A 55,323-nucleotide genomic window follows, 5' to 3' on the forward strand; every position below is an offset into this window, starting at 1 on the left:
TGGCGGGCTCTATGGAATGAGCCCGGCACCATTCACGCGAGGGCGGGCAAGTCAAGGCGAGGCTGTCCGTCGCCGCGATCCACCATGGCTTCGAATCGTGCCCTCGCCTCCGGTGTCAACCTCCGATATAGCCGATTTTCATGGACCTCATCTCGACCACGCCGGCCCTGGCCGACGCCTGCACCCGTTTCGCCGCGCAGTCCTTCGTGACCGTCGATACGGAATTCATGCGCGAGACCACCTATTATCCAAAGCTCTGCCTCATCCAGATGGCGGGGCCGGACGGGTCGGGGGTGCTCGTCGATCCGCTCTCGCCCGACCTCGACCTCGCGCCGTTCTTCGCGCTGATGGCCGACGAGGGCGTGGTCAAGGTGTTCCACTCCGCCCGGCAGGACCTCGAGATCATCTGGCTGCTCGGCGGCCTGCTGCCGCAGCCGTTCTTCGACACGCAGGTGGCCGCCATGGTGTGCGGCTACGGCGATTCGGTCTCCTACGAGCAGCTCGTCAACGACGTGGCGAAGGCCAAGATCGACAAGTCCTCGCGCTTCACCGACTGGTCGCGCCGGCCCCTCTCCGACGCGCAGCTGACCTACGCCCTGTCCGACGTCACCCACTTGGTGAAGGTCTACGAGGTTCTGGCCGGCCAGCTCCTGTCCACCGACCGGGGCGAGTGGCTCGACGAGGAAATGAGCGTCCTCACCTCGCCCGAGACCTACCGGGCCGACCCGTCCCAGGCCTGGCGGCGTCTCGCCGGACGGATGCGCAAGCCCCGCGAGATCGCCGTGCTCATCGAGGTCGCCGCCTGGCGCGAGCGCGAGGCGCAGAGCCGCAACGTGCCGCGCGGGCGCATCCTCAAGGACGAGGCGGTGATCGACGTCGCTTCGTCGGCGCCGCGCAGCGTCGAGGCCCTGGGGCGCCTGCGCTCGATTCCCGCCGGGTTCGAGCGCTCGCGCACGGGCACCGACATCCTCGCCGCCGTCGAGCGTGGCTTCGCCCACGACCTCGCCGACATCGCCCTGCCGGAGCGCAGTCGCAGCCGGGGCGGCAACGGGGCCCTCGTCGAGCTTCTCAAGGTGCTCCTGAAGGCCGTGTGCGAGACCGAAGGCGTCGCTCCGAAGATCATCGCCACGGTGGACGATCTCGAAGCCATCGCCGACGACGACGCGGCCGACGTGCCCGTGCTGCACGGCTGGCGCCGGGCCCTGTTCGGCGAGAAGGCCCTGGCCCTCAAGGCCGGCCGCCTCGCCCTGTCCGCCGAGCGCGGGCGCGTGGTGGTGCGCGAACTGGATTGACGGTCGCCGGGCGGTCTGCGTCGAGGAGCGCGCGGTGGAGCTGAAATGGCTGGAGGATTTCCTCAGCCTCGCCGAGACCCGCAGCTTCTCCCGCTCGGCCGAGGCGCGCCACGTCACGCAATCGGCCTTCAGCCGTCGGATCCAGGCCCTGGAGCTCTGGCTCGGCGTCGGGCTCATCGACCGCAGCACCTACCCGACCACCCTGACCCCGGCGGGCAGGCGTTTTCGCGAGACCGCGGAGGAGACCGTGCGGATGCTCCACGCCAGCCGCGTGGATCTCCGCGCCGGCACCGGATCGGGCGGTCCGGTGGTGCGTGTCGCCGCCCTGCACACCCTGGCCCTGGCCTTCTTCCCCGCCTGGGTCCGGGCCGTCGAAGCCCGCACCGGCCCCATCGGGACGCGCCTGCTGCCGGACGATTTTCACAATTGCCTCCAGGCCATCGCCGAGGGCGGCTGCGACTTCCTCCTGACCTTCCATCATCCAGGCGTGCCGATCCTCCTCGACCCGGACCTCTATCCGCACCGCGCCGTCGGGGCGGACGGGCTGGTGGCGGTCCGCAGCCCGGCCCTGTCCGGGCCAGACGTGCCGCTCCTGGTTTATGCCGCCGACACCTTCCTCGGGCGCGTGAGCCTGTTCGCGCAGGCCGGGGGCGATGCCCCGCCGGGGCGGATCGTCCACACCAACCCCATGGCCGAGGCGCTGAAGGCCATGGCGCTCGAGGGGCACGGCCTCGCCTATGTGCCGCGCAGTCTCGTCGCCCGCGAACTCGCCGAGGGGCGGCTGGTCGCCGTGGGGGCCGACGTCCCCCTGGAGATCCGGCTCTACCGCAACCGCGCCCGGACCCGCGCCGCCGTCGAGGCGGTGTGGGCGGCGGCCGAGCCGTATTCGCCACCTTATTCGCCGACGGCATGAGGCGTTCCGATACGGCATTGGCCCTCGGCGCCACGCCGCGTCATGCCTCTTCCCGTCAGGCGATGGGGAGGGAACGATGCTGGGAATCCTCGGGGGCATGGGGCCGATGGCCACCGTGGACTTCATGCGCAAGCTCGTGGACGCCACCCCGGCGACGCGCGATCAGGACCATCCCGGCGCCCTGGTGCTCCAGGCCTCCGACATCCCCGACCGGACCCGGGCCATCCTCGGGGGCGGTCCCGATCCCCTGCCCGCCATGGCGGCGGGCCTGCGCCGCCTCGAAGCGGCGGGCGCCACCCGCATCGCGATCCCGTGCAACACCGCCCATCACTGGCACGCCGCGCTCCAGGCGCGGACGGCCCTGCCGATCCTGCACATCGTCGAGGCCGTGGCCGGCACGCTGCTCGCCCGGGGATATCGCGGCGGGTCCGTCGGGCTGCTCGCCACCAGCGGAACCCTCGCAGCCGGAATCTACCCCGAGCGCCTGGCCCGGCACGGCTTCGTCTGCGTGAGCCCTGCGGATCAGGACGCGGTGATGCGGGCGATCCGCCTCGCGAAGGCCGGGGCCGTGGCCGAGGCCGGCCTCATCCTGCGCGACCAGGCGCGCGGTTTGATCGCGGCCGGCTGCGGGCCGGTGGTACTCGCCTGCACGGAGATCCCCCTGGCCCTCGCCGCGTCCGGTGAGAACCTTGCCGATCCCCTTCTCGATGCCACCGAGGCGCTCGCCCAGGCCTGCATCAAGGCCTGCGATACGCCCGTGCGGCAGGCCGCGTAGCCTCGTCAGTTCGCCTTGGCGTCGATGGTGAGGCGGTCGAGGACGGCGGCCGGCGTCGGGGCGGCGCTGAATTCCAGCATGCCGATGCCGGTGCCGTTCTTGGGCCGGACGCTCAGGAACAGGGTGCCGGGCTTGGCCACGAACTGGCCCATGGCCGCGCCGATGGCCTTGGCGCCGGCCGAATTGCCGAGGATCGCCGGCACGCCGTAGAGGCTCGCCGTGGCGTATTCCTGCTTCAGCTCCTCGGGCTTGAGGCTGAGCACCTTGGACTGGGCCGCGATGAAGCGCTCGAACAGGCCGGTGTTCTCGATGGTGAGATCGAGGGCTTTCGCCGTGGCCGACAGCATGGCGAAGCCCGACACGCCCGCATCGGGATCGAACACCTCGGGGCCGATGCCGCCGAGCATGCCGTTGATCCGCACCGTGCCCATGTCCTTGCCCGAGATGGAGACCTCGCCGAGCTTGAGTTCCTTGGCCGCCGCGTCCCAGGCCGTGTCGGCCACCACGTTCAGATCGAGGTCGCGGTAGCCGTAGAGGCCGAGGGAGCCCAGACCGGGCACGCCGGCCACGGCGGAGGCCGGCAGGGTCAGGCCCGACAGGTTGACCCGTCCGGCCGTGGGGACGCCGTCGCGGGGGGCGCCGAAATTCATGGCGGCCGTGCGCAGGCCGACATGCATCGGCTCGGCCTTGACCGCCGGGTCCGGAGACTTGGCGCCCGGATCGCCCGTGAGATCGAGGCTGAGATCCGTGAGCGCCACCGTGCCGATCACCGGGGTGAGCCGGCGCAGGTCCTCGTCCGTAGCGTCGGGCATCGCCGCGAGCTTGCGCAGGGCGGCGATGGTGGGGGCGAGGGAGAAGCCGTTGAGCGACAGGCGTGCGAGCTTGGCGTCGATCCCGTTGCTCGTGAGGACCAGGTCCTCAAGGCTCGCATCCGAGCCGCCGACGAGGATGCGGCCGATGCCGAGGTTGAGCGGGGCGGGTCCCTTGGTATGCTGGATGCTCAGGCCGGTGGCCTCGAAACCGCCCAGGGTCACCGATTCGGCGAGGTCGGCGGCCGTGGCCGACAGCTTGGCCCGGGTGGCCGGCGGCGCTTCGGCGAGGCCGGGGGCGGTGAGCGCCTTGAGGGCGCCGGCCCAGGTGCCCGGCACCGGGCGGGCGCTGAGGTCGCGGCCCTGGATGCGGGCGAGCTTCACCGCCGTGCCGTTCGCATCGACGAAGGCGACGTCCGCGACGGAGAAGGCGCCGTAGATCCGCTGCGGAGCGGCCTTGCCGTCGCCGGGCTCGGCATAGAGCCGGGCCAGCGCCGCGAGATCGAGGTCGCTCGCCCGGAACGCGCCGTAGGAGCCGGCAGCCTTGTGGTCGCCCTCCGCGGCGAGCACGGCCCCGGTGGCGGTGAGCTCGGCGATCCGCCCGGCGCGGACGTCCTTGGCCACCACGTCGCGGTAGGTCACCGTCTCGCGGGCGCCCTCGATGCGGAGATCCGGAATCAGCAGGCTCGCGGCGTCGAGGCGGGTGAGGCGCGCCGCCACGGGCTCGGGGCCGGGCCGGAGCAGGGTGAGCAACTCGTCCTTCGACAGGCGCGTCCCGCCCACCGTGACGCGCGCGGCCTTCAGCACCGTGTCGCCCAGCGGCAGCACCACGTCCGTCAGGGCCACGTCCTGGACGGCGGAGGCCGCTTCCTGGGCCCAGGCGGGCCCCGGCTGCGCCGGCAGGCCGGCGCTCAGGAGAACGAGGACGCAGGCCGAGGCACCGGTCGCCCAGCGCAGGAGGGGGCGGCCTTTCGAGGGGGTCATGCGGTTTTCCGGATCGCTGGCGAACGGCGCTTCGAGGAGAGGGCGCATCCGTGCCGCGTTTCGGCGCCCGTGGCAAATGCCGGGTGGTCCGGCCGGGAGTGCCCTTACAGGGAGAACGAGGTGCCGCAGCCGCAGGAGGCGGTGGCGAGCGGGTTCTCGATCTTGAACGACTGGCCGATGAGGTCGTTGACGAAATCGATGACCGCGCCGCTCATGTACTCGAGGGACATGGGGTCGACGAGGACGGTGGCGCCGTCGCGCTCGATGGCGACGTCGTCGGAGGCCCGCGCCCGTTCGATGTCGAAGGCGTAGGAGAAGCCCGAGCAGCCGCCGCCGTTGACGCTGATCCGCAGGCTCGCGCCGGGGGGCTCGGCCCCCATGATCTCGTTGATGCGCTTCGCCGCGCGCGGGGTCAGGGTGATGTCGGCCATCGTGATGCTCGTCTCGTCGATTGCCAGGAACGCTCAGGCACACAAGATATGCGCGGCAGGCACGCGCTGCAACGCGGCGCGACGGGGGGATGACGTGCGGCACAACGGTGAGCGCTGGAGGGCGCCTTACGCGACGGACCCGGCCACGACGCGCGGGCGGCTCATCCCCGAGCCGTCCTCGCCGACGCGCAGCGATTTCCAGCGCGACCGCGACCGGATCATCCATTCCTCCGCGTTTCGCCGCCTCAAGCACAAGACCCAAGTCTTCGTGCACCATGAGGGCGACCATTACCGCACCCGCCTCACCCACACCCTGGAGGTGAGCCAGATCGCCCGGGCGCTGGCCCGCGCGCTCGGGCTCGACGAGGATCTCGCCGAGGCCCTCGCCCTCAGCCACGACCTCGGCCACACCTGCTTCGGCCATACCGGCGAGGATGCCCTGGACGCGCTGATGGCCGAGCATGGCGGCTTCGACCACAACGCCCAGGCCCTGCGCATCGTCACCCGCCTGGAGCGGCGCTACGCCGGCTTCGACGGGCTCAACCTCGCCTGGGAGACCCTGGAGGGCTTGGTCAAGCACAACGGCCCCCTGCTGGAGCCCGACGGGACGCCGACCCTGCGCTGGGCGGCCCGCGGCATACCGGCGGCGATCCTCGAATACGACGGCCTGAACAGCCTCGAACTCGCACGCTTCGCCGGGCCGGAGGCGCAGGTGGCGGCTTTGGCCGACGACATCGCCTACGACAGCCACGACCTCGACGACGGCCTGCGCGCCGGCCTGTTCGACCTCGCCGACCTGGAGGCCGTGCCGTTCCTCGCCGAGATCCTGGCCGAGATCGACGGCCTCCATCCCGGCCTCGACCCCTCGCGAAAAATTCACGAGCTGGCGCGGCGGGTGATCACCCGCTTCGTCGAGGACGTCATCGCCGAGGGCGGGCGCCGCATCGCCGCCCTGGCGCCCGGCGACGTCGCCGCCATCCGCGCGGCGTCCGCCCCCGTCATCGCCTTTTCGCCGGCTATCGCGGCGGCGGATGCGGCGATCAAGACCTTCCTGTTCGCGCGCATGTACCGCCATCCCGGCGTTCTGGCCGTGCGCGCCAAGGCCGACATCATCGTCGCCGACCTGTTTTCCCGGTTCACCGCCGAGCCCGGCGCCATGCCCGACGAATGGTCGGCGGGACTGGAGGGGGCGGGCGAGGGCCGCGTCGCCCGGCGGGTCGCCGACTACATCGCCGGCATGACCGACACCTACGCGGTCCTCGCCCACAGGCGCCTGTTTCCGACGACGCCCGACCTGCATTGGAGCCCCGAGAGCAAGGGGCTGCCGCTCGCCGAGCCGTGACACCCGTGCCCCCGGTTGGTATGCCCCCCTCTTGAGGCGTGGGCCGTCGTGACGCGGCGGCCGTCGCGAGCGGAAACCGATCACCGATGAACATCTTCGCCACCTTCGAGGCGCGCGTGCGCGCGGCCGTGCAGGGCCTGATCCGGGCCGGACAGCTGCCCGAGGGGCTCGACCTGTCGCGCGTGGTGGTGGAGCCGCCCCGCGACGCGAGCCACGGCGATCTCGCCACCAACGCCGCCCTGGTGCTGGCCAAGGAAGCCAAGACCAACCCGAAGGTCCTCGGCGAGGCCCTGGCGGCGGCGCTGCGCCAGGACCCGGACGTGGTCGAGGCCAGCGTCGCCGGCCCCGGCTTCATCAACCTGCGCCTGGCGCCGGGCCTGTTCCACGCCGTGGTGCGGGCGGCCTTGAGCGAAGGCGACGCCTACGGGCGCGGCGCCATGCCGGGGGCGCAAGGCCCCGCGGGCAAGGCCAACATCGAGTACGTCTCCGCCAACCCCACGGGGCCGATGCATGTCGGCCATGGGCGCGGAGCGGTGTTCGGCGACGCGCTCGCCAACCTCCTCGTCGCCTCCGGGCGCGACGTGACGCGGGAATACTACATCAACGATGCGGGCGCGCAGGTCGACGTCCTCGCCCGCTCCGCCTTCCTCCGATACCGCGAGGCGCTCGGCGAAGACGTCGGGCCGATGCCGGAGGGACTCTATCCGGGCGACTATCTGGTGCCCGTGGGGAAGGCGCTGGCCGAGAAGCACGGGCGTGCCCTCCTGGATCAACCGGAAGCCGAATGGCTTCCCACCATCCGCGCCTTCGCCATCGATGCGATGATGGACCTGATCCGGGGCGACCTCGCCCGCCTCGGCATCCATCACGACGTATTCTTCTCGGAAGCCACCTTGAAGGAGGCCGTGCCCGTCCTGCTGGCGGAGTTGCGTGAGAAGGGCCTCGTCTACGAGGGCCGCCTGCCGCCGCCCAAGGGCCAGCTGCCCGAGGATTGGGAGGACCGCGAGCAGACCCTGTTCCGCACGGTGGAGTTCGGCGACGACGTCGACCGGCCGCTCCTGAAGTCCGACGGCTCGTTCACCTACTTCGCCTCCGACATCGCCTACCACCGCGACAAGATCAGGCGCGGCGCCACCGACCTCATCGACGTGCTCGGGGCCGACCACGGCGGCTACGTCAAGCGCATGCAGGCGGCGGTGAAGGCGGTGAGCGGCGGCGCGGCGACCCTCGACGTCAAGCTGTGCCAGCTCGTGCGGCTGTTGCGAGCGGGCGAGCCCGTGAAGATGTCCAAGCGCGCCGGCGAGTTCATCACCCTGGCCGAGGTGGTGGACGAAGTCGGGCGCGACGCGATCCGCTTCATGATGCTCTACCGCAAGAACGACGCGACCCTGGATTTCGACCTCGCCAAGGTGGTCGAGCAGTCCAAGGACAACCCGGTCTTCTACGTGCAGTACGCCCATGCGCGCTGCTTCTCGGTGTTCCGCCAGGCCCGGGACGCCATGCCGGGCGAGGATTTTTCGCGGGACGGCCTGCTGCGCGAGGCCGACCTCGCCCTGCTCACCGATTCCGGCGAGGCCGAGATCATGCGGCTCATCGCCCAGTATCCGCGCGTGATCGAGGCGGCGGCCGGAGCGCACGAGCCGCACCGCGTGGCGTTCTACCTCTACGAGCTCGCGAGCTCGCTGCATGGTTTCTGGAACAAGGGCAAAGACTTGCCGCAATTACGGTTTGTTAATCCAACCGACCGAAACTCGACACGGGCCCGATTGGCCCTCGTCGAGGCATTGCGGGGCGTGATCGCCTCCGGCCTCGCGGTGTTGGGCGTCACCGCGCCGGACGAAATGCGGTGAGGTGACCGCGGCGTGAAGGGGAATGCTGCCATGACGACGAACGCTTCGCGAGCGACGGTCGATTTCGACGCCTTCGCGCGTGATCTGCAGCAGCCTCAGGGGCCCGCTCCGCAAGGGGGGCCATCGCAGGGGCAGCCCATCCGCGCGCCGCAGGCCCACGCCAAATCCGATCCGCTTGCCGAACTCGCCCGCATCGTCGGCCAGGACGATCCGTTCCGTGCCATCCTCGAAGCCCGCGACGCGCGGTCCGATGCGGCCGCGGGCCGGCGCATCGAGCCGAGCTTCGTCGACGCGCCGGCGCAGGCCCAGTCCTACGCCCAGGCCCATCGGCCGGCCGCCGCGTCCTCGCCTACGGACGCCTTCGATCAGTATCTCGCCTCCGTGGAGCAGGACCCCTATCCGAGCCACGGGGCCGAATCCGCGCCCCAGGCCGAGCAGGACGCCTTCGCCTCCGGGGAGCGCCCCGTCCAGGACCGGCCGCGCCAGCGCAGCCGCCTCGTCTCCGTCGGCGCCGGCCTCGGCGTCCTCGCCGTCTGCATCACCGGCGGCCTCGCCTGGCGCGGCCTTCATTCCGGCGGCGGCAACAGCGGTGGCGTGCCTACCATCCTGGCCGATACCGCGCCCCTGAAGATCGCGCCGCAGAAGGCCGACGGCGTCGAGATTCCCGACCAGAACAAGCAGATCTACGACCGCACCGCCAAGGACGGGCAGATCCGCATCGTCAACCGCGAGGAGCAGCCCCTCGACGTGGCGCAGGCCGCCCGCTCGGCCCAGCGCACCGAGGGCGGCGCGACGCCGGGAAGTGCCGCGGGCACCACCGGCGGCGCCGGCCCGCAGCAGACCGGCACCCTCACGGAATCCCTCGGCGAACCGCGCCGGGTCCGCACCGTCTCGGTCAAGCCCGACACGCCCGTCCCGCCGCCGCAGGCGGAGGTGGCCGAGACCGCGCCCACCTCCGTGATCCCGACCATGACCCTGCCGGGCGCCTCCGCCGAGGGCACCACGCCCGCTGGGTCCCTGCGCCCCCGTACCGCGCGGGTGTCCGCACCCCTGTCGACGCCGATCCCGATGGCCGCGTCCGTGGCCGAGGCGCCAGCGCCCGAGCCCGTCGTCCCGGCGCCGGCACCGCGCGTCAAGGCGCCCCAGCGCGTCGCGGCCGTGGCACCCGAGACCACCGCCGCCGTGAGCCCGCCGGCCGCGACCGTCGCGGAGTCGCCGGCACCCGCCGCCGGCTCCTTCTCGGTCCAGCTCGGCGTGCGCACCAGCGCCGGCGAGGCCCAGGCCGCCTTCAAGCAGATGCAGGGTAAATACGCCCAGCTCGCCGGACAGCCGGCCCTGATCCGCCAGGCCGAGGTCAACGGCAAGACCCTTTATCGCGTCCGCGTCGGGCCCCTCGGCAAGAACGAGGCGACGAGCCTGTGCACCCAGCTCCAGGGCGCCGGCGGCCAGTGCTTCGTGGCCAAGAACTAAAACAGCCGAGAACCAAGGCCGCCTAAGGCTCGGCCGCACGGCCCCGGCGCGCCGCCTCGACGGCGTTTCGCCGGGGCCGGCGACCGGCATTCCGGACACATCGCAGGACGCGTTTTCCCATGACCACCCGTGCCCTGATCCTCGGTTGCGCCGGCAAGTCCCTCTCGGCCGAGGAGACGGCGTTCTTCCGTGACGTGGCGCCCTGGGGCTTCATCCTGTTCAAGCGCAACATCGGCACGCCCGACGAGGTCCGGGCGCTGACGCGGGCCCTGCGCGACACCGTGGGCCGTGCCGACGCGCCGATCCTCATCGATCAGGAGGGCGGCCGGGTGCAGCGCATGGGACCGCCGCACTGGCCGGCCTATCCGGCCGGCGGCCGTTTCGGGCGCCTCGACGGTTCGGCCACCGCCATGGCGGGGCTCGGCGCCCGGCTCATGGCACACGATCTCGCGAGCGTCGGCATCAACGTCGACTGCGCCCCCGTCCTCGACGTGCCCGTGGCGGGCGCCCACGACGTCATCGGCGACCGGGCCTACGGCACCGTTCCGGGGCGCGTCGCCGAGATCGGCCGCGCTGTGGCGCAGGGCCTGATCGAGGGCGGCGTGCTGCCGGTGATGAAGCACATCCCCGGTCACGGCCGCGCCGGATGCGACAGCCACAAGGGTCTGCCCGTGGTTGAGGCCGACCTCGTCACCCTCACGGAACAGGATTTCGCGCCGTTCCGGGCGCTGGCCGATCTGCCCATGGCCATGAGCGCCCACGTGGTCTTCACCGCCCTCGATCCGGACCATCCGGCGACCCAGTCGGCCATGGTCATCGAGCGGGTGATCCGCGGGATCATCGGCTTCGACGGCCTCCTGATGACCGACGACCTGTCCATGCACGCCCTCCAGGGCAGCTTTCGCGGGCGCACCGAGGCGGCGTTCGGCGCCGGCATCGATGTCGGACTGCATTGCAACGGCGACCTGTCCGAGATGCGCGGCGTCGCCGAGGGCGCCCCGGACCTCGCCGGTGCCGCCTTGCGCCGGGCGCACGACGCCTTGGCCCGCCTGCCGGCCCAGGCGCCGGCGTTCGACGTGCGCGAGGCCCGCGCCCGGTTCGAGGCCGCCCTGGCCGCCTGAGCTTGGTTGCGTAAGAGGGCGCCGCCCGGTGCCGCGCGGCATTCCGCCCCGTTCCGGCACCGCGGCGGCCCGTGGAGCCCATCCCGCCATCCCGGCGATAAGGGTGTTGGAATCCCGCACGGTTCTTGTGCTGGGGCGGCGCGATCCCTAGGTTCGCCCAAACTGGATCACACGCGTGGGTGCCGTGCGGGCTTCGAGCCCTCCGGCGCGGGAGGTTGCCATGGGCAGCATGAGTATCTGGCACTGGATCATCGTCGCCGGCATCGTGATGCTGCTGTTCGGGCGGGGCAAGATCTCCGACCTGATGGGCGACGTCGCCAAGGGCATCAAGGCGTTCAAGAAGGGCATGGCCGAGGACGAGGCCCCCACCGCCGTGCCGCCGCCGAGCGCCGGCGAGCCCGTGCGGACCCTGCCGCATCAGGGCGAGCCGGCGACCGCCAACCCCGTTGCCGCCGACCGCAAGGTCGTCTGAGGCGCGAGGGTTTCTCTTAGCCGGGACGGTGCGGGGCCATGAGGGTCCCGCGGCCACCCGGCGCGGGGTCTGGCGGAACCCCGCGCGACCTGCGATAGGCAGCCCGCCGTCACCGGCATCGCGCGAGCGCGGGACAGTCCACGAATGTTCGACATGAGTTGGGGCGAGGTGATGCTGATCGGCGGCGTCGCCCTCATCGTCATCGGTCCGAAGGACCTGCCCAAGGCCCTGCGCACGGTCGGGCAGATCACGACCAAGATGCGCCGCATGGCCGGCGAGTTCCAGTCGCAGTTCAACGAGGCCGTCCGCGAGGCCGAGTTCGACGAGATCCGCCGTGAGGTCGATGGCGTCCGCAAGTCCGCCGGGACCATGGGGCCGGTGTTCAATCCGGTCCAGACCATTCGCGACGAGATCAAGGGCGCCGTCGACGGCCACACCAAGACCACGCCGTCGCCGACCCAGCCGCTGGCCAACGTCGCCGCCCAGCTCGCCGAGACCGATCCGGTGCCGCCCCCCGGGCCGGTCCCGTCCGGCTACGAGGCGGCGGCCCGTGACCTCGCCCGGCGCGAGACGCCCGCCGAACCCCTCGCTTCCCCGCCGCCCGCCGAGACGCCGGACCTTCCGGTCCCGGCCCAGATTTCGGCCCCGGCCAAGACACAGCCTGATTCCGCCCCATGACCAATGCGACGGATGACGCCGACATCGAGGCGTCGCGGGCCCCGCTCCTCGATCATCTCATCGAACTGCGGTCCCGGCTCATCAAGTCGCTGGCCGCCTTCGTGGTGATGTTCTTCGCGTGCTTCTTCGTCTCGCGGCACATCTACAACATCCTCGTCTGGCCCTACGTCTCCGTGGTGGGCGCCGAGAACGCCAAGCTCATCGCCACGCACTTCCTCGAGCAGGTGTTCACCAACATCAAGCTCAGCGTGTTCGGCGCCGGCTTCCTGGCATTTCCGGTGATCGCGACGCAGATCTACGCCTTCGTGGCGCCGGGGCTCTATCGCAACGAGCGTCAGGCCTTCCTGCCCTACCTCGTGGCGACGCCGGTGTTCTTCATCCTCGGCGCCCTGGTGGTGTTCTTCCTGGCGATGCCGCTGCTCATCCAGTTCTCGGTGTCCCTGCAGCAGATCGGCCAGCCGGGGGAGGCGACCATCGCCCTGCTGCCGAAGGTGGACGAGTACCTCTCCCTTATCATGACGCTGATCTTCGCCTTCGGAATCGCGTTCCAGCTGCCCGTAATCCTGACCCTGCTCGGCCAGGTCGGCATCATCGACGCGGCGTTCCTTCGCGAAAAGCGCCGCTACGCCATCGTCCTCGTCTTCGTGGTCGCCGCCGTGCTGACGCCGCCGGACGTGATCTCGCAGCTCTCCCTCGCGATCCCGATGATCCTGCTCTACGAGGCCTCGATCTTTTCCGTGGGCCGTGTCGAGCGGATGCGTGCGGCTAAGCGCAAGGCCGAGGGGCTTGAGCCGTAGGGCACGGCGGACCGGCCCTGGCCCCGCCCTTGTCGCGCTGGCGCCGATGCTGCAAAGCCTCGTCGTCTGTTCAGAAGCCTGCGCCCGAGCGACCCCATGCACGACATCCGCGCCATCCGCGAGACTCCGGACGCTTTCGACGAGGCCCTGCGCCGTCGTGGGCTGGCACCGCTCTCGGCCGAGCTGATCGCTCTGGATGATGCGCGCAAGGGTGCGACGTCGGCGGCGCAGGCCAATCAGGAGCGCCGCAACGCCCTTGCGAAGGAGATCGGCGGCGCGAAGAAGGCCGGGGACGAAGCCCGTGCGACCGAGCTCATGGAAGAAGTCGCCCGCCTGAAGGACGCGGCGCCGGGGCTGGAGACGGCGCAGGCGCAAGCCGGCGCGCTCCTCGACGAGAAGCTCGCCGCGATCCCGAATCGCCCGAACCCCGACGTGCCCGAGGGGACGGACGAGCACGGCAACGTCGAGTACCGCCGGTTCGCGGCGATCCGCCCGCAGCTCGCCACGGGACAGCAGCATTTCGAGATCGGCGAAGCCTCCGGGCTGATGGATTTCGAGGCGGCCTCGAGGATGTCGGGTGCGCGCTTCGTCGTGCTCAAGGGCCAGCTCGCCCGGCTGGAGCGGGCGCTTGGCCAGTTCATGCTCGACCTGCACACGGGCGAGCACGGCTACACCGAGGTGGCGCCGCCCCTCATGGTGCGCGACGAGGCGATGTTCGGCACGGCGCAATTGCCGAAGTTCCGCGACGACCAGTTCGCGGTGCGGGAGCACTGGCTCATCCCCACGGCCGAAGTCCCGCTGACCAACCTCGTCCGCGAAAGCATCGTTCGCGACGAGGAGCTTCCCCTGCGCTTCACTGCCCTGACCCCGTGTTTTCGCGCAGAGGCGGGCTCGGCGGGCCGGGACACGCGCGGCATGCTGCGCCAGCACCAGTTCAACAAGGTCGAGCTCGTCTCGATCACGACGCCCGAGCAATCGGCGAGCGAGCACGAGCGCATGCTCGGCTCGGCCGAGGCCGTGCTGAAGAAGCTCGATCTGCCCTATCGGATCATGACGCTGTGCACCGGCGACATGGGATTCGCGAGCCAGAAGACCTACGACATCGAGGTCTGGATGCCGGGCCAGGAGACCTTTCGCGAGATCTCGTCCTGCTCGGTCTGCGGCGACTTCCAGGCGCGGCGGATGAACGCGCGCTTCCGGGCGGGCAAGGCGGTGAACTACGTCCACACCCTCAACGGCTCGGGGGTGGCGGTGGGCCGCGCCCTCATCGCCGTGATGGAGAACTACCAGAACCCCGACGGCAGCGTCACGGTGCCGTCGGCACTGAAGGCCTACATGGGCGGGATCGACCGGATCGAGGGACACAGGGTCTGATGCGCATTCTCGTCACCAACGACGACGGCATTCACGCGCCGGGGCTCGAGACCCTGGAGGGGATCGCCCGGGCCATCTCCGACGACGTCTGGGTGGTGGCGCCCGAGACCGACCAGTCCGGCGTCTCGCACTCGCTCTCGCTCAACGATCCCCTGCGCCTGCGCGAAATCTCCGAAAAGCGTTTCGCCGTGAAGGGCACGCCGTCCGATTGCGTGATCATGGGGGTGCGCCACATCCTCAAGGATCACGGGCCGGACCTCGTCCTGTCGGGGGTCAACCGCGGCCAGAACGTCGCCGAGGACGTGACCTACTCGGGCACCATCGCGGCGGCCATGGAGGGCACGATCCTCAACGTGCGCTCCATCGCCCTGAGCCAGGCCTACGGGGCCGGCGGCCGCGGCGCGATCAAGTGGCACTGCGCCGCCGAGCACGGCCCGGGGGTCGTCCGCAAGATCCTGGAGATCGGGATCGAGCCCGGCATCGTCGTCAACGTCAACTTCCCCGATTGCGAGCCGGGGGAGGTCCAGGGCACTTCGGTCACCGCGCAGGGGTTCCGCAACCAGGCTCTGCTCGCCATCGACGCGCGCCAGGACGGCCGCGGCAACCCGTATTTCTGGCTCGCCTTCGCCAAGGCGACGTTCCAGCCGGGGAACGGCACCGACCTCAAGGCCATCGCCGAGAAGCGCATCTCGGTGACGCCCCTGCGCCTCGATCTCACGGACGAGCCGAGCCTGACCCGATTCGCGCAGGGTTTTGCCGGCTGAGCAGGGCTTCGCGGGCTGAGACCGACACCGCCATGACGACGGACGGCTCCATCGAGGCGGCGGCCTTCGTCATGGCCCTGCGGGGGCGGGGGGTGCGCGACACCGACACCCTGCGAGCCCTGGAGCGGGTGCCGCGCGAGCGCTTCGCCCCGGCCCATCTGCGCGACCTTGCCCGGCGCGACCTCGCCCTGCCGCTGCCCTGTGGGCAGACCATGACCGCGCCGAGCGTCATCGCCACCATGCTGACGGCCCTCGGCGCCCGCCCGGGCATGCGCCTCCTCGAAATCGGCACGGGGTCGGGCTACGTCACGACCCTGCTGCTGCGGCTGGGGGCCGCCCATGTCCACAGCCTCGAGCGCTACGCCGTGCTGGCCGAAGATGCCCGAAGCGCCCTCCTGCCCGAGGACCGGGTGCGGGTTACCCTCGCCACGGGCGACGGCCTCGATCCGGCCTGCCTGCCCGAGGGACGCTTCGACCGCATCCTCCTCAACGGCGCCCTGTCAGACCTGCCACCGCACCTTTTCGCGGCCCTGGCGCCGGGCGGTCGCCTCGTCGGGGCGCTGGGCACGGCGGAGGCGGCACGCCTCGTCGTCGTCGCGGTCGGGACGGATGCGGCCATCCAGGAGCGGACCGGGGACCGGTTGCGCCTGGGCTCCCTGACGCCGGGGCGCGCCCGCGTCCTGTAACGGGGCAACCGAATGGTTCCGAACCGCCGACAACGTGGTGAATCGGAACGGTTGTTTAACCTGAATCCCGTTTGAATGACGTCATCAAGTTGCGTCAGGTCAGACAGGTGCGTCGATGCGGGTTCGCGGGACTGGTCGAGGGTTGAAGACGCTGTCGCGCTTCGCGCTCATCGGAGTGATTGGGGGCGGTGCGGCCGCCTGTTCGTCGGATGCGTCGCGCTTGGGCGACCCGTTCGGCAATCCATTCGCCTCCAACGTGGCGAGCGAGCCCGCCGCCACGGGAAGTCTTCCGGACGGGGAGATCGCCCCGGCCCCGGTGGTGCGCACGAGCCGCATCCAGTCCCAGGCGCTGGGTGCGCCCGGGGTGGCGATGTCGCCGCGCCCCATGGCCGCCGCGCCGCAGGCCGCGCCCGTGCAGACGAGTCGCCTCGCCTCCACGGAGCCCGTCTCCGGCATGGTGTCGGGCTTGAACCCGGATGCGGGCCGCGCCATGACCACCCGCAGCGTACCGGCCGCCCCGATGCCGAAGGCCATCGACCGCGTTGCCGAGCGCAAGGCCGCCGAGGCCGCGGCGCTCGCCGCCCGCAAGGAGGCCGAAGCCGAGAAGATCGCCGAGGCCCGTCGCGCCCTCGAGGCCGGCAAGGTCGCCGAGCGGAAGGCCGCCGAGGCCAAGGCTGCGGATGCCCGGAAGCTCGTCGACGCGAAGAAGCTCGTCGAGACCCGCAAGGCCGAGGCCGCCAAGGCGGTGGCCGACGCCAAGAAGGCGCATCCGCGCCCCGGCCAGACCGTCGCCAAGGCGGACGACAAGCCCGTGCGCAAGATCGAGATCAAGGAGGCCAAGGCCGACGCGAAGTCCGAGCCGAAGGTGGATGCCGCCAAGGTGAAGGCCGAGGCGAGCAAGGAGGCCGCCAAGGACGCGGCGAAGAAGGCCGCCGAGGCCGAGGCCAAGCTCGCCAAGCTCGAGGCCGCCAAGGCGTCCAAGCAGGTGGCCGACGCCAAGGCCGCCGAGGCCGCGGCCAAGGAAGCCGCCAAGGAATCCGCCAAGGCGCCCGTGAAGGTCGCCGCCGTCGAGGCGCCGAAGGCCGAGCCAGCCAGCACCGGGTCGGTGGCGTCCGACGCCTCGTTCCGCTGGCCCGCCAAGGGCCGGGTGATCTCGGGCTACGGCTCGTCGGGCAACGAGGGCATCAACATCTCGGTGCCCGAGGGAACGGCGGTCAAGGCAGCCGAGGACGGCACCGTGGCCTACGCCGGCTCCGACGTGAAGGGTTACGGCAAGCTCGTCCTCGTGCGCCACACCAACGGCTACGTCTCGGCCTACGCCCATAACGGCGAGCTCGACGTCCGCCCCGGTGAGAAGGTCAAGCGCGGCCAGACCATCGCCAAGTCCGGCGCCTCCGGCAACGTGACCTCGCCCCAGCTCCACTTCGAGATCCGCAAGGGCGCGACCCCCGTCGATCCGATGCCGCACCTCGCGAGCAACTGAAGCAACCCGCAAGGGGTGACACGAAGAACGGCGGCTCCCCGGGGAGCCGCCGTTCTTCGTTTCAGGAGAGAGGGTGCAGGGTCAGCGTAGAAAATCGCCGAAGGACCGGGGACCGTCGGGCACGGGAATCTCCTTCGTCACCTTGAGGGTGCCGGCGTCGACGAGGCTGAGGGTGTTGGAGCCCCAGTTCGCCACCACGAGGCCGGTGCCGTCGCGGGTGGCGGCGATGCCCTCGGGGTGGTCGCCGACCTCGATGGCCGCGACGTTGGTGAGGGTCTGGAGGTTGAACACGCTCACCGTGCCCGCATATTGGTCGGTGACGAAGCCGCGGTTGCCGGCGAGCGCCACCACGTAGGGCCGTTCGCCCGTGGTCACCCGGCCGACCTCCGTGCCGGCGGCGACGTCGATGACCGAGACGTCGTTCGAGGTGACGTTGGCGGTGTAGGCCCGCAACCCGGCCGCATCGAGGGTGAGGCCGAACGGATGCCGGCCCACGGGAATCGTGCGCTTCAGGGCGAGGGTCGCGGCATCGACGATCGATACCGAATCGCCCTCGCGGTTGGCGACCAGGATGGTGGCGCCGTCCGGCGTCACGGCGATGCCGGAGGGCGATGCGCCGACCTGGAACTCGGTCTCGAGGCGGGACCCGTCGGCGGGCACCACGAACACCCGGCTGCCGTACCAGTCGGCGACGTAGACCAGGCCGGTCTTGGGATTCACGGCGATGCCGAGCGGGCCGCCGGGGAGCGCCAGGGTGGTGGTGACGGTGCGGGTGACGAGATCCACCACGGCGAGGCCCGGCCCCTCCGGGCGGGTGACATAGGCGGTCTTGCGGTCGGGCGAGAGGGCGATGCCGGCGGGCGCGCCGTCGAGGGCGATCTGGCCCACCACCGCGCCGGCGTCGAGATCGACGATGGCCAGCGCGTTGGCGCCCTGCGCCGTGATCAGGGCCTCGTCGGCGCGTGCCGGGGCGGCCATCAGCGCCAGGACGAGGAGGAGAGGGCCGGCGCGCGGCCGGCCCTTCCGTGTTGCGTACTGGGAGCGGAAGCCGCTCAAGAACCGCTCTTCTCGACCTTGGCCTTGAGGGCGTCGAGGCCCGTGCGGTAGAGGCCGCGCACGGCCTTCTGGGCGGCCTCGTCGTTGAGCTCCGCCGGCGGATCGTTGTTCATGTAGCCGCGGTAGAACGCGCCGTCCCACGACACCTTGGTCTTGCCGCCGGCATCCTCGACCTTGAGGGTGGACGAGTAGTCGTTCACCGGCAGGGTCTTCACGTCGACCTTGGTGATCCGGTACGAGTAGCTCATCTTCTCGGCGGAGTACTTGTACAGCTCCTCGTCCACCGTGGCGCCGCCCTTGAGGGTCAGGGTGCGGGTGGCCTTGATCTCATTGCCGCCCTTGCCCTCGGTCTTCTCGACCGGAGGCAGCCAGCTCATGTCCTGGAAGTTCGAGATCACGGCCCAGACCTTATCCGGGGCGGCGTTGATCTCGACGGTCTCCTCAACCTTCTTGCGGGTTGGGCCGTGCGCCTGGGCGCCGAACGAGACGAGGGCGAGGGCCGCCGCCGTCGTGAGTGCCAAAAACTTCATCGGGTCGTCTCCTCGGGAACACACACTCTTAAGGTGCTGCGGGGGGCTTATCGAGGATGCGGTCGCTGCGCCCCAGGGCGGCGGCGACCTTGTCCTCGATCCAGTCCCAGGCCTCGCGCTCGGCGGGCCCGGCGGTCTTGGTGATCGCGATGGCGTGGTAGCGCATCTCGGTCAGAATCTTGTCGGGCTCCAGCATGTGGAGGCGGGTCGAAAGGATCGCCGCCTCCAGGACGGCGGCCTGGGCCCGGTTGTAGCCGAAGAACGGGATGTGGGCGGCGGCATACACCATCCGCCCCCGATAGCGCGGACGGGTCTCGTCCGGTTCCACGGCCACCACCTCGAATTCGGCGTGGCCGAAGCTGTCGGCGAGCCGCCGGCCGGGAATCCGGTCGCAGGGCAGGGTCGCCCAGTCGCGCCGTCCGGTGACGGCGCCGGCGATGACCCGGACGTCGCTCGGGCTCGACGCGGCGAAGACTGGGCTGGATTCGAGGTTGAGGATGGTGGGCGACGGCCGGAACGGGGCCAGCACCCACTCCGCCCCGTCCTGGATCAGGCCGAACGGCACGAGGTGCAGGTCGCCGGCGGGCGACGTGGTGGTGACGATGGTCTCGAGGATCAGGGGCACGGGCTCACGCCTTCCCGGCCGGCACGGGTTTTTCCGCAGGCACGAGTTTTTCTGCCGGGACGAGCTTTTTTGCTGGGACGAGCTTGCCGCAGACGATGCGGGCCCCGGCATCCGGGGGCGTCTCGGAGACCGTCCCGGCGGCCGATGTCTCGCCCGGTTCCGCGGTCTCGGGCCGGCCCGCATCGGCCTCGGGCGACGTGCGGTCGCGCGTCGTCCCGTCCGGGCCGGAATGCTTGGTGTGCCCGGCCTTCTTGAACGCGGTGGTGTCCTCGACCTCGGCGTCGGCGGCCGCACCCCAGGCCAGGGCCTCGTCCTGCACGTAGCGCTTGCCGAGCCGCCAGGCGGTCTCGGCCTTGGTCAGCTCGCCGCCGAGGTAGAAGGCGTGGGCGCCGTCCTGGGCGACGTCGAGGTCGGGGAAGAACGCCATGGCGTCGGTGCCGATGGAATGGGTGTCGCGGTTGAACACGTGGATGCCGTCCTCCGCGACCGCGATGCGGTAGTTCGGGTCCTTCACCTCGGCCGCCTGGGCCGCGATCTCGTCCGGGGTCTGCACATAGGGGCGCTTGTCGTGGAGCGCCAGGAGGGAGCGGCCGTAACCTTTCGGCAGGGCCGAATCCGCCTTGGCCGCGTACATCACCCGGCGCGCCGCGTCGTGCTCCTCCACCGTGCGGCGGGTGTGGTTCGAGACCTGGACGATGAGCACGTTGCGGATGGCGAGTTCCGAGCACATGCCGACGAGGAGTGCGGTCACCCCGAGGCTGTCGGCCTCCGTGAGTTCGGTGAGGTTGCCGGTGCCCATCATCATCTCGATGCCGGGCCAGCGGCGGCGGGTCTCGTGATAGCGGGTGATGGATTCGACGAAGCCGAAATGGATCGGCTCGAGGATGGGGTCGGCCATGTAGGGGCGCCCCGCCTTCTCCATCCGCTCGATGGCCCGGTCGAGGGAGGCGAGGTCGTCGGGCCGCACGGGGACGAGGACCGGCACCGCGTCGGTCTCGAAGGCGAGATCGAGGGTGTCCTCGTTGAGGCTGAGCAGAAAGTCGGCCCCCGCCTTGGCGCCGCGGTTGAGTTCGTCCAGGGAGAACGAATCGACGCTGACCTTGAGGCCCGCGCCCTTCAGGAGGCGCACGCAGTCCTCGAGGTGGGGAAATTCCGTGTCGGGCAGGCCGCCGAGGTCGATGACGTCGGCGCCCCGGCGGGCGAGGTCGAGGCCCTTCGCGAGGATCTGGTCGGGATTCATCTTCGAGGCGTCGACGATCTCGGAGAAGATCCGCAGGTCGTGGCGCGACAGGTCCACCTTCCGACCGGCGAGGCCGAGATAGGCGGGCAGATCGACGATCTCGTCGGGGCCGCGCTCCACCGGCAGGCCGAAATGCCGGGCCAGGGCCTCCGGGTTCGCCCGGCACCGGCCGGGCAGGACGATGCGGGTGGCGCCCTCCGGAATCGTCACCCGGCGGCGGATGATCTCCTCCGTCATCAGGGCCGCGACCTTCACCCCGGCATCGGCGATGCTCCAGGCGAAGCGCTCGGCCGGGAGCGTGGCGGCGACCTTTTCGAGGCGCGCCTTGGCCATGCGGCCGGTGATGAAGACGAGGTGCTCGGGGGCGCTCATGCGGCGTCCCGCATGTCCGAGGGACCGCGCAGGACGATGGCACCCGCGTAGCGCGCCGCGAAGGCCGGGAAGGCGGCATCGACGAGGCCGAGGCGGGCGAGGTCCTCGGGTTGCACTCCGATGGGCACGAGGGCGGATTTCACCAGGACGCAGCGCGGCGCCCGCCAATGCGTGGCGAGCCACACGGCGAGGCTGTCCGAGGTGACGGCCCAGGTCTCGGGGATGTCGGGATGCCCGGCCTTGAGGATGACGGGGTCCCAGACCGGGACGCCGCCCCGGGCGAGGATCGCCCATGCCGCATCCCCCTTCGTCGCGATGCGCAGGCGCGGCTCGAGCTCCGAGAAGATCTCGGCCACGCGGCCCATGGCGTCGAGGGCGAGGCGGTGGGCCAGGGCATCGCCGAAGCCCAGGGCCGCCTGGGAGGTCCGCACCGCCTCGGCGAACGGGCCGCCGCCGGGGACCACCACGCAGGGGCCGTCCCGGCCGTCCGCGAGGCCGGCCAGGACGCCGCGCAGGCGAGGGGCATCGGACAGGAGGCTGCCGCCGACCTTCACAACCGTGAGTTCGGAGCTCATGCGGCGTCCCGCCGGGCATGGGCGCGCAGGGACCGGACGGCCTCCGCCACCCGGGTCGGATCGAGGCCCTTCGTGCGATCGCTGTCGCGGCACAGGCCGCCCCGGAAGCCGAGATAATGCGCGCCGAGACTCCCGAGGGGCTCGATGTCGCCGAGGGCGAGGGAGCCAGCGAGGCCCGAGACGAGGCCGTGCCGGCGGCAGGCGCGGGTGAAGGCCGCCAGGGTCCGGGCCGGCAGGAGGTCGGGCAGGCGGCGTCCGTCCTTGGTCGCCGTGTCGATCATGGCGCCGACGAAGCCGGCTGCCGCCAAGCGCGCCACGAGGCCAGGGGCGGGGTCGTGCCCGGCGAACAGCACGGCGATGAGCCGGCCGGGCGCGGCCGCGGCGGCCTCCGTCAGGGCCGCATCGGAGAATTCGGGGCGCACGGCGACCTTGACGTAATCCACCCCCGTGGCGGCCATGGCGGCGACGTGAGCGGCCAGCGCAGCCGCGTCCGCCGGCTCGCCCGCCACCGCACTGGTGACGGCGCGGCCCGCGACGCGGGCGACGAGGGCACGGACGGTCGCGACGGGGAGGGCGCCGAGGGCGCCGCGCGCCGGGTCCTTGGCATCGACGAGGTCGGCACCCGCGAGCGCGGCCGCGAGCGCCTCGTCGGCGTCGCGCACGCTCACGAGGAGGCGCGGTGCGGTCTCGTCTTGATCGAAGGGGGAGGGCGTCAACACGACGGATTCGACTCGCTCGGACTGGTGTTGATCGTCGGCGCGCGGACGGTGTCCCGCGCGGGACCACGCTCGCACGCGGTTGGCCCTACCAAAAAACCGATGCGATCACGAGCGGTTCGGCAGGGGCTCGGCGAGGAGGCGGTTCTTCACCACCCAGCGCATGGCATGCGCCCAGGTGTCGTCGGTGTCGGCGCGGATCACCACCCGGCCGCCGCGCACGATCTTGCCGGTGGCGGCCTCCGCGATGGTGACCGTGAGGTTGAAGATCTGGTTGGAGCCCTTCTCGACGTAGCCGCTCACGGCGAGGTCGGCCCCGAGGGTCTTGGCGATGGTGGCGGCGCAGCCGTCGCACTTGTAGAGCGGCGCCTGCTTGGCGATCTCGGCGGCCTGCGGTGCGACCTCGACGGGTTCGACCGCGTCGCCCAGGGCCTTGCGCAGTTCCTCGGTGACGAGGCCGAGGCGCCGGGTCTCGTCCGGCCGCGCCTTGCGGCCCCCGACCACGCCCGGATCGAACAGTTCGATCCCGAAGATCGCGGCCTTCTCGGGCGCGGCCTGCGCGGGCGCCGCGAAGGCGAGGGCGAGCACGAGGCTCGCGCAAACGTGTCCGGCACGGGGGAGGGGAATCGGTCGCGTCATCAACTCGCTCGTTTCGTGTCCGGCGCAAGGCTTGGGAACCATCGGCAGCATGATGCCCGACACATCGGCAGGCAACGCCGGGAAACGCGGGGCGATCCCCGCACCTCTGCAGCATTCTGCCGAGGGCCGAACGCCGCACGGCACGGCCGAGGCCGCAATGAGAGTTTATGATTTCCTTATCAAACGCCGATTGAGCGCGGCGGGACAATGTTGTTAGCGTGCCGGCCACATGCAGGCTTCGATGCGCTCCCCCCTCGCCCCGCTCGCCCTTATCCTCGGGCTCGGTGGCCCGTGGTGCCTCCCGGCCACCGCGCAGGAACCGGCGCGTTCGGGCGAGGCGGCGGCACCGGCGCCCGCCGCGACGGAGACCCGCGTCGGGCTGATCTACCGGCCTGAACTTGCCCCCTCGTCCTACGATGCCGAGGCCGCCCCCGAGGACGAGGGCGTCGCCGGTGCGCGCATGGCGATCAAGGACAACAACACGACGGGCCGCTTCACCCGGCAGACCTACGCCCTCGACGAGATCGCCCTCGACGCCACGAAGGGCGCCGTCGCGGCCGCCGAAGACCTGACGGGCCGGGGCATCAAGTTCCTCGTCTTGGCGCTCCCCGCCGACGAGGTCGTGGCCGTCGCCGACGCGGTGAAGGGGGAGGGCGTCACGGTCTTCAACGTCGCGGCGCCCGACGACCGCCTGCGCGGGGCCGATTGCCGGAAGAATGTGTTCCACGTCGTGCCAAGCCGGGCCATGCAGACGGACGCCCTGGCGCAGTTCTTCACCCTCATGCGCTGGCGCAAGATGTTCCTCATCACCGGCCCGCAGGACGGCGACCGGCTCTACGCCGAGGCGTTCAAGAACTCGGCGCGCAAGTTCAACCTCAAGATCGCGGCGGAGAAACCGTGGACCTTCGGGCCCCTGGCCAAGGCGCGGGGCGACACGCCGACCCGGTCCGAGGCCATGGTGTTCACCCGGGGCGTCGATTACGACCTCGCCATCGTGGCCGACGAAGCCAATGATTGGGGCGATTACGTCCCCTTCCGCACCGTCGATCCGCGCCCCGTCGCCGGCACCCAGGGGCTCATCGCCACCACCTGGCATCCGACCCTGGAGACCTGGGGCGCGGCCCAGGCGCAGAACCGGTTCCGGCGCCAGGCCGGGCGCCTGATGCGGCCCCTCGACTATCAGGCCTGGGCGGCCGTGCGCTCCATCGGCGAGGCGGCGACGCAGAAGAAGACTGCGGACCCGGCCGTGCTCGCGCCCTACTTCGCGGAGCCCGCCTTCAGCCTGCCGGCCTACAAGGGTGTGTCCCTCACCTACCGCCCATGGGACCACCAGCTGCGCCAGCCCGTGATCGTGGTGCAGCCCAAAGCCATGGTTTCCGTGGCACCCGAGCAGGGCTTCACCCACCAGCGCACGCCGCTGGATACCCTCGGGATCGATCTGCCCGAGACCACCTGCAAGTTTCCCTGACCCGCCGGGGGGCGACCCGCCGGGGGCTCCTGACCCGCCGGGGGCTGCGGCAACGCGTGACCGCGCGGCTTGCGGTCCGGCGCTCCCCGTGAGACGGGGCTGCACTATAGTAACGCGTCATGATGGTGACGGACCTGCCCAACCGCGCGCGAGACAGCGGTGGGCCCGAGGAGGACACAGGATGAGCCGCGGCTTCAGGGCGAACGCGTCGGGATCGGTTGTGGCACGGGCGCTTCTCGCCGTTGCGGGCTTGACCGCCACGAGTCTGGCCGGCACCGGTTCGGCCAGCGCCTACACGGTCTACGTGACCAACGAGAAGGGCAACTCCGTCAGCGTCATCGACAGCGAGACCCTGGCGGTGACCGGCACCTGGAAGGTCGGCCGGCGCCCGCGCGGCGTCACCACCAGCAAGGACGGTAAGGAGCTCTTCGTCTGCGCCAGCGACGACGACCGCATCGACGTCCTCGACACCGCCACCGGCAAGGTGGTGCGGTCGCTCCGGTCGGGTCCGGACCCGGAGCAGTTCATCCTGGGGCCGACGGGCAACTTGCTCTACGTCGCCAACGAGGACGACAGTCAGGTCACGGTCATCGACGTCGAGAAGAACAAGGTCATGGCCGAGGTGCCGGTGGGCGTGGAGCCAGAGGGCATGGGCCTGTCGCCCGACGGCAAGATCCTGGTGAACACCTCCGAGACCACCAACATGGCTCACTTCATCGACACCACCACGTTCCAGGTGATCGACAACGTGCTGGTGGATGCGCGGCCCCGGTTCGCCGAGTTCACGGCCGACGGGAAGTTCCTGTGGGTCTCGGCCGAGGTCGGCGGCACGGTGAGCATCATCGATGTCGCGGCGCGCCGGGTGGTGAAGAAGATCACCTTCAAGATCCCGAGCGTCAACGACGAGGCGATCCAGCCCGTGGGCATCCGCATCACCAAGGACGGGTCGAAGGCCTTCGTCGCCCTCGGACCCGCCAACCGCATCGCGGTCATCGACGCCAGGACCCACACGGTGGAGAAGTACCTGCCCGTCGGCCAGCGGGTCTGGCAGCTCGCCTTCACCCCGGACCAGAAGCTGCTGTTCTCCACCAACGGCTCGTCCAACGACATCTCAGTGGTGGACGTGGCGGCCGAGAAGGTGGTGAAGAGCATTCCGGTGGGCTTGCTGCCCTGGGGCGTGGCGGTGTCGCCGAACTGACTTCTGGGGCGTGATGCCGAAACAGCCGCCGTCGAACGGTGGCGAACGGGAGGATCGACGGACGTGATGAAGCGAACGATGCGTGCGGCGGCCCTCGGGCTCGCTGCCTGGACGATGGCCGGGCCGGCGCTCGCCCTCGATCTCACGAAGAAGCGTGCCAACCTGCCCGACCTCGTCCTCGGCAACGAGGAGGGCAACGACTTTGTCGTCGAGAACCGCGAGATCGAACTCGAATCCGGCAAGGCCTACCGCCTGCGCATCGTCGCCAAGGGCCGGCAGGAGTACAAGTTCTACGCCACGGAGTTCTTCCGCAACATCTGGTTCAACCAGATCGTCATCCAGCACCTCGAGATCCACGGCAGCGGTCCGCCGGATCACCTCGAGTTCGACGATCCGGGCGAGATCGCCATCGAATTCGTGACGATCAAGTCGGGCGAGTACCCCTGGTCCGTCCACGGACTGGAGTCCAAGGGCATGACCGGCAAGTTCATCGTGAAGTAGGGGATGTTCATGCGCCTGCCCCTCTTCGCCCTCGCCGCCGCGACGCTGGCGAGCCCGGCGCTTGCCGACGACAAGGCCGCCTGCACGGACGGCATCGCCATGATCCGGATGGAACTCGGCAAGGACCCTGCCGAGCCCCTCCAGGGCAAGCTCAAGAAGGCGCTTCGGGTCGCCGAACGCGAGATGGGCGAGGGCGAATTCGACGAGTGCCTCGACGCCGTCGGCGATGCCCGCCGGGCCCTGAAGCCTTGAGGACCGGCAGCATGGCCGAGACCGCCGCCCTCGAGGTCGCGAACGTGAGCCATCGCTTCGGCACCCGCGTGGCCCTGTCGGACGTGTCCCTCACCGTGGTGCGCGGCCAGTTCACCGCCCTGCTCGGCCCCAACGGGGCGGGCAAGACCACGCTGTTCTCGGTGGTCACCCGCCTCTACGCCAGCCAGGACGGCCGGGTGTCGATCCTCGGCCATGCCCTCGACCGCGAGCCGAGCCGGGCCCTCGCCCGCCTCGGCGTGGTGTTCCAGGCCCGTACCCTGGATACCGACCTCACGGTGGCGCAGAACCTCCTGTACCACGCCAGCCTGCACGGCATGACCCGCAGGGTGGCCAAGGAACGAATCCAGACGCTGCTCACCCGCGTCGGCCTCGTGGACCGGCGCGACGACAAGGTCCGTACCCTCTCGGGCGGCCAGTCCCGGCGCATCGAGATCGCCCGCTCCCTCATCCACGGACCGCGCCTGCTGCTGCTGGACGAGCCCACCGTCGGCCTCGATCTCGAATCCCGTGCCGACATCGTTGCCATCGTGCGGGCATTGGTGCGGGAAGAGGGGCTGTCGGTCCTGTGGGCCACCCACATCTTCGAGGAGATCGAGGCGGGCGACGCGGCCATCGTCCTGCACAAGGGCCGCATCGTCGCGCGCGGCACCGCCGGTTCCATCGCGCAAGGAACCGAATCCCTGGAGGCCGCCTTCCGCCGCCTCGTCGCCGAACCCGCCAGGCAGGCCGCATGAGCGACACCCTCACACCGGCCACCGCCGACGGACCCGTGACGCATCTCGGACGCCTCGACGCCGTCGGCTACCTGATCTGCCTCGGCGGCATCGTCCGCCGCGAATTGCTGCGGTTCTTCAACCAGAAGGAGCGCTTCTTCTCCGCCCTGGTGCGGCCGCTGGTGTGGCTGTTCATCTTCGCGGCGGGGTTCCGCAACACGCTCGGCGTCTCCATCGAGCCGCCCTACCAGACCTACGTGCTCTACGAGGTCTACGTGGTGCCGGGGCTCGCCGTGATGATCCAGCTCTTCAACGGCATGCAATCGTCCCTGTCGATGGTCTACGACCGCGAGGTCGGATCGATGAAGGTGCTGCTCACCAGCCCCTATCCGCGCTGGCTGCTCCTCCTCGCCAAGCTCATCGCCGGCGTCACCGTCTCGGTGGTGCAGGCCTATGCGTTCCTCGCCATCGCCTGGTTCTGGGAGCTCGACATCCCGGCGATCGGCTACGTCGCGGCCCTGCCCGCCTTCATCGCGGCGGGGCTCATGCTCGGTTCCATCGGCCTGCTGCTGTCGTCCATGGTCAAGCAGCTCGAGAACTTCGCCAGCGTGATGAACTTCGTGATCTTCCCGATGTTCTTCGCGTCCTCGGCCCTCTACCCGCTCTGGCGCATCCGCGAATCCTCCGAGACGCTCTACCTCATCTGCATGGCCAACCCCTTCACCCATGCGGTGCAACTCGTGCGCTTCGCCCTCTACGGGCAGTTCGCGCCCCTGGCCTGCGCCGTGGTGCTGGGGACAACGCTCGCCTTCTTCACCCTCGCCGTCGTCGCTTACGATCCCGGCCGTGGCATCATGGCCCGGCGCGGTGGCCCGGCCGGAGACCCCGCATGATCCGCTCCTTTACCCTCCCGGTCCTCGCCCTCGGCCTGCTGGCCGGTCCCGCCCTCGCCCAGCCCAAGGGCGACCCCGACTGGCCCTGCGTCCAGCGCAAGGTCTCCACCCTCAGCCCCGGCACGGTCTGGACCGGGCCGGACCTCGCCGAGGCCGGCGCCTGGGGAGACGATTTCGAGGCGGCGTCGCTCGCCCAGAAGATCGCATCGCGCCGGACGCCGCTCGGCGAGGTCGATCCTCTCCTCGATGCCTTCGCCGAGACCGCCGGGGCCGAGAAGGGCAAGCGCCTCACCCGGGTGTTCGCCGGTGTGTTCGAAATCCTCAACGGCGAGCGCAACAAGGTCATCTCCGGCATCGGCCGCTATGCCCAGGGGCAGCGCCGCATGGCCGAACGCATCCGCGACGAAGCCGACAAGATCAGCGCCACCAAGGACGGGCCGAGCGCGCAGGATGCCCGCGACATGCCGAAGGAGGCCTCGGAACTGGAGACCAAGTTCGCCTGGGACCGGCGCATCTTCCAGGAGCGCAGCCAGTCCCTGACCTATGTCTGCGAGGTTCCGACGCTTCTGGAGCAACGCCTGGGCGAGATCGCACGCCGGATCCAGACGCGTCTCTGAGCCATCGGACCAGCCCGGCCCGGCCGGACACCGTCTTTCCGAAGTCCGGGAAAAATCCGAACCGACTCTTGCCGGATTCTCCCGGGTGAATTAGGCAATGCGGCGAGACGGCGTGACGCGGGGCGGTTTGACACCCCGAGACGCGGCTCGCCCTTGCCTCGGAGAACGGTTCCGTTCTCCGCCTCGACCTAGGAGATTCGACCATGGCTTTCCGTTTGTCCGCTGCCGTCCTGCTCGCCGCCACCCTCGGCCTCGGCGTGGCTGCGCCCGCCTTCGCCGCACCCGCCACCGTCGCGGCGTTCGATCCCGACAAGGACGGCACCATCGACCTCAAGGAGGCCCAGGCCGCCGCGGCGAAGCAGTTCGACATGCTGGACCCGGACAAGGACGGCACCCTCGATGCCAAGGAGCTGAACGGCCGCCTCACCGCCGCCGAGCTCAAGGCCGCCGATCCGGACAGCGACGGCACCCTCGACAAGAAGGAATACCTCGCCGTGGTGGCCGCGCGCTTTAAAGCCGCAGACCCGGATGCCGAGGGCACCATCGACGCCAAGGAACTTGCTTCGCCCGCCGGCGCTTCTCTCGCGACGCTGTTGCAGTAAGCCGTTCCGGAAGGGGCGGCCGTCCCTCAAGGAAACCGTTGATGCAGGTTCGTTACATTCTGCCGGCCGCCCTCGCGCTGCTCGGGTCCGCCGGACCCGTCCTCGCATCCTCCTGCACCGATCAGATCGCCACCATCGAACGGCGACTCGATAGCGTCGGTGCGGAGAAAGTCACCGGCAAGGAGCCGGCGGGTGGCCCGACGTCGTCGCACTCGGCCAAGGCCCTCGACCAGCCCCCGGCGGGCAAGCCCACGGACCCGTCGACGACGGCGAGTGCCGGAGGCGTGTCCGAGGCGCGCGACCTCATCAAGAAGGCGCGCGCCCAGGACAAGGCCGGCGACACCAAGGCCTGCGAGGACACCATGACCCAGGTCAAGGAAAAGGCCGGCGCCCTGCCGTAGCCGCTCGTGCCTCGCCTTCAGGAAGGGCCGTCCCCAGCCGGGGGCGGCCCTTTTTTGTGGTCAGGGCGCGCCCAGGGCGGCGGCGATTTCGGCCATGAGGGGCCGGCGCGCCACCTCCGCCTGGACGCAGGACTCCGCCAGGGCCGTCAGGTCGGGCAGGGGAGTGGGGCAGCGGGCCAGCACTTCGCCGAGCAGGATTCCCCAGGCCCGCACCTCGATGCGCTGGAGGGCTTCGCCCCCGGCCCCCCCGGGCAGGCGGCACGCGGCGCCGAAATCGCTCAGGACCGCTTCGCCCGCCGTCCCGTCCCACAGGACGTTGTGGCCGTAGAGGTCGCCGTGGAGAAGGCCGCGGGCGTGGAGATGGACGGTCGCCGCCGCGACGCTTCGGGCGATGCGCCGGACCGTGTCGGCCTCGAAGCACAGGTCGGCTCGGTAGATGTCGCGGCTGCAGCTCGCGAGGCTCGGGGGACCGGCGAGACCCCGCCAGTCCTCCGCCAGGCGCGGCATCACCAATCCCTGGGCGCCCGTCGGATGGCCGACGAGGCGGCCGAGTCCGCCCGTGAGGTTCGGGTGCGTCCCGGCCGCGAGGCAGGCCTCCATCTCGCGCTCGGGCAGGCCGTCGCTGGTCATGGCGCCCTTGAACAGTTTGACGGCGACGGCCGCTCCGGGCCCGGTACCGTCCCGGCGCCACAGGGCGGCGAACACCTCTCCCGAGGCGCCCTCTCCGAGCCGGTCACCGGTCACGAGGTCGGCCCAGGGGATAGTTCTGCCGGCGGCTGGTGCGGGTGTGCCCTCCAGCGGATTGCCGGCCCAGGTCGGCCAGGCCAGGGCCGGCAGGGTCGCGAGCCAGCCCGGCAGGGCGTCGAAGCCGTTGGCGGAGAGCCGAATCAATTCGAGGTTCCGGGCGTCGGCGAGGCTTTCGGGGAGGGCGGTCAGCCGGTTGCCCGACAGCATCAGCTTCTGCAGGAGGGGGCGCCGTCCGAGGGCGTCGGGCAGCACGACGATCCGGTTGTCCGTCAGGGTGAGCCAGCGCAGGGCGGGCGGCAGGGCCTCTTCGGGAACCTCGCCGAGGCCGCAGCCGCGAAAGCCGATCTGGGCGAGGGCCGGGCAATCGCCCAACGATGGCGGCAGGCGGTCGAACGGGTTGCCGGAGCAGAACAGCACCCGGAGCTTCGTGAACCGCCCGAGATCGTCCGGCAATCGGGTGAGGCCACCGGCGCCGAGGTCGAGGACCTCCAGGCTGTCGGCGAGACCGAACAGGTCGCGCGGAAATTCCGTGAGGCCGCCCGCGAGACGCAGTTCGCGCGTGCCCAGGAGGTCTCCGCGCGCCAGGGCCTCCAGCTGTCGGGCCGTGCCCGCCTTCGTCGCCATGCCCTGCCCTTCCGTCGGCCCCGGGGAGGGGGTCGCCGATCCGGGCGGCGGGATCAATACGCGTTCTGGGTCCGGAACAGCGACAGGGGCGTGGCGAGCATGATGCGGATGTCGAACAGCACGGACCAGTTCTCGATGTAGTGCAGGTCGTGCTCGACCCGGCGCTGGATCTTGTCGCTGGTGTCGGTCTCGCCGCGCCAGCCGTTGACCTGGGCCCAGCCGGTGATGCCCGGCTTGACCTTGTGGCGGGCGAAGTAGCCGTCCACCACCTGGTCGTAGAGGGTGTTGGCGGCCTTGGCCTGGAGGGCGTGGGGGCGGGGTCCGACGAGGGACAGTTCGCCCTTGATGACGTTGAACAGCTGAGGCAGCTCGTCCAGGGACGTCCGACGGATGAAGCGGCCCACCGGGGTCACCCGCGGATCGCCCCGGGTGACGAGCTTGGCGGCGGTGGCGTCGCCCTGGTCCACGAACATCGAGCGGAACTTGTAGACCTCGATGAGCTCGTTGTTGAAGCCGTAGCGCTTCTGCCGGAACAGGACCGGCCCGGGCGAGGTCAGGGCGACGGCCGCCGCCACGGCGAGCNACATCGAGCGGAACTTGTAGACCTCGATGAGCTCGTTGTTGAAGCCGTAGCGCTTCTGCCGGAACAGGACCGGCCCGGGCGAGGTCAGGGCGACGGCCGCCGCCACGGCGAGCATCACGGGGCTGAGYGCCACCAGCATGGCGAGGCCGACGAGGCGRTCGAACACGCTTTTCGCGATGATGTCCCAGTCGGCCATCGGCTTGTCGAACACGTCGAGSACCGGCACCGTGCCGAGGTAGGAATAGGCRCGCGGGCGCAGGCGCAGCTTSGAGGCCTGGGCCGAGAGGCGGATGTCGATGGGCAGGACCCAGAGCTTGGCGAGCATCTGGAGGATGCGGTCCTCGGCGGCGATGGGGATGGTGAAGATGATGAGGTCGAGGCGGGTGGTGCGGGCATAGGCGACGAGGTCGTCGACGGTGCCGAGCTTGGGGTAGCCCGCCACCACGGTGTCGGAGCGNCCTCCCAATCGAGGGGCCGCCACGGGCTGCTGTTGAGGTCGAAGCTCTTGGTGAAGATGATGAGGTCGAGGCGGGTGGTGCGGGCATAGGCGACGAGGTCGTCGACGGTGCCGAGCTTGGGGTAGCCCGCCACCACGGTGTCGGAGCGSCGGTCGCCGCGGTCGTCGAACACGCCGACGATGCGGATGCCGGACTCGGCCTGGCCGTCGAGGGCGCGGATGAGGTCTTCGGCCACGGGCCCGCCGCCGACGATGGCCGTGCGCCGGTCGAAGCGGCCCGCCCGCATCTGGGCGCCGATGATCCGGGACAGGGTGAAGCGCCCGGCCACGAGGAGGCCGAGGCCCGCGACGAACACGGTTCCGAGCCAGACCCGCGAGTAATGGTCGGCGACCTTGGCGAAGACCATCACGGTCGCCACGACGAGGAAGACGAGGGTCCAGGCCGCCAGGAGGCGCAGGGCCGGTTTGACGAAGCCGCGCAGGGCGCCGATGCGGTAGAGTCCGGCGACCTGGAACAGGATCACGGCGAGGGCGGCGATGCCGAGGATCGCCGTGACGTAGCGCGGACCGAGGAGCACGAGACCGGACAACTGCAGCCAGTGCGTGGCGAGCCCCGTGACGCCGATGACGGCGAAGTCGGCCACTCGCACGCAGCCCGCCAGGACCACGGGCGAGAAGACCGAAGCCGGTGCCGGTCGGGCCGTGGCCTCGGCCGGGGGGATGGCCGTCATGGCGTCGCGTTCGGTCGATTCCTGACCGGTGGCCGGGAGCGGTCGTGCGGCGGCTTCCAGGAGGTCACGGACGTCGAAGGCGCTCATCGTCAAGGCTTTCGGACTTCAATCAGCGTCGCTGCGGCGGCGACAACGCCCGTACTCTGTCGCGGAGGCCTCACGGAACGCTTAACGGGCGACCGCTCCCGCTCCGATCACGGCGCCCGTTCTGTTCACCCGGCGACGGAACGCGCGTCCGCGCGGGCCCGGAACGCCGCGGCGTAGCCCGACAGCACGTCGGCGCCCATGCGCTTCATGGAGAAGCGCGCCTGCACCGACGCGCCGAGGTCGGCGAACCATGCCGCGCGCACATCCGGAGCTTCGTCGATCACCCGGGCGATGGCGTCCTCGAGGGCGCCCGCATCCCGGGGCGGGACGAGGCGGGCCGCCGCCGTCCCGAAGATCTCGGGGATCCCGCCGACATTCGTCGCCACCAGGGGATGCTGGGCGGCGGCCGCTTCGAGGACCACGTAGGGCAGGGATTCGGCCAGGGACGGCACCACCATGATCCGGCCGCGGGCGAGCACCGCACGGATGGGCTGGGGCGGCTCGAACGCCACGGCGTGTCCGAGTCCCATGGCCCGGACACGGGCGGCCAGGAGGTCGGCATCGGGACCGGACCCCACCATCAGCAGGCGCAGGCTCCGACCCTTCCGGCGCAGGTTCGCCAGGGCTTCGAGGAGGAAAGGCACGCCCTTGGCGTCGCGCAGTTCGCCGATGTAGAGCAGATCGTAGGCGTCGGCCGTCGGCGGCACGGGCAGGAATTCGGCCTCGCAGATGCCGTTGTGGACGATGCGGGCGAGGCGGGGCCGCCCCGCATGGGCGCGGTGACGCCCGGCGACATACTCGCTCTCGAACAGGAAGACGTCCGTGCGCAGGGCCAGGAGCCGCTCGACGCCCATGTAGAACCGGTGCCGGAGGGTGCCGGGCTTGTAGTTGTAGCTGCCGCCATGGGGGGTGTAGGCGCGGATGGGGGCGGCTCCGGTCACCCGCGCCGTTCGGGCGTAGACGCCGCCCTTGGCCCCATGGCCGTGCAGCACCGTGGCGCCCGTGTCACGCGCCCGCTCGGCGAGCGTCCGCAGGGCCGCGAGATCCGAAGGGTGCGGGTTGCGCTGCATCGGGACGCGCACGACCCCGAGGGACAGGCTGGGCGCGAGCTCCGCGAGCGCCTGAGCCGCCCGTTCGCCGCCGGTGCGCGCGTCGCAGACGATTCCGACCTCGTGCCCGGCGGCCGCCTGGAGCCGCGCGAGATCGACGACGTGGCGGAAAAGGCCACCGACGGGTGCCCGGAAGACGTGGAGGATGCGGTGCGGGGCGGGGCAGGCACCGCCGGTGGCGGTCTCGGGGCGGGAGGCGATCGAGAGGGTTGCGGACGCGCTCACGGCGGGGTCTCCAGGGACGGGCGCCAGCGGCGACGCCCGGCTGCCCGTGATCCTGTCCCGGCACGGTGGGTGGAGCGTTAAGGCCCCGGCCTTCGCCCGACGCATCTCGGAATTGGGTTAGGCGATGCCTAACGGGACGCGGCGCTAGAAGAAGCGCTCCTTGATCACGATGGTGTCGCCGGGCCGGACCGGATAGGTCATCGGCACGATGCCGGAGACGAGGCCACCCTTGCCTTCGCGCGTCAGGACCGCGTAGTCGCGCGCCGCCCGTGGGCCGAATCCCGCCGCGATGGCGACCGCCGTCTCGACGGCCATGCCGTTGACGTAGGGGTACTGGCCCGACGTCGTGACTTCGCCGAGGATGTAGAACGGTCGGTAGGCATCGACCTCCACGGTGACGTGGGGCTCGCGCACGAAACCCGAGGCGAGCTTGGCCTCCACGGTGCGCGCCGCCTGTGCGGTGGACTGGCCGCCGACCTTGACGAGGCCGATGAGGGGCATCGCGATGCTGCCGTCCCCGTCGACGGCGTAGATGTTGGAGAGGTTGTCCTGCCCGAAGACGATGACCCGCAATCGGTCGCCCGCCGACAGGGTGTAGCGCGCACCGATGGAACCCGTTGCGGTGGCATCGAGCTGGTCGGTCCTGAAGTCGGGCCGCAGGCAGCCGCCCAGCGCAAGGCTGGATGACAGAGCGAGAAGAAGTGTGCGCCGGTTCATCACCAATGCCGCCATGACCGAGAGTTCTGGACCGCAAGTTCTTGTCCCGACTCCTAGGGCCATATGGTTAATGAATGTTGATCCGGCCCCCGGGCGGCCGGTGTCGAAGTCGGACGCTCCGATCGTTTGCCGAAGCCGGACTTGAAATGCGTCCGGGCCAGGGGCGTTTCGCGTTCGGGCGATCGCGCCCTGTCTTAACCTGTAATCAACCTTAACGGACTTGAATGGCATGATGACGGCCTCCCACGGCCGACGCCTCGCCCGAGGGTAGAGATCCGAACCATGCCGCGTTCCCCGCTGATCCGCCCCGGTCCGTCCCCATCGTCCAACCCGCTTGCATCGTCCGGCCCGTTTCCATCATCTGGGGCCGCGGATGGGCTCGGGCTCAGCCAGCTCGCCCGCCTCCTGCGCCGGTCCTGGCGCTGGATCGCCGTTCCGACGGTGGTGGCCGGCCTGAGTGCCGTCGCCTTCGTGCAGGTGGTGCCGCCGCGCTACACGGGTGAGGCGAAGATCCTCCTCGAAAGCCGCGAGGCCGCCTTCACCCGCTCGAGTCAGGAGCGGGGGGAGCAGGCGGTCCCCATCGACGAGCAGGCCGTGGCGAGCCAGGTCCAGGTCGTGATGTCCCGCGATCTCGCCCGCGAGGCGATCCGCCGACTCAAGCTCGTGGGCAATGCCGAGTTCGACCCCGATGTCGCCGGCATCGGTCCGGTGCAGCGCCTTCTCATGATGATCGGCGTCGCCAAGAACCCCCTGGAGCGGGCGCCGGAGGACCGGGTGCTCGAAGCCTATTTCGACCGGCTCCTCGTCTACCCGGCGGGCAAGTCGCGCATCCTCACGGTGGAGTTCCGGGCGAAGGACCCGGCACTGGCCGCGCAGGCGGCCAACACCATCGCCGAACTCTACATCGCCTCCCTGGAAGCGGCCAAGACCGACACCGCCCGCTACGCCTCGACCTGGCTCGGGGGCAACATCGAGGCCCTGCGCACCCGCCTGGCCGAGGCCGAGGCGAAGGTGGAGGCGTATCGCGCCCGCCACGGCCTCATCGGCGGCGGCACGGCCAGCCAGCCCCTGAGCGCCCAGCAGCTCGGCGAACTCTCGACGCAGCTCTCGCAGGCCCGCACCGTCAAGGCGGACCTCGCCGGCCGGGCCAAGCTGATCAAGGAGATGATCAAGGACGGCCGCGCCTTCGAGATTCCGGACGTGGCCAACAACGAGATCATCCGCCGCACGGTGGAGCAGCGCATCACCCTGCGCGGCCAGCTCGCCCTGGAATCCCGCACGCTCCTGCCGGCCCATCCCCGCATCAAGGAACTCACGGCGCAGATCTCCGACCTCGATTCCCAGATCAAGGCCACCGCCGAGCGCATCGTGCGCACCCTGGAGAACGATGCCCGGATCGCGGAGGCCCGCGTCGAGAGCCTGGGCGCGGCGGTCGATTCCCAGCGCGACGTCGTCTCGAAGGGCAATTCGAGCGAGGTCCAGCTCAGGGCCCTCGAGCGCGAGGCCAAGGCCCAGCGCGAGCAGCTCGAATCCTACCTGTCCCGCTACCGCGAGGCCTCGGCCCGCGATGCCGAGAGTGCGACGCCGGCCGATGCCCGCATCGTCTCGCGCGCCGTGGTGCCGGATGTCCCGTCCTTCCCCAAGAAGGCGCCGATCATCATCCTGGTGGTGGTGATGGCCCTGCTGTTCTCCATGGGCGGCGTCATCGCACGCCACCTCCTCGTCGATCCCGACAACGGCCGCCGCCGGGGCGAGGACGAGGAACCCGGTGCCGGGGCCGAGGCGGCCCAGCCGTCCGCACCCGGACGCTTCGCCTTCCCGGAGGCCTCGCCGGGCCTGTCCCGCTCCGGCGTCGCGGTCGCGACCCCCTTCGAACCCCTGGTCGCCGCAGCCCCCGCTCCGGTCTCCCCGGGCCGACCATCCGTCCGCCCCGGCGCCCCGGCCCCCGGCCGGTTCGCCCTCGACGGCCTCGTGTCCCGTCTCGGCGAGGATGCGCGCGCCGGAATCGGACGGCGGATCCTGCTGGCGGAGACCGGGGATCAGGCGGGCGACGACGGTCTCTCCGGCACCCTGTCGGGCGCGCTCGCGGACCTCCTGGCCCCGGGCGCCCGCACCGTCATCCTCGATCTGAACGGGCCCCCCTGCGGAGCCGAGGATGTCGGCCTGACGGACCTCGTCGCCGGCGAGGCGCCCTTCCTCGACGTGATCCAGCGCGTCCCGGGCTCGCGCCTGGACATGGTTCCGCGCGGCTTCCTCGACATCGACGTCCTGAGCGAGGAACCCGAAGCCCTCGAGATCACCCTCGACGCCCTGGCCCAGGCCTACGATTGGGTCCTGTGCCGCCTGCGCGAGGCGGATGGCGAGGCCGCCCGGGCGCTCCTGTCGGCGGTGGGCGGCGCCATGGATACGGTGGTGATCGCCTCGAACCGGGATGCGGACGATCCCGAACTCGTCGATCTCTACGCCCTGGCGGAAGCGTCCGGGGCCGGTCGGGTCCTCGTCGCCCGGGACCGGGCCGTCGCCGACATGGCCGCCCGGGATTTCGGCTCCGACCTCGAACTGCGCCGTTCCGCCGCCTGAGACGGCTGCCTCGGCGAGGCCGCGCGGCGTGTCCCCCTCGGGGGCCTACGGCGCCGCGCGCCAGCGGCGCAGGCGGGTGACGAGGGCCGACAGGCGGGGGTCGCGCTTGATCCGGCGCTTGAGTCGGGCGGTGCCCACGGCCTTGAGGGCGAAGATCCGGCCCCGTAGGGTCACCGGGATCGTGACCTCGCCGAGCTCGATGGTCTCGTCGCAGGTGTTGGTCTTGTAGCGCGCCTCGCCGACGCCGAGGTCGAGGGCGCGCCGTCCGCGCTCCGCCTGGTCCCGGACGAGGGACTGGAGCAGGAGGTCGCCGGGGCTCGACCGGCCCACCGAAGGGTCCTGGTCGAACGACGTCATCATGCCGCTGTAGCGGGCCGCGTCGACGGCGCCGGCGAAGACCGCGAAGACCCGCCCGCTCTCCGTGGCCACCAGGGCCGCGACTTCGATGGCCGGCGCGTCGGAGCGCGCGTCCCGGCCCGCGCCCGCGGCGATGAACGCGCGCACGGCCGCATCGGCATAGGGGTTGGGGATGCCCATGGCGGCAAAGCGCGACGCCTTCTGGGCGTAGAACGCATCGAGGTAGGCCGTGACCTCCGCGTCCGTCCGGGCCACCCGGTAGGCCACCGGGCCGAAGGTCTCGACGAGCTTCTTCTCCTTGGACCGCAGCTTCTTGCGGGCATCCCCGCTGAACACCCGCCTGACCGTCGATTCGGCATCGGGCCCCAGCAGGAGGCCGTAGGCGTCGCTGGGCGAGGGCTCGGATCGGAAGCACAGGGGATTGGCCGCGCCGTCCCAGAACCGGGGCTGGTGCGAGAACGCATAGGCGTCGATGCCGGCGCCCCGGGCCGCCGCGCGCAGCTGCTCGGCCAGATCCGCCGGCTGCAGGGACGCCGCCGCGCGCGAGGCGAACACCGGCATGTGATAGTTGGCGTGCTTGGCCCCGACGACGCGGGCGACGCGCAGGCCGTGCTCGCGCGTCACGTGGCAGGGGATCAGCACCTGGGGGCGCCCGGAGGCGTCGCGCACCACGAGGACCCGCACGTCGGTGCCGGGTTCGGCGCGGGCGTAGGCGGAGACCCAGTCGAAGCGCTGATAGGGGGTGGCGAGGACGGCCGGATCGGCCTCGAGGCCACGCCACAGGGCCTCGACGCTCGCCAGGTCGGAAAAGACCTCCGTCGTCAGGCTGCCGCGTGCCGTGTCCCGGACCATCCCCACTCCGCTCAGATCGTGTACGCCACCCGTCACCGCCGTCGCTCCCGCCCATCCGACGGGCCACTGGGCGCCCCGTCCCTTAAACGCCGGGTGAAGCGCCCGCGCCGTCCTGTCGGCGTGGGTAACGAAACCTTGCCGATCCGCGGGGCAGGATCGCCGGCGCACGCCCGGAGGTCCGATGTCCACAGCCCGCCGCCACCGCCTGTTCGAGGCCGGGTTCCGGACCATCGCGGCCACGGGCGCCGACCGCTGGCTCGCGCCCCTGGCGCGGGGCCGGGGCGTGATCCTCACCTTCCATCACGTCCGCCCCGAGGCGCCGGGCGCCTACGCCCCGAACCGGCTGCTCGCCATCACGCCGGCCTTCCTCGATCACGTCCTCACCACCCTCAGGCGGCGCGGGTTCGCGGTGATCGGCCTCGACGCGGTGCCGGACCGGCTCGCCGGGACGGCGGGCGCGCCGTTCGCCGTCCTCACCTTCGACGACGGCTACCGCGACAATGTCGAGCACGCTGCCCCGATCCTGCGGCGCCACGGCGTGCCCTGGACCCTGTTCGTGACGAGCGACTTCGCCGGGGGGCGCGGGCGCCTGTGGTGGCTCGAACTGGAGCGGGCCATCGGCCGCCTCGGGCGGGTGCGCCTGCCCGGAACGGCCATCGACCTGCCGGCGGGCAGCGACGCCGAGAAGTCGCACGCGTTCGAGGCCGTCTACCGCCACCTGCGGGCCGGGCCGGAGGCGGCGCTCCTCGCGGCCATCGCCGATCTCTGCGGGCGGGCGGGCCTGCGGCCGGGCGATCTGGCGGCGGAGCTCTGCCTGACCTGGGACGACCTGAGGAATTTGGCCCGCGACCCGATGGTCACCTTCGGCGCCCATACGGTGAGCCACCCGATGCTCGCCAAGCACGACGCCGCGACCCTGCGCCGGGAGGTGGAGGCGGGCCGCGACCGCCTCATGCGCGAACTCGGCCGCCCCGTGCGGCACCTGTCCTATCCCGTGGGCGACCCGACCTCCGCCGGCCCCCGGGAATTCGCCCTGGCGCGGGACCTCGGCTTCGCCACGGCGGTGACGACGCGCCCGGGCCACCTGTTCGCGGGCCATGCCGACCACCTCCACGCCCTGCCGCGGGTGTCGGTGAACGGCTGCCACCAGAGCCCGGCCGCCCTCGCGGCCCTGCTCTCCGGGGTGCCGTTCCTCGCCTGGAACCGGGGGCGGCGGCTCAACGTCGGCTGAGCGGATCTTCGTTTCGGATCAGGGGGATGCGCGGTCAGCGCCGGCGGTGGCGGCGATAGGAGCGCGACCCGCCGCCGGTGTCGAAGCTGGCGCTCTGGCGGCCGTGGCGGGTGTAGCGCCCGCGCCGTCCGCGCCGGCCGGTCTCCGCCAGGGCCGGCAGGGCGGCGGCGATGCCGGGCGGGATGGCGGCGAGCGCCGTCGCCACGGAGGCCGAGGCGGACGCGGCGCCCTCGGCGAAGCCCCCGGCGACGTTCTTGGCGGCCGGGCCGAACATCGCCAGGCACTGGTTGTAGGCGAGATCGTTCTTCAGGCGCTCGCACTCGCCCACCGAGCGCGGGGCGCCCTGGGCCAGGGCGAGGGTCGGGGCGAGGAGGGTCAGGAGGACGACGGCCGGACGAATGAGCATGGTGCGGGGGATCGACCTTCGGCACGGGCGGTTCGGGGAGCGGGACCGTCTGTGCCCCCGGAGTGCGGCGAAATCCCGACGCGCCGGGTTTCGGGGCCGCATCGGCCGTGTCCGAGGCTCAGGTCTCGGGATCGGGCCGCTGCATCCAGCGGATGAGGGGCATCAGGGGGACGATCCAGGCGATGCCGAGAATGGCGTAGAGCACCGCCTGCACCGGAGCGGGGGTCTGCGAGATGCGGCTGTCGGCGAGCGCCATGGCCAGCGGCGCGTAGACGATGACGAAGGCCAGCATCGTGATGGTGCCGATCAGGGAGCGGGTGCGGCGGCGCATCGGCCTTCTCCTCGGGCGGTCTTGCAGGAAAATCGGCGGCCCGGAGCCGGGGGTAAGCCCGGCGCGCGCGCGGCGCAATGCGCCGGTCCGTCGCCGGAACGGAACGGCGCACGCCCCCCCATGCGCCGGAGGCGCCGTCACAGTTCGGTCGGGGGCGCCGTCGCGGTTCGGCCGGGCGCGCCGTCACAGTTCGGCGGAGCGGCCCGACAATTCGGCCCGGAGCTGGCGCGCCGCCTCCAGCAGGGCCCCGTCGCGGCGGCGGCGGGGCCGGGGCACCGTGACGGTCACCTCCGCGGCGACCCGGCCGGGGGCGCCGGCCAGGACCACGACCCGGTCGGCGAGGGTGACGGCCTCGTCGATGTCGTGGGTGACGAACAGGATGGTCTTGCCCGTGGCGGCCTGGATGCGCTGGAGCTCGTCCTGGAGGCCTTCGCGGGTGAAGCTGTCGAGGGCCGAGAACGGTTCGTCCATGAGCAGCACGTCGGGGTCGACGGCCAGCGCCCGGGCGATGGCGACGCGCTGGCGCTGGCCGCCGGAGAGCTGGTGCGGCCAGCGCTGGCCGAGGTCTGCGAGGCCGACGAGGGCCAGCATCTCGGCCGCCTTGGCAAGGCGCTGGGCCTTGGACAGGCCGCTGCCCTCGAGGCCGAAGGCCACGTTGGCGACGACCCGGCGCCACGGCAACAGGCGGGCGTCCTGGAACACCAGGGCCATGGGCGTGCGGCAGCCGGGGCGGGGCTCGACGCGCACGGTGCCGGCGCTGGGCTTGGCGAGCCCGATGAGCACCCGCAGCACCGTCGACTTGCCGACCCCGGATTCGCCGACGATGACCAGGAACTCGCCCCGCGCGATGGTGAGGTCGAGGTCGGCCAGGATGGTGTTGCGCACCCCCTCCCGCTCGTAGGCGAGGCTCAGACCGTGGATGGCGATGATGGGCATGCTCACGCGCGCCACCGCAGGAGCCGGCCCTGGAGGGCGACGAAGCCGGTGTCGAACAGGCCGTAGAGGCCGGCCATGGTGAGCATGTAGACGACCACGATGTCGGTGGAGAGGAGGCTGGAGGCCTGCATCATCCGCGCGCCGACGCCCGGCACGCCAAAAATCTCGGCGGCGACCACGGCCATCCAGGCCTGGCCCAGGGCGGTGCGCAGGCCCACGAGGATGCCCGGGGTGGCGGCGGGCAGCAGGATCTTGGTCAGCCGCGCCCACGGCGAGCGGAAGCCGAAGGCCTGGGCCACCTCGACGAGGTCGCGGTCGACCCCGCGCACGGCGCCTTGCGTCGCAAAGAACACGATCCAGAACACGCCGATGGCGATGATGAATACCGCGGCCGAGGGCTGGACCCCGAACCAGATGATGGCGAACGGCACCCAGGCGAGGCCGGGGATCGGCCGCAGCAGGCGCACGATCCAGGCGGTGACGGCCTCGAACCCCGAGAACATGCCGCTGAGGAGGCCCAGCCCGATGCCGGCCCCGGCGCCCACGGCGAGGCCGACGACGTAGTGACTCAGGCTCGACCACACCGCCTCGCCCCAGACCCCGAGCGCGATCTCCTTCAGGAAGGCGGCGGGAATCGTGCTCGGCGGCGGCAGGAAGGCCGGGTTGATGAGGCCGAGGCGCGGCATCGCCTCCCAGAACACCAGGAAGGCGGCGAGGCCGAGGGCGGAGAGCGCCGTGGCGCGGAACGCGGGCATGCGGGTCAGGCGGGGGCGCGGGTCAGCGCGCCGTCGCCTTCTCGTAGGGGCGCGGATCGAACAGGCCGTCGAGGGGCACGTCCTTCTCCAGCGTGCCGATGGAGACCTGATAGGCCTGCATGGCCTTGGTGGCCTCGACGATGGCGCGGGGATCGGCGGTGAACTTCGCCGCCGGCGAGGTGATGGCCTTCTGGATGGTGGCGAGATCGGTGATGCCCTTGCCCAAAGCCGCCTCGACGGGCTTCGCCGCCCGGGCCGGATCGGACTTCAGCAGGTCCGTCGCCTTCACCACGGCCCTGACCAGGCCCTCGACGGCGGCCGGGTTCTTGTCGGCGAAGGCGCCGAACACGCCGACCACGGTGCCGGGCTGGTTCGGGAACATCTCGCCCCCGGTGGCGATGAGGGTGATCGCCGGGTTGCGCTGCTGGACGATGGTGAGGGCCGGCTCGCGGATGGAGGCGCCGTCGACGGCCCCGGCCAGCACCGCCTGCTGGGTCGCGTCGATGCCCATGGCGACGACCTCGGCGTTGGCCTTGTCGGCCTTGGCGACCTGCCACAGCCAGTGCTGCAGGGTGGTGTTGGGCACCGAACCCGCCGGCTGGGTGGCGAGGCGCGCCGCGCGGCCCTCCTTGGCCTTGAACCGGGCGAAGGCCTCGGCCTGGCTGGCGCCGCCGGCGAAGTAGGGGGCGAGCTTGGGGCCGGCCACGAACACCATCTCCTCGATGGCGGTGGCGGCCACCACCCGGACGTCGATGCCCTTGGAGCGGGCCACCGCCAGGGGGGCGACGCCGGCGACGTAGACGTCGATGGTGCCGGATGCCAGGGCCTGGATCATGTTGGGGCCGGATTCGAAGGTGGTGAAGCTGGGGGTGAGGCCCGCCTCCTTGAGCCAGCCCTCGCCGTTGGCGACGAAGATCGGGGCGGCGCCCACGACCGGGATCACGCCGATGCGCACGGGCACGGGGGCGGGGCTCTGGGCCGAGGCGACGCCCGTCAGGGACAGCAGCAGGGCGAAAGCGGGCAGCAGGCGCATCGGTCAGGTCCGGTCAAAAGGCGTCGAGAAGGGTGGCCGACGGCGCGGGGTGCCCAGGAGGCGCCCGCGCGGGATCGTCCGGGCCTTGGCACGGGGCGCCGGGGCACGCAAGAATTTGCTCGCTCCTGCCCGGCACCGCCGCGCGATTGGGAAGATCCCTCTCCGGCGGCGGGGGCGGGGAGGGGGCGGTTCTGCCGCGGACCACGCGGTCCCGGGCGCCGGTCACGGGAACGCGAGCGGTCGGCCCCCGTTATCCCCCCGCCGCGGCCACCGGGCCGGCGGCGGCACCAGAATCGGGATACCGTACCATGAGCCTCCTCGGCAGCATCGTCAGCAAGATCCTCCACCCCTTCGGAGGCGGCGACGCCCAGGCCAAGCCCGCCGACGCCCCGGCCTCCACCGGCAGCTCCGATGCCCCCGCCTCGACCGGCACGGCCACGGGCGGGTCCGTCGCGGCCGGCTCCGTCGACGTCGAGGAGGTGCTGAACGGCATGGCCGCCAAGAACGGCCAGAGCCTCAACTGGCGCACCTCCATCGTCGACCTGATGAAGCTCCTCGACCTCGACTCGAGCCTCACCGCCCGCAAGCAGCTCGCCGACGAGCTCCACTACACCGGCGACAAGGAGGATTCCGCCTCCATGAACGTCTGGCTGCACAAGCAGGTGATCAAGAAGCTCGAAGAGAACGGCGGCAAGGTCCCGGCCGACCTGAAGGATTGATTTTTTCGACCGGGTCCGCGGCGTCGTCGCGCCCGAACCGTTAAGGCCCGGTCGCCCCTGTGGCGGCCGGGCCTTTTGCTTTCGGAGGATCGGACGGCCGCTCGACCTCGAACGCGATCCCGAGCCCCGGATGCGGGGCGGAGCAGGATCGCGAACCCCATCGGCACGATCCGGCACACGAGGCCGCTGCCCATCGTCCGCGGGCAGGGCGATGGCATCTGGAGTTTTCCCGGTGCGCGGACGAGGGGGCGTAGGGCTTCGCATGACCGCGCCAGACTTCCTCTCCTGAAAGGCAGCGCGATCGCAGATGAACCATGACCGGCCCCGTCTCCTTCCGGGCTACCGCATTCACCCATCGGGCGGTTAGCGCGGGTCCCCTCTCCTGAAAGGAGAGGGACAGGGTGAGGTGTGCGAACTCTCCGAAAAGGTCCCACACCTCACCCCAACCCTCTCCTTCCAGGAGAGGGAGCCCGTCGCGACCGTTCGAAGCGCCGTGCTTCTCTGATCGAGCGCCGAGAAAACGCATCTGCGATCGCCCTGCCCGGAAGGAGAGGGACAGGGTGAGGTGTGGGACTTTTTCGGAGAGTCCACGACCCTCACCCCAACCCTCTCCCAAACAGGAGAGGGGCCCGTCGCGGGTGTTCGAAGCCTCTTGGGTCTGTTCGAGCGTCGAGAAAACCCATCTGCAATCGCCCTGGTCCGCAGCGGGAGCGTGCGAATTTCAGCGGAACGGTCCCGTCCGATGTACGATAGCGTACAAGATTCATCGTCCTCGACTTGGTCTTGCCACTTTCATTCCTTTTCTTATGACGCATTCCGTATTATAAATATTGGGCGTAAGCCGAAAGTGGCGACCGAATTGTTCTGAGATTTTCAGCGATAAACCTGGTTTCGGCAGATGAAGCACATTGCGGAGACGAACAACGAGAATAAAAGATGTCGGGAGATAATCGGTCGTATTGCGGCGGAACTCGGCTGCTCGACGGAAATTTTTCTTGAGGAATCGTTGAATGAGTTGGATCAGACCTCGGAACTGCTGAAGCTGTGGCTGTCCATCGGTAATATTCAGGACCGTGCAAAAGTCCTGACGTATGCGCGGACGATCGCGGCACAGATTCCGCCTTCGAAAGCGGCCTAGGGACACGCGTCAAGCGCCGCATCGGGGTCCGTCCCAAACGCCCGCTGCGCCGTGGCGTCCACGGGCGCGAACCCGCGGGGCTCGGGCGTTTCGTGAGGCACGCCAAGCCCCCTCCGGCCTCGCCGATCCCGCGACCTCACTTCGCACACGCGATTCTCGGGGCGTGGCGCGCCGCGTCTTCGGCGCGCGCGTCCCGTTGGGCGGCTTCCTGTCCGAGTTGCCACAGGAGGGCGCGCGTCATGGCGATCATGGCCGGCGTGCCGGTCTCGACGACGGCGGCATTCGCCCTGAGACAGGCATCGACCATGGTATCGAATTTCTTGCCGTCATCCATGTTTTTCAGCCTTCTATTGAAGACCTAACATGCCGAAATCACTTTAAGTTGCAATGAATCATCGCGGAGTACTGATCGTTTTTAAGACAATATTCCATCAATTGATGGGTTTGTGCGAATTCGAGAAGTTCGATTGTGCACAACTTGAAGATTTTCATCCTGAAGGTCGATGAAGTTCTTGTGGTGCTCCGGCGGCACGCCATCCATCGCGGCGAAAGTTGCGGCGGCGCCGGCCTGTTCGCCCCGTAAGCTGTCCGAACCGGTCACGGGTGACCCCGCGCGGACGGCCGGGCCGCCGATCGATGATGGCGGGGGGCGAAGGGCCCGTTCGGCGTTCGCGGGCGCGCCGCCCCTCCGCCGTCCGGGGCGCCGCGCGACCGATCAGGACCGGGTCAGGAGGCGGTTCTGGCGCAGGTCGAGGTGGTGGGCGATGAAGCGGCCGAACGGCGCCGTGGCCTGGCTCTGGCGCCGCCGTGCGAACGTCCCGTGGACCCGCTCCAGGGCCAGGATCCGCTCCGTCGGCGTGGAGCAGGACACCTCGAGCACGTCGAGGGCGGCATCCACCGTCGCGATCATCGCGGAATCGGTGATCGCCGAGGCGGCATCGATGGCGTGGACGCAGAGGCGGACGGGTTTCATCCGCACGGTATCGCACATCCGTGTGACGGTCCGATACGGGGGGACCGATAGGGGCGCCGGCTCACGCCAGCCGCTGCCCCAGCCGCCCCGCCAGGTCCTGGATGTACTGGAACGCCGTGCGGCCCGAGCGCGAGCCGCGGGTGGTGGCCCATTCCAGGGCCTCGGCCCGGACGGTGTCGGGGTCGGCGGTCAGGCTGTGGCGGGCGACGTAGGCGCGGACCATGGCGAGGTACTCGTCCTGGCTGCACTTGTGGAAGCCGAGCCACAGGCCGAAGCGGTCGGACAGGGACACCTTCTCCTCCACGGCCTCGCCGGGGTTGATGGCCGTGGAGCGCTCGTTCTCGACCATGTCGCGGGCGAGCAGGTGCCGGCGGTTGGAGGTGGCGTAGAACAGCACGTTGTCGGGCCGGCCCTCGATGCCGCCGTCCAGCGCCGTCTTGAGGGACTTGTACGAGGTGTCGTCGCCGTCGAACGACAGGTCGTCGCAGAACACGATCCAGCGGTGCCCATCGCCCCGCAGGGTCGCCATGAGGTCGGGCAGGGCCTCGATGTCCTCGCGGTGGATCTCCACGAGTTTCAGGGGAAGGGCGTCGCCGCGCTCCGCGTTGATCTCGGCGTGCACGGCCTTGACCAGGGACGACTTGCCCATGCCGCGGGCGCCCCACAGCAGGGCGTTGTTGGCCGGCAGGCCGGCGGCGAAGCGCCGGGTGTTCTCGGACAGGGTGTCGCGGGCCCGGTCGATGCCCGTGAGCAGGCCGATGGCGACGCGGTTGACGCGGGGCACCGGGATCAGCCGGCGCTCGGGCCCCCACAGGAAGGCGTCGGCCGCCGTGACGTCCACCGCCGGCCGGGCCGGGGGCGCGGCCCGCTCCAGGGCGGCGGCGATGCGCTCCAGCACGGGCAGCAGATCGGGGTGAAGGGGTTCGTGCGGGGCCGGGTCGGTGGCAGAGGTCATCGCGAAAGGTCCTTCGGGCGGGCGCGGGGGCCGGTTTAGGGCAAATCCGCCGAAAAATCAGGGTCCCCGGGGCAGGGGGCTTGCGCCCCGGACCGTTTCGCCCCAGGCCCACGCCGTTGCTTTCACTTAGGCCGTGGCTATAGTCCGCGCGCTTTTTCGACAGGCCCGCACGCCCCCTCGCCCGAGGGGATCGGGGCCGTTTCCTTGAGGAGTCACGCGCTTGATCACCCCCGCCTTCGCGCAAGGGGCCGCCGCGGCCGCTGGCGGAGCGGACATCGCCTTGCAGGTGGTGCCGTTCGTCCTCATCTTCGTCATCATGTACTTCCTGATCCTCCGCCCGCAGCAGCGCCGCGTGAAGGAGCATCAGAGCATGGTCAAGAATGTGCGCCGCGACGACACCGTCGTCACCACCGGCGGCATCGTCGGCCGCGTCACCAAGGTCGCCGACGACGCCTCGGAGATCGAGGTCGAGATCGCGCCCAACGTCCGCGTCAAGGTCGTCCGCACCATGATCGCGGAGGTCCGGGTCAAGGGCGCCCCGGTCAAGGCCGCCTAGGACCACGCCCGAGGGGCCGGCGTCCCGTGCCGGCCCCGCCATCGAGACACAGGACCGGCGGATGCTGCGCTTTTCGCGAACCAAGATCGTCACGACGCTGGCCGTCATCCTCCTCGGCCTGAGCCTCGCCGTGCCGAGCTTCTTCTCGGCCGATCAGCGCAAGGGCTTCATGGCGGGGCTGCCGGGCTGGTTCCCGAGCTGGATCGTGCCGACCCGCGCCATCGTGCTCGGCCTCGATCTGCAGGGCGGCTCGCAGCTCCTCCTCGAAGTCGACCAGAACGAGCTCGTCGCCTCGCAGGCGAAGGCGCTCCGCGACGACGTCCGCCGCATCCTCCAGACGGAATCGGCCCGGGCCGAGGGCGGCATCCAGCTGCTGCAGCGCGGCGTCCAGATCCGCATCCCCGACGCGGCGGCGCGGGCCAAGGTGCTGCCGAAGCTGCGCGAGCTCGCCCAGCCCATCGCCAACCCCCTCGTCGGCCAGGGCGCCGGCCGCACCCTCGACATCACCGAGCAGCCCGACGGCGCCGTCCGCCTCGTGCTGACCGATGCGGGCATCACCGAGCGCACCCGCCGCGCCGTGAGCCAGGGCATCGAGGTCATCCGCCGCCGCCTCGATTCCACGGGCACCACCGAGCCGTCGATCCAGCAGCAGGGCGCCGACCGCATCCTGATCCAGGTGCCGGGCGAGCAGAACCCCGAGCGCCTCGAGAAGCTCCTGGGCAGCACCGCCAAGCTCGAATTCCGCATGCTGTCCGACTCGGCCGGCGGCGACGTCGACATGCTGCCGTCCAAGGACGAGAAGGGCGCCAAGGTCCCCGTCGAGCGCCGGGTCATGGCCGATGGCGGCGACCTGACCGACGCCCAGCCGGCCTTCGACCATCAGACCCAGGAGCCGATGGTCAGCTTCAAGTTCAACCTGAAGGGCGCCCAGCGCTTCGGCCAGGCCACGGCCGAGAATGTCGGCCGCCGCATGGCCATCGTGCTCGACAACGAGGTGGTGTCGGCGCCCCGCATCAACACGCCTATTACCGGCGGCTCGGGCCAGATCACCGGCAACTTCACCGTGGCCCAGGCCAACGACCTCTCGGTGCTGCTCCGCGCCGGCGCCCTGCCGGCGAAGTTCACCGTGGTCGAGCGCCGCGTCGTCGGCCCCGGCCTCGGCCGCGACTCGATCCAGGCCGGCAAGCTCGCGACCCTCGTCGCCGGGGCGCTGGTCATCGTGTTCATGTTCGCCACCTACGGCGTGTTCGGCTTCTTCGCCAACATCGCCCTCATCGTGCATGTGGGCCTCATCCTCGGCCTGATGTCGGTGCTGGAGGCCACCATGACGTTGCCCGGCATCGCCGGCATCGTGCTCACCATCGGCACGGCGGTGGATTCCAACGTGCTGATCTACGAGCGCGTGCGCGAGGAGGTGCGGGCCGGTCGCTCCATCGTCTCGGCCCTGCAGGCGGGCTTCGACAAGGCCTTCGCCACCATCATCGATTCGAACTCGACCATGGCCATCGCCGCCCTGATCCTGTTCTTCCTCGGCTCCGGCCCGGTGAAGGGCTTCGCCGTCGTGTTCATCCTCGGCATCCTCACCACGGTCATCACCGCCGTGACCCTGACCCGCATGATGATCGCCCTGTGGTACAATATCGCCCGGCCGAAGGCCTTGCCGTTCTGAGAAGAACTCCCGTTCGGCCCTGAAACGAATCCGAGACCGATCATGCGTCTGCTCCGCCTCTGGCCCGACGAATCGCATTTCGACTTCATGCGCTTCCGGCGGTTCACCTTCCCGCTCTCGGCGTTCATGTCGGTCGCCACCGTGATCCTGTTCCTCACGGTCGGCCTCAACTTCGGCATCGACTTCAAGGGCGGCACCCTCGTCGAGCTCCAGGCCAAATCCGGCACGGCCGATGTCGGGGCCGTGCGCCATACGGCCAACGGGTTCGGCTTCGGCGAGACCGAGGTGCAGGAGCTCGGCGGCCAGGGCACCATCCTGGTGCGGTTCCCGCTCCAGGCCGGCGAGCAGGGCCAGACGGCGGTGATGCAGAAGGCCCACGCCTCCTTCGACGCCGACTACGAGTTCCGCCGCACGGAGACCGTGGGGCCGCGCGTCTCGGGCGAACTCGTCCAGTCCGGCACCATCGGCGTGGTGCTCTCCGTCCTCGCCGTGCTGTTCTACCTGTGGTTCCGGTTCGAGCGCGAACTCGCCCTCGGGGCGATTGTGGGCACCCTCCACGACATCGTGCTCACCATCGGCATCTTCGTCATCACCCGCATCGAGTTCAACATGACCTCGATCGCCGCGATCCTGACCATCGTGGGCTACTCGCTCAACGAAACAGTCGTGGTGTTCGACCGGACCCGCGAGCTCATGCGCCGCTACAAGACGATCCCCACGGTGGAGCTCCTCAACCTCTCCATCAACTCCACCATGTCGCGCACGGTGATGACGGCGACCTCCGCCTTCCTGTCCCTGCTCGCCCTGGTGCTGTTCGGCGGCGAGGCGATCAAGGGCTTCGCCATCGTGATGCTGGCCGGCGTCGTCATCTGCACCTACTCGGCGATCTTCGTCTCGACGCCGGTGCTGATCTACCTCGGCCTCATGCTCTCGGGGGTGAAGGCGCAGGCCGCCCGGCCGGGCGGGCGCGTGCCGCAGGCGGCGGAGTAGCGCATGGCAGCCGGCAGCCTCCACGACGGCTACGTTCCCGGCCGCCACATCATCGACGCCTACGGCAATGGCGGCTTCCGCTTCGCCGAGATGTCCCATCGCGGCTCGATCCTGATCCTGCCGTCGGGCATCCGCGCCTGGGACCCGGTGGAGGCGAAGGCCATCGACCGCAATGCCCTCCGGCCCGTGGTGGCGGAGGGGGCGGGGATCGAGCTCCTCCTCGTCGGCACCGGCCTCGACATCGCCCCCTTCCCCGACGGCCTGCGGCGCTGGCTCAAGGAGGCCGGCATCGGCCTCGACGTGATGCAGACCGGAGCGGCGGCGCGGACCTACAACATCCTCATGGCCGAGAACCGCAAGGTCGCCGCCGCCCTGGTGGCGGTCGCATGACCGACACGGACACCCGCCCCGGCACGGCCGGCGGCCTCGCCTTCGCGTTCGGGCATTGCGAGGCCCTGGTGAAGGCGGGCGACCCCGACCGCTACTTCGCCACCCTGTTCGCCCCGGCGGCGTTCCGGCCGCACCTGTTCGCCCTCGTCGCCTTCAGCCTCACCATCGCCCGCACCCGCGAGGCCGCGTCCAACCCCATGGCCGGCGAGATCCGCCTGCAATGGTGGCGCGACGCCCTCCAGGGCGAGGCCCGCGGCGACGTGAAGGCCAACCCCGTGGCCGCCGCCCTCGACGACGCCATCGTCAAGCGCAAGCTCGGGCGCCAGCCCTTCGTCGACCTCATCGATGCCCGGGTCTTCGACCTCTACGACGACCCGATGCCCCGGGTGAACGACCTCGAGGGCTATTGCGGCGAGACCGCCTCGGCCCTCATCCGCCTCGGCGGCCTCGTTCTGTGCGACGGGGCCGAGCCCGGCGGCGCGGCGGCGGCCGGCCATGCCGGCGTCGCCTACGGCATCACCGGCCTGCTGCGGTCCCTGCCATGGCATGCCCGCGGCGGGCAGGTCTATCTCCCGGCCGACATCCTCAAGACCTACGGCGTCACCCGCGAGGACGTGGTGACGGGCCGCGGCGGCCCCGGCCTCGTGCGCGCCTGCGCCGACCTCCGGGCCCTGGCCCGCCGCCACCTCAAGGCCTACGAGGCCGCCCGCAGCACCATCGCCCCGGCGGCGCGGGCCGCCTTCCTGCCCGTCGCGTTGGTCGAGCCCTACCTCGCCGCCATGGAACGGCCGGGCTACGACCCGCTCAACACCCTGATCGAAATCCCGCGCTGGCGAAGGTTGTGGCGGTTGTGGCGGGCGTCGCGGGGGGCGGCCTGAAGAATCCCGGTCGCCGCGGCCCTACGGGGCCGGGTGTGGCAGCGCGCCTCCGTACCGTCTCCCGATCGCGACAGACCGAGCGGTCGCGACCGGCTTCGTCGCCCTCCGGGCCGGGCGATCCCCGATGAGGGTCGCGGTCTGAAACCGCCGCAGAAATCCGCTGCCGAAGCGGCGGAGTCCCCGCTGCGCATCCCTTCGCCCCTCGGCGATCGGCATGAGCCCCCGAACGGATCGAACGAAACCGGATGAGACGATCGCCCGACCTGCGCCCGCTCGGCGCCGGGGAGGGACACCGGTCGCCCTCCGGCGACTCTCTTTTGGTGCGCAATTTTCGCATTTTGGTTGAGTCTGGATGCAAAATAAACATCGTATTAAGTGGCCATCGGCGATTGTGACGTCCGTTGATCCGATTGGGTAGAACAGACCAAGACATCGTGTCGGTCTGTTGCCGCGTTGCCTGTCGGATATCCATGAAGGCAGGTTCAGATGTTCTTCAGCAAGATGGACAACGCGAAAACGGATGCGGCGGCGAAGATCGCCGCCATCGAGCGATCACAGGGCGTGATCGAATTCGATCTCGACGGCACCGTCCTTCGCGCCAACGAAAACTTCCTGGCCGTGCTCGGCTACGGTCCGGACGAGGTCGAGGGCCGGCATCACAGCCTGTTCGTCGCGCCCGAGGTCCGGGACAGCCCGGCCTATGCCGCGTTCTGGGAGAAGCTCCGGGGCGGCGCGTTCCAGGCCGGGCAGTTCGGACGCATCGGCAAGGGCGGGCGCAAGGTCTGGATCGAGGCGTCCTACAACCCCATGCTCGATGCCCGGGGCCGGCCCTACAAGATCGTCAAGTTCGCCACCGACATCACCGACCGGACGGCACGGGACGCGGATCGGCAGGGGCAGATCGAGGCCATCGACAAGGCGCAGGCGGTCATCGCCTTCGACCTCGACGGCCGGGTGACGGAGGCCAACGCGAACTTCCTCGCCGTCGTCGGCTACACCCTGGAGGAGATCGCCGGGCAGCACCACAGCCTGTTCGTCGAGCCCGCCCTGCGCGACAGCCCCGCCTACGCCGCCTTCTGGGCCGGCCTGCGCCGGGGCGAGCACCAGACCGGACAGTTCAAGCGCCTCGGCAAGGGCGGGCGCGCCGTCTGGATCGAGGCGTCCTACAACCCGATCCTCGATGCCAACGGCCAGCCGACCCGGGTCGTGAAGTTCGCCACCGACATCACCGCGCAGGTCGCGCTCCTGGCCGACCTCGAACGGCTCATCGAGCGGAATTTCGGCGCCATCGACCAGGCCGTCCTGCGCTCGTCCGAGGAGTCGCGCGCCGCGTCCCAGGCCGCCGGCACCACCGCGGGCAACGTGCAGACCATGGCGGCGGCGGCCGAGGAACTCGCCGCCTCCGTCGAGGAGATCGCCCACAGCATGAGCAAGGCCCGGACGGCGACGGACGCGGCCCGCGCCCAGGTCGACGCGGCCGGCACCCTGACCCAGCGCCTGACGACGGCGGCGACGGCCATGACCGGCATCGTGGCCCTGATCCAGACCATCGCCAGTCAGATCAACCTGCTGGCGCTGAACGCCACCATCGAGGCGGCCCGGGCCGGTGAGGCCGGGCGGGGCTTCGCCGTGGTGGCGCAGGAGGTCAAGAACCTCGCGGCCCAGGCCGCCCGGGCCACGGACCAGATCGCCCGGGAGATCGACAGCGTGCAGGCCGCCTCCGACGAGGTGGTCGGCGCCCTCGGCACGATCCAGGGCTCGGTGGGGACCATGCGGGACTACGTCGTGAGCACGTCCGCCGCCGTCGAGGAGCAAAGCGTGGTGACCCGCGAGATGTCGTCGAGCATGCAGGAGGCGGCCGACGCCGTCCGCGCCATCTCGCGGAACGTCACGACCATCGCGGCCTCGATCGGCGACGTCTCGCGCGCCGTGGACACGACGAAGGCGGCCGCCCGCGTCCTGGCCCGGTGAGGCGGGCGGCGCCCTCTAAAGGAGAGGGACCCGCGCTTTACCCCCGTGGCGCGGTGACGGGCTGACCGGCCGAGCCGATGGGCCGGAGAATCGTATCGTACCGTCGCCGTCCAAGCAGTTCGGTTGAACCGGCCGATCGCTGCAAGATGCGGTGAGGCACGGGTCCCCTCTCCTGGAAGGAGAGGGACAGGGTGAGGTGTGTGGATTCTCCGGAGAGTCCACGACCCTCACCCCAACCCTCTCCCAAACAGGAGAGGGGAAAACCCATCTGCGATCGCCCTGCCTGGAAGGAGAGGGAGCGGGGAGCGACCCCTCGATCCGAAGTGATCCGAGCCAAATCCGTCTCAGGCGGCCCGGACGTTGCCGAGGAACTGCTCGATCTCCGCGTGCAGGGTCCGCGACTGGCCGGCCAGGGCGTCGGCGGCCGTGGCCACGGCCGCGGCGACGGTGCCGGCGCCCTCCGCCGCCCGGGCGACCTCGGCGATGTCGGCGGTGACCCGGTCGGTCCCGGCCGAGGCCTCGGACATGCGGCGCACGATCTCCCGCGTCGTGGCGCCCTGCTCGGCGATGGCGCCGGCGATGCCCGTCGTCACCCCGCTCATGGCGTGGATCTGCTGCGTGATGTCGGCGATGGCCCCGGCCGCCCCGCCCGTCGCCGCCTGGATCGCCGCGATCTGACGGCCGATCTCCTCGGTGGCCCGCGCCGTCTGCGAGGCCAGTTCCTTGACCTCGGCGGCGACGACGGCGAACCCCCGGCCGGCCTCGCCGGCCCGCGCCGCCTCGATGGTGGCGTTCAGCGCCAGGAGGTTGGTCTGGCCCGCGATGGTCGAGACCAGGCCGACCACGTCGCCGATCCGGGTCGCGGCCTGGGACAGGGCCGCCATGGTCTCCCCCGTGCGGGAGGCGGCGTCGACGGCCGTCGACGACATCCCGGACGCCTGCGCCGCCCGCCGGCCGATCTCCCCCACCGTCGCGCCGAGGTCGTCGGCCGCCGCCGCCACGGCGGTGACGTTGCCGGCCGTCAGCTGCGCGGCGCTCGCCGCGCTGGTGGAGCGCTGCGCCGTGCCCGCCACGGCCTGCCGCAGGGTGCCGGACGCGCCCTGCAGGCCGGTCACCGCCTCGGCCACGTGGGCGACGATCCCGCCGACGGAGCGCTCGAACCGGTCGGCGAGGTCGCGCAGGAGGGCGCGCCGGGCCTGTTCCTCCCGCAGGCGCGCGGCCTCGGTGGTCTCGAGCCGGCGCGCCGCCTCCGCCAGGGACATGTCGCGGATCGCCACCACGGCCCGGGCGATGGCGCCGATCTCGTCGCGGCGGGTCGCGGCGGCGAGGTCGACGTTCGTGTCCCCGCCGGCGAGGCGGGCGGCGTCGGCGGTCAGCCGCACCAGGGGCCGCGCCAGGGTTCCGGCGAGCCACCAGGCCGTGCCCGCCCCGGCGAGGACCATGCCGGCCCCGAGGCCGAGCATCGCCCACAGCTTCCGGGCCGTCGCCGCGCGGGTCGCCGCGATCCCGGCCCGGGCATCCTCGGCGGCGAGGGCCACGGCCTCGTCGAAGCGGCTCCGCAGGCGCCGGCCCTGCTGGGTCATGCGCTCCAGGGTCGGGACCTCCCGGGCCGCCCGGAGGCCGAGGAGGATCTCCGCGTCCCCGCGCCACCGCCCCGCCTCCG

The 55,323-nt window shown here is 70.9% G+C and carries 57 protein-coding genes and 2 pseudogenes (2 of these 59 running past the window's edge); 33 read left to right on the forward strand and 26 right to left on the reverse strand.

What is annotated here, in order from left to right:
* On the reverse strand, window position 1 holds a 1-nt sliver of the coding sequence (aspS, locus tag ASF28_RS18400; protein ID WP_056096088.1) for an aspartate--tRNA ligase. The gene continues 1,856 nt to the left of window position 1, outside the view; only 1 of the gene's 1,857 nt is visible here; its start codon straddles the left edge of the window (only 1 of its three bases is visible, at window position 1); its stop codon lies off the left edge, out of view.
* A 139-nt stretch (window positions 2-140) separates the two neighbouring features.
* Between aspS and rnd the strand changes: the two genes are divergently transcribed.
* The 3 genes from rnd to ASF28_RS18415 all read left to right on the forward strand — a co-directional run bounded on the left by rnd (window position 141) and on the right by ASF28_RS18415 (window position 2,980).
* Window positions 141-1,292 (forward strand): ribonuclease D, encoded by a 1,152-nt coding sequence (gene rnd, locus ASF28_RS18405; RefSeq protein ID WP_056096091.1) that lies wholly within the window; start codon window positions 141-143, stop codon window positions 1,290-1,292.
* A gap of 34 nt (window positions 1,293-1,326) precedes the next feature.
* A complete protein-coding gene (locus tag ASF28_RS18410; RefSeq protein WP_056096095.1) occupies window positions 1,327-2,205 on the forward strand; it encodes a LysR family transcriptional regulator in 879 nt (292 codons plus the stop codon).
* 76 nt (window positions 2,206-2,281) lie between these two features.
* Window positions 2,282-2,980, forward strand: coding sequence for an aspartate/glutamate racemase family protein (locus ASF28_RS18415; protein WP_056096098.1), 699 nt, complete (start codon window positions 2,282-2,284; stop codon window positions 2,978-2,980).
* Between the two features lie 5 nt (window positions 2,981-2,985).
* Here ASF28_RS18415 and ASF28_RS18420 read toward each other — a convergent pair whose 3' ends face one another.
* The gene (locus ASF28_RS18420) at window positions 2,986-4,773 is read right to left on the reverse strand and encodes a hypothetical protein (protein ID WP_056096428.1); all 1,788 of its coding nucleotides are present in this window, start codon (window positions 4,771-4,773) and stop codon (window positions 2,986-2,988) included.
* Between the two features lie 104 nt (window positions 4,774-4,877).
* Entirely contained in the window at window positions 4,878-5,204 is a 327-nt protein-coding gene (locus tag ASF28_RS18425) for a HesB/IscA family protein (protein ID WP_056096100.1), read from the reverse strand.
* Between the two features lie 94 nt (window positions 5,205-5,298).
* Here ASF28_RS18425 and ASF28_RS18430 point away from each other — a divergent pair, with 94 nt between their 5' ends.
* From ASF28_RS18430 to ASF28_RS18480, 11 genes are all read left to right on the forward strand, one after another.
* Window positions 5,299-6,546, forward strand: coding sequence for a deoxyguanosinetriphosphate triphosphohydrolase (locus ASF28_RS18430; RefSeq protein ID WP_056096104.1), 1,248 nt, complete (start codon window positions 5,299-5,301; stop codon window positions 6,544-6,546).
* Between the two features lie 86 nt (window positions 6,547-6,632).
* Window positions 6,633-8,396, forward strand: coding sequence for an arginine--tRNA ligase (gene argS / locus ASF28_RS18435; protein ID WP_056096106.1), 1,764 nt, complete (start codon window positions 6,633-6,635; stop codon window positions 8,394-8,396).
* A 30-nt stretch (window positions 8,397-8,426) separates the two neighbouring features.
* On the forward strand, window positions 8,427-9,866 hold the full coding sequence (locus ASF28_RS18440) for an SPOR domain-containing protein (protein WP_056096109.1): 1,440 nt from the start codon (window positions 8,427-8,429) through the stop codon (window positions 9,864-9,866).
* A 119-nt stretch (window positions 9,867-9,985) separates the two neighbouring features.
* Window positions 9,986-10,987 (forward strand): beta-N-acetylhexosaminidase, encoded by a 1,002-nt coding sequence (gene nagZ / locus ASF28_RS18445; protein ID WP_056096111.1) that lies wholly within the window; start codon window positions 9,986-9,988, stop codon window positions 10,985-10,987.
* Window positions 10,988-11,207: 220 nt separating this feature from the next.
* The gene (locus tag ASF28_RS18450; RefSeq protein ID WP_056096112.1) at window positions 11,208-11,459 is read left to right on the forward strand and encodes a twin-arginine translocase TatA/TatE family subunit; all 252 of its coding nucleotides are present in this window, start codon (window positions 11,208-11,210) and stop codon (window positions 11,457-11,459) included.
* 144 nt (window positions 11,460-11,603) lie between these two features.
* Window positions 11,604-12,137, forward strand: a complete 534-nt coding sequence (gene tatB / locus ASF28_RS18455) for a Sec-independent protein translocase protein TatB (protein WP_056096115.1) — start codon at window positions 11,604-11,606, stop codon at window positions 12,135-12,137.
* Complete coding sequence (gene tatC / locus ASF28_RS18460; RefSeq protein WP_056096118.1) at window positions 12,134-12,934, forward strand: twin-arginine translocase subunit TatC; 801 nt, start codon at window positions 12,134-12,136, stop codon at window positions 12,932-12,934. The genes tatB and tatC overlap by 4 nt, the downstream gene beginning before the upstream one ends.
* Window positions 12,935-13,030: 96 nt before the next feature.
* Window positions 13,031-14,308, forward strand: a complete 1,278-nt coding sequence (gene serS, locus ASF28_RS18465) for a serine--tRNA ligase (RefSeq protein WP_056096121.1) — start codon at window positions 13,031-13,033, stop codon at window positions 14,306-14,308.
* Window positions 14,308-15,072 carry a 5'/3'-nucleotidase SurE gene (gene surE, locus ASF28_RS18470; RefSeq protein WP_056096123.1) on the forward strand — a complete coding sequence of 255 codons (765 nt, stop codon included), beginning with the start codon at window positions 14,308-14,310 and terminating at the stop codon, window positions 15,070-15,072. Before serS ends, surE begins: the two co-directional genes overlap by 1 nt.
* A 32-nt stretch (window positions 15,073-15,104) precedes the next feature.
* Window positions 15,105-15,758 carry a protein-L-isoaspartate O-methyltransferase family protein gene (locus ASF28_RS18475; RefSeq protein ID WP_056096125.1) on the forward strand — a complete coding sequence of 218 codons (654 nt, stop codon included), beginning with the start codon at window positions 15,105-15,107 and terminating at the stop codon, window positions 15,756-15,758.
* Window positions 15,759-15,873: 115 nt separating this feature from the next.
* Window positions 15,874-17,241 carry a murein hydrolase activator EnvC family protein gene (locus tag ASF28_RS18480; protein ID WP_056096128.1) on the forward strand — a complete coding sequence of 456 codons (1,368 nt, stop codon included), beginning with the start codon at window positions 15,874-15,876 and terminating at the stop codon, window positions 17,239-17,241.
* A gap of 81 nt (window positions 17,242-17,322) precedes the next feature.
* Here the strand turns inward: ASF28_RS18480 and ASF28_RS18485 are convergent, their stop codons facing one another.
* The 7 genes from ASF28_RS18485 to ASF28_RS18515 form a co-directional block, all read right to left on the reverse strand.
* Entirely contained in the window at window positions 17,323-18,219 is an 897-nt protein-coding gene (locus ASF28_RS18485; protein WP_056096430.1) for a beta-propeller fold lactonase family protein, read from the reverse strand.
* Window positions 18,220-18,293: 74 nt separating this feature from the next.
* On the reverse strand, window positions 18,294-18,827 hold the full coding sequence (locus ASF28_RS18490) for an SRPBCC family protein (RefSeq protein ID WP_056096131.1): 534 nt from the start codon (window positions 18,825-18,827) through the stop codon (window positions 18,294-18,296).
* A 28-nt stretch (window positions 18,828-18,855) separates the two neighbouring features.
* The gene (locus ASF28_RS18495) at window positions 18,856-19,452 is read right to left on the reverse strand and encodes a DUF447 domain-containing protein (RefSeq protein ID WP_056096134.1); all 597 of its coding nucleotides are present in this window, start codon (window positions 19,450-19,452) and stop codon (window positions 18,856-18,858) included.
* 4 nt (window positions 19,453-19,456) lie between these two features.
* Entirely contained in the window at window positions 19,457-21,064 is a 1,608-nt protein-coding gene (locus ASF28_RS18500) for a DUF6513 domain-containing protein (RefSeq protein WP_056096137.1), read from the reverse strand.
* Window positions 21,061-21,639 carry an amino acid kinase family protein gene (locus ASF28_RS18505; RefSeq protein ID WP_056096141.1) on the reverse strand — a complete coding sequence of 193 codons (579 nt, stop codon included), beginning with the start codon at window positions 21,637-21,639 and terminating at the stop codon, window positions 21,061-21,063. Before ASF28_RS18505 ends, ASF28_RS18500 begins: the two co-directional genes overlap by 4 nt.
* Window positions 21,636-22,358: a (5-formylfuran-3-yl)methyl phosphate synthase gene (locus tag ASF28_RS18510; RefSeq protein WP_244475080.1), complete on the reverse strand. Its 723-nt coding sequence runs from the start codon at window positions 22,356-22,358 to the stop codon at window positions 21,636-21,638. The genes ASF28_RS18505 and ASF28_RS18510 overlap by 4 nt, the downstream gene beginning before the upstream one ends.
* A 105-nt stretch (window positions 22,359-22,463) precedes the next feature.
* On the reverse strand, window positions 22,464-22,994 hold the full coding sequence (locus ASF28_RS18515) for a DUF3280 domain-containing protein (RefSeq protein ID WP_082476654.1): 531 nt from the start codon (window positions 22,992-22,994) through the stop codon (window positions 22,464-22,466).
* Window positions 22,995-23,235: 241 nt separating this feature from the next.
* Between ASF28_RS18515 and ASF28_RS18520 the strand changes: the two genes are divergently transcribed.
* The 9 genes from ASF28_RS18520 to ASF28_RS18560 all read left to right on the forward strand — a co-directional run bounded on the left by ASF28_RS18520 (window position 23,236) and on the right by ASF28_RS18560 (window position 29,660).
* Entirely contained in the window at window positions 23,236-24,462 is a 1,227-nt protein-coding gene (locus ASF28_RS18520) for an ABC transporter substrate-binding protein (protein WP_056096436.1), read from the forward strand.
* 181 nt (window positions 24,463-24,643) lie between these two features.
* Window positions 24,644-25,660 carry a YVTN family beta-propeller repeat protein gene (locus ASF28_RS18525; RefSeq protein WP_443189751.1) on the forward strand — a complete coding sequence of 339 codons (1,017 nt, stop codon included), beginning with the start codon at window positions 24,644-24,646 and terminating at the stop codon, window positions 25,658-25,660.
* Between the two features lie 66 nt (window positions 25,661-25,726).
* Window positions 25,727-26,161, forward strand: coding sequence for a hypothetical protein (locus tag ASF28_RS18530; protein WP_056096148.1), 435 nt, complete (start codon window positions 25,727-25,729; stop codon window positions 26,159-26,161).
* A gap of 9 nt (window positions 26,162-26,170) precedes the next feature.
* Window positions 26,171-26,413: a hypothetical protein gene (locus ASF28_RS18535; RefSeq protein ID WP_056096439.1), complete on the forward strand. Its 243-nt coding sequence runs from the start codon at window positions 26,171-26,173 to the stop codon at window positions 26,411-26,413.
* Window positions 26,414-26,424: 11 nt separating this feature from the next.
* Complete coding sequence (locus ASF28_RS18540; RefSeq protein ID WP_056096152.1) at window positions 26,425-27,168, forward strand: ABC transporter ATP-binding protein; 744 nt, start codon at window positions 26,425-26,427, stop codon at window positions 27,166-27,168.
* Window positions 27,165-28,040: an ABC transporter permease gene (locus ASF28_RS18545; RefSeq protein ID WP_056096155.1), complete on the forward strand. Its 876-nt coding sequence runs from the start codon at window positions 27,165-27,167 to the stop codon at window positions 28,038-28,040. The genes ASF28_RS18540 and ASF28_RS18545 overlap by 4 nt, the downstream gene beginning before the upstream one ends.
* Window positions 28,037-28,657, forward strand: coding sequence for a hypothetical protein (locus ASF28_RS18550; RefSeq protein WP_056096158.1), 621 nt, complete (start codon window positions 28,037-28,039; stop codon window positions 28,655-28,657). Before ASF28_RS18545 ends, ASF28_RS18550 begins: the two co-directional genes overlap by 4 nt.
* Window positions 28,658-28,860: 203 nt before the next feature.
* Window positions 28,861-29,259, forward strand: a complete 399-nt coding sequence (locus ASF28_RS18555) for a calcium-binding protein (RefSeq protein WP_056096160.1) — start codon at window positions 28,861-28,863, stop codon at window positions 29,257-29,259.
* A 41-nt stretch (window positions 29,260-29,300) separates the two neighbouring features.
* Entirely contained in the window at window positions 29,301-29,660 is a 360-nt protein-coding gene (locus ASF28_RS18560; protein WP_056096163.1) for a hypothetical protein, read from the forward strand.
* 60 nt (window positions 29,661-29,720) lie between these two features.
* On the opposite strand, the gene ASF28_RS18565 is transcribed toward ASF28_RS18560, so the two are convergent.
* From ASF28_RS18565 to ASF28_RS18590, 6 genes and pseudogenes are all read right to left on the reverse strand, one after another.
* Window positions 29,721-31,031, reverse strand: coding sequence for a leucine-rich repeat-containing protein kinase family protein (locus tag ASF28_RS18565; protein ID WP_056096166.1), 1,311 nt, complete (start codon window positions 31,029-31,031; stop codon window positions 29,721-29,723).
* A 53-nt stretch (window positions 31,032-31,084) separates the two neighbouring features.
* On the reverse strand, window positions 31,085-31,613 hold a 529-nt coding region (locus tag ASF28_RS22655), incomplete at its 5' end, for a sugar transferase (RefSeq protein WP_210166747.1).
* A 1-nt stretch (window position 31,614) separates the two neighbouring features.
* A pseudogene (locus ASF28_RS22660) lies at window positions 31,615-32,071 on the reverse strand (sugar transferase); the annotation flags it as partial.
* Window position 32,072: 1 nt separating this feature from the next.
* Window positions 32,073-32,889: pseudogene (locus ASF28_RS22005) on the reverse strand (undecaprenyl-phosphate glucose phosphotransferase); the annotation flags it as partial.
* A gap of 125 nt (window positions 32,890-33,014) precedes the next feature.
* On the reverse strand, window positions 33,015-34,223 hold the full coding sequence (locus ASF28_RS18585; RefSeq protein WP_443189752.1) for a glycosyltransferase: 1,209 nt from the start codon (window positions 34,221-34,223) through the stop codon (window positions 33,015-33,017).
* Window positions 34,224-34,367: 144 nt separating this feature from the next.
* Window positions 34,368-34,955: a polysaccharide biosynthesis/export family protein gene (locus ASF28_RS18590; protein ID WP_082476657.1), complete on the reverse strand. Its 588-nt coding sequence runs from the start codon at window positions 34,953-34,955 to the stop codon at window positions 34,368-34,370.
* 267 nt (window positions 34,956-35,222) lie between these two features.
* Here ASF28_RS18590 and ASF28_RS18595 point away from each other — a divergent pair, with 267 nt between their 5' ends.
* Window positions 35,223-37,520 (forward strand): GumC family protein, encoded by a 2,298-nt coding sequence (locus ASF28_RS18595; RefSeq protein ID WP_082476658.1) that lies wholly within the window; start codon window positions 35,223-35,225, stop codon window positions 37,518-37,520.
* A gap of 45 nt (window positions 37,521-37,565) precedes the next feature.
* On the opposite strand, the gene ASF28_RS18600 is transcribed toward ASF28_RS18595, so the two are convergent.
* Entirely contained in the window at window positions 37,566-38,729 is a 1,164-nt protein-coding gene (locus ASF28_RS18600) for a GNAT family N-acetyltransferase (RefSeq protein ID WP_056096173.1), read from the reverse strand.
* Between the two features lie 181 nt (window positions 38,730-38,910).
* On the opposite strand from ASF28_RS18600, the gene ASF28_RS18605 reads away from it, so the two are divergent.
* Entirely contained in the window at window positions 38,911-39,960 is a 1,050-nt protein-coding gene (locus ASF28_RS18605) for a polysaccharide deacetylase family protein (RefSeq protein ID WP_056096175.1), read from the forward strand.
* A gap of 34 nt (window positions 39,961-39,994) precedes the next feature.
* Here the strand turns inward: ASF28_RS18605 and ASF28_RS18610 are convergent, their stop codons facing one another.
* From ASF28_RS18610 to ASF28_RS18630, 5 genes are all read right to left on the reverse strand, one after another.
* On the reverse strand, window positions 39,995-40,366 hold the full coding sequence (locus ASF28_RS18610) for a hypothetical protein (RefSeq protein ID WP_147708747.1): 372 nt from the start codon (window positions 40,364-40,366) through the stop codon (window positions 39,995-39,997).
* A 118-nt stretch (window positions 40,367-40,484) separates the two neighbouring features.
* Window positions 40,485-40,697, reverse strand: a complete 213-nt coding sequence (locus ASF28_RS18615) for a DUF2842 domain-containing protein (protein WP_056096178.1) — start codon at window positions 40,695-40,697, stop codon at window positions 40,485-40,487.
* A 183-nt stretch (window positions 40,698-40,880) separates the two neighbouring features.
* Window positions 40,881-41,639: an ABC transporter ATP-binding protein gene (locus tag ASF28_RS18620; protein ID WP_244475082.1), complete on the reverse strand. Its 759-nt coding sequence runs from the start codon at window positions 41,637-41,639 to the stop codon at window positions 40,881-40,883.
* On the reverse strand, window positions 41,636-42,388 hold the full coding sequence (locus ASF28_RS18625; protein WP_056096180.1) for an ABC transporter permease: 753 nt from the start codon (window positions 42,386-42,388) through the stop codon (window positions 41,636-41,638). The genes ASF28_RS18620 and ASF28_RS18625 overlap by 4 nt, the downstream gene beginning before the upstream one ends.
* Window positions 42,389-42,410: 22 nt before the next feature.
* Window positions 42,411-43,421, reverse strand: coding sequence for an ABC transporter substrate-binding protein (locus tag ASF28_RS18630; protein ID WP_056096182.1), 1,011 nt, complete (start codon window positions 43,419-43,421; stop codon window positions 42,411-42,413).
* A 308-nt stretch (window positions 43,422-43,729) separates the two neighbouring features.
* On the opposite strand from ASF28_RS18630, the gene ASF28_RS18635 reads away from it, so the two are divergent.
* Together ASF28_RS18635 and ASF28_RS22665 are read left to right on the forward strand one after the other, a co-directional pair.
* On the forward strand, window positions 43,730-44,140 hold the full coding sequence (locus ASF28_RS18635) for a DUF3597 domain-containing protein (protein WP_056096183.1): 411 nt from the start codon (window positions 43,730-43,732) through the stop codon (window positions 44,138-44,140).
* Between the two features lie 898 nt (window positions 44,141-45,038).
* The gene (locus ASF28_RS22665) at window positions 45,039-45,278 is read left to right on the forward strand and encodes a hypothetical protein (protein WP_157085647.1); all 240 of its coding nucleotides are present in this window, start codon (window positions 45,039-45,041) and stop codon (window positions 45,276-45,278) included.
* A gap of 136 nt (window positions 45,279-45,414) precedes the next feature.
* Here ASF28_RS22665 and ASF28_RS18640 read toward each other — a convergent pair whose 3' ends face one another.
* From ASF28_RS18640 to ASF28_RS18650, 3 genes are all read right to left on the reverse strand, one after another.
* Entirely contained in the window at window positions 45,415-45,612 is a 198-nt protein-coding gene (locus ASF28_RS18640; protein ID WP_056096186.1) for a hypothetical protein, read from the reverse strand.
* Between the two features lie 381 nt (window positions 45,613-45,993).
* Entirely contained in the window at window positions 45,994-46,251 is a 258-nt protein-coding gene (locus tag ASF28_RS18645; RefSeq protein ID WP_056096189.1) for a hypothetical protein, read from the reverse strand.
* Between the two features lie 61 nt (window positions 46,252-46,312).
* Window positions 46,313-47,206, reverse strand: coding sequence for an ATP-binding protein (locus ASF28_RS18650; RefSeq protein ID WP_056096192.1), 894 nt, complete (start codon window positions 47,204-47,206; stop codon window positions 46,313-46,315).
* Between the two features lie 220 nt (window positions 47,207-47,426).
* Between ASF28_RS18650 and yajC the strand changes: the two genes are divergently transcribed.
* The 6 genes from yajC (at window position 47,427) to ASF28_RS18680 (ending at window position 53,660) form a co-directional block, all read left to right on the forward strand.
* Complete coding sequence (gene yajC / locus ASF28_RS18655) at window positions 47,427-47,762, forward strand: preprotein translocase subunit YajC (RefSeq protein ID WP_056096195.1); 336 nt, start codon at window positions 47,427-47,429, stop codon at window positions 47,760-47,762.
* A 61-nt stretch (window positions 47,763-47,823) separates the two neighbouring features.
* Window positions 47,824-49,431, forward strand: coding sequence for a protein translocase subunit SecD (gene secD / locus ASF28_RS18660; protein WP_056096196.1), 1,608 nt, complete (start codon window positions 47,824-47,826; stop codon window positions 49,429-49,431).
* A 42-nt stretch (window positions 49,432-49,473) separates the two neighbouring features.
* Window positions 49,474-50,421, forward strand: coding sequence for a protein translocase subunit SecF (gene secF / locus ASF28_RS18665; RefSeq protein ID WP_056096199.1), 948 nt, complete (start codon window positions 49,474-49,476; stop codon window positions 50,419-50,421).
* A gap of 3 nt (window positions 50,422-50,424) precedes the next feature.
* Window positions 50,425-50,811 (forward strand): Mth938-like domain-containing protein, encoded by a 387-nt coding sequence (locus ASF28_RS18670; RefSeq protein ID WP_056096202.1) that lies wholly within the window; start codon window positions 50,425-50,427, stop codon window positions 50,809-50,811.
* Complete coding sequence (locus ASF28_RS18675; protein WP_056096205.1) at window positions 50,808-51,689, forward strand: phytoene/squalene synthase family protein; 882 nt, start codon at window positions 50,808-50,810, stop codon at window positions 51,687-51,689. Before ASF28_RS18670 ends, ASF28_RS18675 begins: the two co-directional genes overlap by 4 nt.
* A 486-nt stretch (window positions 51,690-52,175) precedes the next feature.
* The gene (locus ASF28_RS18680) at window positions 52,176-53,660 is read left to right on the forward strand and encodes a methyl-accepting chemotaxis protein (RefSeq protein WP_056096206.1); all 1,485 of its coding nucleotides are present in this window, start codon (window positions 52,176-52,178) and stop codon (window positions 53,658-53,660) included.
* Window positions 53,661-54,004: 344 nt separating this feature from the next.
* On the opposite strand, the gene ASF28_RS18685 is transcribed toward ASF28_RS18680, so the two are convergent.
* Window positions 54,005-55,323, reverse strand: partial view of a methyl-accepting chemotaxis protein gene (locus ASF28_RS18685; RefSeq protein ID WP_056096209.1) — the 3' portion only. It continues 343 nt past the right edge of the window; 1,319 of the gene's 1,662 nt are visible here — the last part of the coding sequence; its start codon lies beyond the right edge, outside the window; its stop codon occupies window positions 54,005-54,007.

This window comes from Methylobacterium sp. Leaf99, from assembly GCF_001422375.1.
GTDB lineage: Bacteria > Pseudomonadota > Alphaproteobacteria > Rhizobiales > Beijerinckiaceae > Methylobacterium.

Coding starts and splice junctions, on each gene's coding strand:
- rnd (WP_056096091.1), top strand. CDS start 141: ATGGACCTCATCTCGACCACGCCGGCCCTGGCCGACGCCTGCACCCGT.
- ASF28_RS18415 (WP_056096098.1), top strand. CDS start 2,282: ATGCTGGGAATCCTCGGGGGCATGGGGCCGATGGCCACCGTGGACTTC.
- ASF28_RS18420 (WP_056096428.1), bottom strand. CDS start 4,773: ATGACCCCCTCGAAAGGCCGCCCCCTCCTGCGCTGGGCGACCGGTGCC.
- ASF28_RS18425 (WP_056096100.1), bottom strand. CDS start 5,204: ATGGCCGACATCACCCTGACCCCGCGCGCGGCGAAGCGCATCAACGAG.
- argS (WP_056096106.1), top strand. CDS start 6,633: ATGAACATCTTCGCCACCTTCGAGGCGCGCGTGCGCGCGGCCGTGCAG.
- ASF28_RS18440 (WP_056096109.1), top strand. CDS start 8,427: ATGACGACGAACGCTTCGCGAGCGACGGTCGATTTCGACGCCTTCGCG.
- nagZ (WP_056096111.1), top strand. CDS start 9,986: ATGACCACCCGTGCCCTGATCCTCGGTTGCGCCGGCAAGTCCCTCTCG.
- ASF28_RS18450 (WP_056096112.1), top strand. CDS start 11,208: ATGGGCAGCATGAGTATCTGGCACTGGATCATCGTCGCCGGCATCGTG.
- tatB (WP_056096115.1), top strand. CDS start 11,604: ATGTTCGACATGAGTTGGGGCGAGGTGATGCTGATCGGCGGCGTCGCC.
- tatC (WP_056096118.1), top strand. CDS start 12,134: ATGACCAATGCGACGGATGACGCCGACATCGAGGCGTCGCGGGCCCCG.
- serS (WP_056096121.1), top strand. CDS start 13,031: ATGCACGACATCCGCGCCATCCGCGAGACTCCGGACGCTTTCGACGAG.
- surE (WP_056096123.1), top strand. CDS start 14,308: ATGCGCATTCTCGTCACCAACGACGACGGCATTCACGCGCCGGGGCTC.
- ASF28_RS18475 (WP_056096125.1), top strand. CDS start 15,105: ATGACGACGGACGGCTCCATCGAGGCGGCGGCCTTCGTCATGGCCCTG.
- ASF28_RS18480 (WP_056096128.1), top strand. CDS start 15,874: ATGCGGGTTCGCGGGACTGGTCGAGGGTTGAAGACGCTGTCGCGCTTC.
- ASF28_RS18485 (WP_056096430.1), bottom strand. CDS start 18,219: ATGGCCGCCCCGGCACGCGCCGACGAGGCCCTGATCACGGCGCAGGGC.
- ASF28_RS18490 (WP_056096131.1), bottom strand. CDS start 18,827: ATGAAGTTTTTGGCACTCACGACGGCGGCGGCCCTCGCCCTCGTCTCG.
- ASF28_RS18500 (WP_056096137.1), bottom strand. CDS start 21,064: ATGAGCGCCCCCGAGCACCTCGTCTTCATCACCGGCCGCATGGCCAAG.
- ASF28_RS18505 (WP_056096141.1), bottom strand. CDS start 21,639: ATGAGCTCCGAACTCACGGTTGTGAAGGTCGGCGGCAGCCTCCTGTCC.
- ASF28_RS18515 (WP_082476654.1), bottom strand. CDS start 22,994: ATGACGCGACCGATTCCCCTCCCCCGTGCCGGACACGTTTGCGCGAGC.
- ASF28_RS18520 (WP_056096436.1), top strand. CDS start 23,236: ATGCGCTCCCCCCTCGCCCCGCTCGCCCTTATCCTCGGGCTCGGTGGC.
- ASF28_RS18525 (WP_443189751.1), top strand. CDS start 24,644: ATGAGCCGCGGCTTCAGGGCGAACGCGTCGGGATCGGTTGTGGCACGG.
- ASF28_RS18530 (WP_056096148.1), top strand. CDS start 25,727: ATGAAGCGAACGATGCGTGCGGCGGCCCTCGGGCTCGCTGCCTGGACG.
- ASF28_RS18535 (WP_056096439.1), top strand. CDS start 26,171: ATGCGCCTGCCCCTCTTCGCCCTCGCCGCCGCGACGCTGGCGAGCCCG.
- ASF28_RS18540 (WP_056096152.1), top strand. CDS start 26,425: ATGGCCGAGACCGCCGCCCTCGAGGTCGCGAACGTGAGCCATCGCTTC.
- ASF28_RS18545 (WP_056096155.1), top strand. CDS start 27,165: ATGAGCGACACCCTCACACCGGCCACCGCCGACGGACCCGTGACGCAT.
- ASF28_RS18550 (WP_056096158.1), top strand. CDS start 28,037: ATGATCCGCTCCTTTACCCTCCCGGTCCTCGCCCTCGGCCTGCTGGCC.
- ASF28_RS18555 (WP_056096160.1), top strand. CDS start 28,861: ATGGCTTTCCGTTTGTCCGCTGCCGTCCTGCTCGCCGCCACCCTCGGC.
- ASF28_RS18560 (WP_056096163.1), top strand. CDS start 29,301: ATGCAGGTTCGTTACATTCTGCCGGCCGCCCTCGCGCTGCTCGGGTCC.
- ASF28_RS18565 (WP_056096166.1), bottom strand. CDS start 31,031: ATGGCGACGAAGGCGGGCACGGCCCGACAGCTGGAGGCCCTGGCGCGC.
- ASF28_RS18590 (WP_082476657.1), bottom strand. CDS start 34,955: ATGGCGGCATTGGTGATGAACCGGCGCACACTTCTTCTCGCTCTGTCA.
- ASF28_RS18595 (WP_082476658.1), top strand. CDS start 35,223: ATGCCGCGTTCCCCGCTGATCCGCCCCGGTCCGTCCCCATCGTCCAAC.
- ASF28_RS18600 (WP_056096173.1), bottom strand. CDS start 38,729: ATGGTCCGGGACACGGCACGCGGCAGCCTGACGACGGAGGTCTTTTCC.
- ASF28_RS18605 (WP_056096175.1), top strand. CDS start 38,911: ATGTCCACAGCCCGCCGCCACCGCCTGTTCGAGGCCGGGTTCCGGACC.
- ASF28_RS18610 (WP_147708747.1), bottom strand. CDS start 40,366: ATGCTCATTCGTCCGGCCGTCGTCCTCCTGACCCTCCTCGCCCCGACC.
- ASF28_RS18615 (WP_056096178.1), bottom strand. CDS start 40,697: ATGCGCCGCCGCACCCGCTCCCTGATCGGCACCATCACGATGCTGGCC.
- ASF28_RS18625 (WP_056096180.1), bottom strand. CDS start 42,388: ATGCCCGCGTTCCGCGCCACGGCGCTCTCCGCCCTCGGCCTCGCCGCC.
- ASF28_RS18630 (WP_056096182.1), bottom strand. CDS start 43,421: ATGCGCCTGCTGCCCGCTTTCGCCCTGCTGCTGTCCCTGACGGGCGTC.
- ASF28_RS18635 (WP_056096183.1), top strand. CDS start 43,730: ATGAGCCTCCTCGGCAGCATCGTCAGCAAGATCCTCCACCCCTTCGGA.
- ASF28_RS22665 (WP_157085647.1), top strand. CDS start 45,039: ATGAAGCACATTGCGGAGACGAACAACGAGAATAAAAGATGTCGGGAG.
- ASF28_RS18640 (WP_056096186.1), bottom strand. CDS start 45,612: ATGGATGACGGCAAGAAATTCGATACCATGGTCGATGCCTGTCTCAGG.
- ASF28_RS18645 (WP_056096189.1), bottom strand. CDS start 46,251: ATGAAACCCGTCCGCCTCTGCGTCCACGCCATCGATGCCGCCTCGGCG.
- ASF28_RS18650 (WP_056096192.1), bottom strand. CDS start 47,206: ATGACCTCTGCCACCGACCCGGCCCCGCACGAACCCCTTCACCCCGAT.
- secD (WP_056096196.1), top strand. CDS start 47,824: ATGCTGCGCTTTTCGCGAACCAAGATCGTCACGACGCTGGCCGTCATC.
- secF (WP_056096199.1), top strand. CDS start 49,474: ATGCGTCTGCTCCGCCTCTGGCCCGACGAATCGCATTTCGACTTCATG.
- ASF28_RS18670 (WP_056096202.1), top strand. CDS start 50,425: ATGGCAGCCGGCAGCCTCCACGACGGCTACGTTCCCGGCCGCCACATC.
- ASF28_RS18675 (WP_056096205.1), top strand. CDS start 50,808: ATGACCGACACGGACACCCGCCCCGGCACGGCCGGCGGCCTCGCCTTC.
- ASF28_RS18680 (WP_056096206.1), top strand. CDS start 52,176: ATGTTCTTCAGCAAGATGGACAACGCGAAAACGGATGCGGCGGCGAAG.